The organism is Kineococcus gurbantunggutensis, from assembly GCF_050871925.1.
Lineage (GTDB): Bacteria > Actinomycetota > Actinomycetes > Actinomycetales > Kineococcaceae > Kineococcus.
Genome location: NZ_JBJLSG010000025.1, coordinates 1 through 48,830 on the forward strand (window position 1 = coordinate 1; position 48,830 = coordinate 48,830).

Here is a 48,830-nt window from a genome sequence, read left to right on the forward strand (position 1 = left end):
GGGTCTCCCCGGGCGCCCCCCCCCGCGGCCCCCCCCCCCCCCCCCCCCCCCCCCGGCCCCCCGCCCCCCCCCCCCCCCCCCCCCCCCCCCCCCCCCCCCCCCCGGGGCGAGGCTCGGCGGGCTCGGCGGGCTCGGCGGGCTCGGCGCGGGCGGGCACCGCCAGCCCCGCCGCGCCGCGGGGTGCGGGCCCGGCGGGCCCGGCGGGCCAGGTCCGCCAGGCCAGCGCGCCCAGGACGGCGGCCAGGAGCACCGCGGCGAGCAGGGCGCCGGCGGCGGCGCGCGGCCCGACCCGCCAGCGCACCGCCCGCACCGCCGGGGGCAGGCGGTCCTCGACGCGCTGCAGCACCTCGCGCACCCCGGGCGGCCGCGCGGGCGGGCGCAGCTGGCGCCGCGCGAGGTCGCGGGCGCGGGCGGCGGCGACGCGGTCGGACAGCGGGGGCACGGGCACGGCCGGGACGCTAGGCGCGGGCGGCGGCGACCCGGCCGGGTCAGGGGGCGGGCTGTGGACGGCCCGGTCCGGCGGCGGCCTGGGGAGCGCGCGCGAGCTCCAGGGCCAGGTGCTCCTCGGTCTCGGCGGCCATGTCGACGCCGGCGGGGTCCAGCAGCCACTGCACCTGCAGGCCGTCCACGAGCGCCACGAGGCGGCGCGCGGCGGCGCGCGGCGCGGGGTGGCCGTGCTCGGCGAACGCGGCGCCGAGCTGCTGCACCAGGCGCGCGGAGCGCTCGGCGAAGAAGGCGTGGGCGGGGTGGTCCGCGGCGGTGGCCTCGGCGGAGAGCACCGCGAACAGCTCCACGATGCCGCGCCGGGAGGCGTTGCGCCGCACCACCTCCACGAGGACGCGCAGGGGGTCCGCGCCGGCGTCGGGGGCGCTCTCGCGCACGTCCTGCTCGTCGCGGTGCTCCAGGACCGCCATCAGCAGCGCCTCCTTGCTGCCGACGTGGTGCAGCAGCCCGGCGTGCGAGAGGCCGCAGCGGGCGGCCAGCTCGCGCAGGGAGGCGCCGCGGTAGCCGGACTCGCCGAACAGGCGCACGGCCTCGTCGAGGATCAGCCGGCGCCGCTCGCGCCCCTTGGCGTAGCCGCCGGCGCGCGCGCCGCGCCCCCCGCCCTCCCGCGCCGTCGTGTGCACGGGGCGTGTCTACCACCCCGCCCCTCAACACCTACCAGTTGGTCGGTTTCGGGGTACGGTGCGCGGCATGACCGACAACGCCGTCACCACCCCGGCCACGGCCGGCGCGCGCGTCGAGGATCTCCTCGCGCGACTCACCCTCGAGGAGAAGGCCTCGCTGCTCGGCGGCAGCGACTTCTGGCACACCACGGCCGTCGAGCGCGTCGGCGTCCCGGCGGTGATGGTCACCGACGGCCCGCACGGCCTGCGCAAGCAGGCGGAGGGCGCCGACCACCTGGGCCTGAACGCCAGCGTCCCGGCGACCTGCTTCCCGCCCGCCGCCGGGCTGGCCTCCTCCTGGGACACCGCCCTGCTGCGCCGCGTGGGCGAGGCGCTGGGCCGCGAGACCCGCGCGGAGCGCGTCGCCGTCCTGCTCGGGCCCGGGGTGAACATGAAGCGGACCCCGCTGTGCGGGCGCAACTTCGAGTACTTCTCCGAGGACCCCGTCCTGGCCGGCGACCTGGCCGCGGCGCTGGTGCGGGGCGTGCAGAGCCAGGGCGTGGGCACCTCGCTGAAGCACTTCGCGGCCAACAACCAGGAGACGCAGCGGATGACGGTCTCCGCCGACGTCGACGAGCGCACCCTGCGCGAGGTGTACCTGACCGCGTTCGAGCGGGTGGTGCGCACCGCGCAGCCGTGGACCGTGATGTGCTCGTACAACCGGATCAACGGCGTGTACGCCTCCGAGGACCCCTGGCTGCTGACGCGGGTGCTGCGCGAGGAGTGGGGCTTCGAGGGCCTGGTCGTCTCCGACTGGGGCGCGGTGAACGTGCGCGAGGACGGCGTGCGCGCCGGGCTGGACCTGGAGATGCCCTCCTCCGGCGGCACCGGCACCCGCCGGGTCCTGGACGCGGTGGCCGCCGGGACGCTGTCCGAGGCGGAGGTGGACCGCTCCGCCCGCCGCGTGCTGGAGCTGCTGGCCAAGGCCGCCCCCGCGCTGGCCGAGCCGGGCACCGTGGACCACGAGGCCCACCACGCCCTGGCCCGCGAGGCCGCCACCGCCAGCGCGGTGCTGCTGAGGAACGAGCCCGTCGGCGAGGGCGCGCACGCCGCCCCCCTGCTGCCGCTTGCGCCCACCGGCGGCGCCGTCGCCGTGGTCGGCGAGTTCGCCCGCACCCCCCGCTACCAGGGCGCCGGCTCCTCGCAGGTGAACCCCACCCGCCTCGACGACGCGCTCAGCGCGCTGCGCGCGGCGTTCGGGGGCTCCCGGGAGGTCGTCTTCGCCGCCGGGTACGACCCCGACGCCGAGGACCTCGACGCCGCGCTGGCCCGGGAGGCCGTCGACGCCGCCGCGGGCGCTGAGGTCGTGGTGGTCTTCCTCGGCCTGCCCCCGCGCTACGAGTCCGAGGGCTACGACCGCGCGCACACGCACCTGCCCGCCGCGCAGGTGGAGCTGCTGGAGCGCGTCGCCGCCGCGAACGCCAGGGTCGTCGTGGTCCTCTCCAACGGCTCCGCGGTGACCGTGGAGCCGTGGCAGCAGCGGGTGCCCGCGCTGCTGGAGACCTGGCTGCTGGGCCAGGCCGGCGGCGGCGCGGTCGCCGACCTGCTCACCGGGGCGGCCAACCCCTCCGGCCGCCTGGCCGAGACGATCCCGGCGCGCCACGAGGACGACCCGACCGTGGGCAACTTCCCCGGCGAGAACGGCCACGTGCGCTACGGCGAGGGCCTGCTCATCGGCTACCGCTGGTACGACGCGCACGCCCTGCCGGTGGCGCACCCGTTCGGGCACGGGCTGTCGTACACGACGTTCGCGTACTCGGACCTGCGGGTGCGCCCCGCCGGCGACGGCGCGCAGGTCGAGGTGACCGTCACCAACACCGGCGCCGTCGCGGGCACCGAGACGGTGCAGGTGTACGTGCGCGACCCCGAGTGCAGCGCGTACCGCCCCGAGCAGGAGCTGAAGGGCTTCGCCCGCCTGACCCTCGCCCCCGGCGAGAGCGGCACCGCCACCGTCGCCCTGGACCGGCGCGCGTTCGCGTTCTGGCACACCGCGGTGCAGCGCTGGGTCGTCGAGGGCGGCGGGTTCGAGGTCCGCGTCGGCGCCTCCTCGCGCGACGTGCGCCTGACGGCGTCGATCGCCCTGGACGGCGACGACGTCGCGCTGCCGCTGACCGGGGAGTCCACGGTCGACGCCTGGCTGGAGCACCCGGTGACCGGCCCGCTGGTGCGCGAGGCGCTCGGCGAGGGGCGGTGGAGGGCGATGCTGGAGGACCCGCACAACGGGCAGATGATGCGCGCGATCCCGCTGGTGCGCCTGACCCGCTTCCCCGGGTTCCCGATCGGCGAGGACGAGCTGCCCGCCTGGGAGGCGAGGGCCGCGCGGGCCTGACCCCCGCGCTCGTGCGCACCGGGGCCCCGGTCCCCCTCGCGGGGGTGCCGGGGCCCCGGTGCGTGCGGGCCGTCAGGCCGGGACGATGTTGACCAGCTTCGGCGCGCGCACCACCACGGTGCGCAGCGCCGCCCCGCCGATCGCCGCCCGCACCTTCTCGCTGGCCAGGGCCAGCTCGCGCAGCGCGTCCTCGGCGATGTCGGGCGCCACCTCCAGGCGGTCGCGCACCTTGCCCTTGACCTGCACCACGCAGGTGACGGTCTCGCGCACCAGCAGCGACTCGTCGACGGCGGGCCAGCCGGCGCGCGCCACGCACGGGTCGTGGCCCAGCAGCGACCACATGTCCTCCGCCGCGTACGGCGCGAACAGGCTCAGCACCACCGCGACCGCCTCGGTCGCCTCGCGCACCGCGGGGTCGGCCGGGCCCACCGCGGGCGAGTCGACCGCCTTGCGGGTGGCGTTGACCAGCTCCATGAGGCGGGCCACGGCCACGTTGAACCGGTACGCCTCGACGTGCTGGCCGATCTCGTGGACGGTGCGGTGCGTCACCGCGCGCAGCGCCGCGTCCCCGCCGGCGGGGTCCACCCCGGACTCGGAGGTGACGTCGCGCGCCAGCCGCCACGCGCGGCCCAGGAACTTCGCCGACCCCGAGGGCGAGACGTCGGCCCAGTCGATGTCGTCCTCGGGCGGGCCGGCGAACGACATTGTCAGGCGCACCGCGTCCACGCCGTGCTCGTCGAGCTGCTCGGACAGCCGGACGATGTTGCCCTTGGACTTGCTCATCGCGGAGCCGTCCATCTGCACCATGCCCTGGTTCAGCAGCCGGGCGAACGGCTCGTCGAAAGGCAGGTACCCCATGTCGTGCAGCACCTTGGTGATGAACCGCGCGTACAGCAGGTGCAGGATCGCGTGCGTGACGCCGCCGACGTACTGGTCGACGGGGCCCCACTGCGCGATGAGCTCGGGGTCGAAGGCCCGGGTGTCGTCGTGCGGGGAGACGAAGCGCAGGAAGTACCAGGACGAGTCGACGAAGGTGTCCATCGTGTCCGGGTCGCGCCGGGCGGGGGTGCCGTCCACGGGGCTGGGCACGTTCACCCAGCCCTCCGCCGCGCCCAGCGGCGAGGTGCCCTTGGGGGTGAGGTTCAGCCCCTCGCTCGGCGGCAGCAGCACCGGCAGCTGGTCCTCGGGCACGGGGACCTCGCCGGTGGCGGTGTGCACCACCGGGATCGGGGTGCCCCAGTAGCGCTGGCGGGAGATCAGCCAGTCGCGCAGGCGGTAGTTCTTCGCCGCGCGGCCCCTGCCCGAGGCCTGCAGCAGCTCGATCGCCCTCGCGATGCCGGCGGCCTTGCCCAGCCCGTCCAGCTCGCCGGAGTTCACCAGCACCCCGTCGCCGGCGGTGGCCGTGCCGGACTCCGCGGGGTCGGGCAGCGGGTTCCCCTCGCCGTCGCGCACGTCGACGACCACGCGCACCGGCAGCCCGAAGGCGCGGGCGAAGTCCAGGTCGCGCTGGTCGTGCGCGGGCACCGCCATGATGGCGCCGGTGCCGTAGTCGGCCAGGACGTAGTCGGCCGCCCAGATCGGCAGCCGCTCGCCGTTGACGGGGTTGACCGCGAACCGCCCCAGCGGCACGCCGGTCTTCTCCCGCTCCGAGGACAGCCGGTCGATCTCGGAGGTCTCCTGCACCGCCGTGCGGTACTCCTCGAACGCCGCGCGCACCTCCGGCGCGGCATCGGCGGCCAGCTCCTGCGCCAGGTCGGAGTCGGCGGCGACCACCATGAACGTGGCGCCGTGCAGCGTGTCCGGGCGGGTCGTGTAGACCGTCACCGGCTGCTCGCGGCCCTCGATGGCGAACTCGACCTCGGCGCCGGTGGAGCGCCCGATCCAGTTGCGCTGCATGCTCAGGACCTTGGAGGGCCACGTGCCCTCCAAGGTGTCCAGGTCGTCCAGCAGCCGGTCCGCGTACTCGGTGATGCGGAAGTACCACTGGGTCAGCTTCTTCTTGACGACCTTGGCGCCGGAGCGCTCGGAGGTGCCGTCGGGCAGCACCTGCTCGTTGGCCAGCACCGTCTGGTCGACCGGGTCCCAGTTGACCAGCGAGTCCTTGCGGTACGCCAGACCCCGCTCGTACAGCTTGAGGAACAGCCACTGGTTCCACTTGTAGTACTCGGGGTCGGAGGTGTGCAGCACGCGGTCCCAGTCGAAGGAGCACGCGTAGCGGCGCATCGACGCGCGCTGCTGGGCGATGTTGTCGTACGTCCACGCCCGCGGGTCCAGCCCGCGCTTGATGGCGGCGTTCTCCGCCGGCAGGCCGAAGGCGTCCCAGCCGATGGGGTGCATGACGTCGTACCCGCGCTGCAGCCAGTACCGGGCGATGACGTCGCCCAGCGCGTACGCCTCGGCGTGGCCCATGTGCAGGTCGCCGGAGGGGTACGGGAACATGTCGAGGATGTACTTCTTCGGGCGGGTGTCGCCCGGCTCGCCGCTGCGGAAGGGCTTGAGCTCGTCCCAGACCGGCAGCCACTTGTCCTGCAGGGCGTGCGCGTTGTAGCGCTCGCCGTCCCGCTCACCGTCGTGGGCAGCGGGGACGCCGGTCCCCGCCTCGGTCTGCGTCATCTCGTCCTCCTGGGTGGGCCGCGTGCGCCCTCGTCCCCCGCCGTCCCCCCGACATGGGAAAACCCCTCGCACAGGAGGGGTCACCGCGCCGGGGGCCGCGTCAGCAGCCGCTCAGCGCGGTCCGGCGAGGAGTCGGCGGGTCCGCACGCCACCAGCCTAGCGCGTGGGCTCAGGCCCCCGGGCGCTCGGTACCGCCGCCCGCACCGCCGCCCGCACCGCCGCCCGCGCCGCCCTCGGCGCCGCCCCCCGCGCTGCCGGAGGAGCGCCGGTCGTTGCGCCGGCGGCCCCAGCCGTGCTGCGGCGCGCTGCGGCGCAGCGCCCGGCGCTGCGCCAGGGACTGCTCGGCCCGCACCAGCAGGTCGCCCACGCCGCCCTCGTCCCAGGGGGCCAGCACCGCGGCGCCGACCTCCACCGCGGTGCGCGGGGCGCTGGCGACGGCCTCGGGGGCGCCGGGGCGCTGCTGGGCCAGGCCCACGCGCACCCGGCGCTCCAGCTCCTGCGCGTGCAGGCCGGCGCCCGGGCCCAGGACGAGGAAGCGGCCCTCGTCCTCGCGGGCGACGACGTCGGAGGTGCGGGTGGCCGCGCGCAGGGCGGTGGCCACCGCGCGCCACTCCTGCTCGTGGTGCGCGCGCAGGTCGTCCGGGCGCGCGGCCAGGGCGCCGAGCACCACCCCGGGCGAGACGTCCACGACGCACGCGTGGACGGCGCCGCCGGAGCGGCGGGCGGACTCCAGGACCTGGTGGCCCAGCAGCAGCAGGCCGCGGCGGTTGAGCAGGTCGGTGACGGGGTCCTTCACGCTCTCGTCGCGGGCGGCGTCCAGCTCGGCGCGCAGGCGTGCCACGGAGTCCTCCGCGGCCCGCCAGGAGCGCACGGCCACGGTCAGCGCGGCCGCCAGGGCCCCCAGCGCCAGCGCGGCGACGAGCACGGCGGCCACCACCGCGGCGCCGTGCGGGGCGACCAGCCCCACCAGCCCCACGCCCAGCGCCCCGGCCGCGGGCACGCCGGCGGCGAGCGCCCACCAGCGCCGGTCGCGGCTGCCGGGCAGGGACGGGTGCTGGCTGGGGTGGGGGGCGAGGCTCACAGCAGGGGTCTCGGCCGCCGCGGCCGCCCGCTGGATGCGTCGTGCGGGTGACGCGCGCTCCCGCCCCGCACCCGCCGCGGCCGGGGCGCGCGGGGGCTCAGCCGGCCCGGGAGAACTCCCCCGCCCGGCGCACCTGCTCGTCGGTGGGGCGCACGCCGGTGTAGAGGGCGAACTGCTCGGCGGCCTGCACGGCGGCGATCTCGGTGCCGGTGACCACCACGGCGCCGCCCTCGCGGGCCAGGCGCACCAGCGGGGTCAGCTCGGGCACGGCGACGACCTCGACGACGGCCGCAGCCGCGGCCACGACGTCGCGCGGGGCGGGCAGGTCCTGCGCGCCGTCACCGCCGGCCATGCCGACGGGCGTGGCGTTGACGAGCAGGTCCGGGCGCAGGCTCTCGGCCCCGGGCACCCAGCGGGCCCCGTAGGCGCGGGCGAGCGCCGGGCCGGCCTCGCGGTTGCGGGCCACGACCGTGAGGTCCTCGTGCCCGCCGTCGCGCAGCGCGGCCACGCACGCCTTGGCCATGCCGCCGCTGCCGAGCACGACGGCGGGCCCGCCGGGGCGCACGCCGCGGGCGGCGAGCAGGTTCGCGACGGCGAGGTAGTCGGTGTTGTGCGCGACGAGGTGCCCGTCGGTGTTGACGATGGTGTTGACCGAGTCGATGGCGGCCGCGGAGGCGGTCAGCTCGTCCACGAGCGGGATGACGGCCTCCTTGAAGGGCATGGAGACCCCGCAGCCGCGGATGCCCAGGGCGCGGATGCCGGCGACGGCGGCGGCGACGTCGGTGGTGGTGCACGCCTTGTAGACGAAGTCCAGGCCGAGCTCGGCGTAGAGGTGGTTGTGGAAGCGGGTGCCCAGGTTGCTCGGCCGTCCCGACAGGGAGATGCACAGGCGGGTGTCCCTGGAGACGCGCTCGTGCAGCGCCAGGGGCAGCGCGGGGGTCGTCGCGGGGGTCGTCGCGGGGTCCGGTGCGGCGTCACGGGGCTCGGTCACCGGGCCATCCTGCCGGGCCCGCCGGGGAACACCCGCCGGAAGTTGCACGTTCAAGGAGGCGTGCAGCGCATCGGCTTCCTCTCCTTCGGGCACCACCAGGCCGTGGCCGGCTCACGGGTGCGCACCGCCCGCGACGCCCTGGTGCAGACGGTCGAGCTGGCCGTGGGCGCCGAGGAGCTCGGCGTGGACGGCGCCTTCGTGCGGGTGCACCACTTCGCCCGCCAGCAGGCCGCCCCCTACCCCGTGCTGGCGGCGGTGGCCGCGCGCACCTCGCGCATCGAGATCGGCACCGGCGTCATCGACATGCGCTACGAGAACCCGCTGTACGCCGCGGAGGAGGCCGCCCAGGTCGACCTGCTCTCCGGCGGCCGGCTGCAGCTGGGCATCAGCCGCGGCTCACCCGAGACCGCCCTCGACGGCCCCGCCGCCTTCGGGTACGCGCCCGCCGAGGGCGAGAGCGGCGCGGACCTGGCCCGCCGGCACGCCGAGCTCTTCCGCCGGGCGATCGGCGGCGCCGGCGTCGTGCTCTCCGACCCGCGCGTCACGGGCCGCTCCGTCCCGCTGCCGGTGCTGCCGCAGTCCCCGGGCCTGGCCGAGCGCGTCTGGTGGGGCTCGGGCACCCGGGCCACCGCCCGCTGGGCCGGCGAGCAGGGCATGAACCTGATGAGCTCCACGCTGCTCACCGAGGACACCGGCGTGCCGTTCGACGAGCTGCAGGCCGAGCAGATCGCCGTCTTCCGCGAGGCGTGGGCCGCGGCCGGGCACCCGCGCGCGCCGCGGGTCTCCGTCAGCCGCAGCGTGGTGCCGCTCGTCAGCGACGAGGACCGGCGCTGGTTCGGCGGCGAGGTCGGCGGCACCGACCAGGTCGGCTCGCTGGGCGAGCCGGGCCTGGCGCGCTTCGGCCGCAGCTACGTGGGCGAGCCGGACCGGGTGGCCGAGGACCTGGCGGAGGACGCCGCGGTGCGCGAGGCGGACACCCTGCTGATCACCGTCCCCAACGCCCTGGGCGTGGAGTACAACCTGCACCTGCTGGAGTCGATCACCCGGCACGTGGCCCCCGCGCTGGGCTGGTCCCCCGCCGCCCGCGGCTGAGGGGGCGCGCGCCCCGAGCACGACGAAGGCCCCGGACTCTCGTCCGGGGCCTTCGTGCGGGGTGGAGCTGAGGGGATTCGAACCCCTGACCCCCTCCATGCCATGGAGGTGCGCTACCAGCTGCGCCACAGCCCCTTGCTCGTTCCCCCGGGTTTCCCCCGCGGCAACGAGAAGAACTCTACCCCATCCCGCGGGGCGTCCGTGACCACCCCCCGGGCGGGCGGGGCCTCAGCCCTCCGCGCCCTCGCCGGCGCCGGGCGGACCGGCGTTGTACTCGCCGAGCACCCAGCCGCCGCGGCCGCGCTCCAGCACCGCCCAGTGCGCGTTGCGGAAGCCGGCGAAGGCGCCCCAGGCGGGCAGCCCCAGGCCCAGCAGCCGCAGCAGGGCCGCCTTCAGGGCCGCCCCGTGCGAGGCGACGACGAGGGTGCCGCCGTCGGGCACCCGCGCGGCGTGCCGCTCCACGGCGTCCGCGGCGCGCACCGCCACCTCGCTGCGGCGCTCGCCGCCGCCCAGGCGCACGTCTTCGCCGGCGCGCCAGGCCGCGTGCTCCTGCGGCCAGGAGGCGGTGATCTCGGGGTGCAGCAGGCCCTGCCAGCGCCCGGCGTGCACCTCGCGCAGAGCGGGGTCCAGCTGCGGCTGCAGGCCCGTCAGGGCGGTCAGGGCGCGGGCGGTGTCCGCGGCGCGCGCGAGGTCGGAGGCGACCAGCGCGCCGGTGCCCGGCTCCACCAGACGGGCCAGGTGCACCGCCGAGGCGGCCGCCTGCGCCCGCCCGACCTCGTCCAGGGGGACGTCGAGCTGCCCCTGGAAGCGGTTCTCGGCGTTGAAGGGGGTGCGGCCGTGCCGCCACAGGACGACGGTGCGGGCGCTCACGCCCGGGCGTCGCCGGAGGACGTGGCGGCGGCGGCCGGCAGCTCGATGGGCGGGCAGTCCTTCCACAGCCGCTCCAGCGCGTAGTACTCGCGCTCCTCGGCGTGCTGCACGTGCACCACGAGGTCGATGAAGTCGAGGAGCACCCAGCGCCCCTCGCGCTCGCCCTCGCGGCGCACCGGCTTGGCGCCCATGGGGAGCAGCTTCTCCTCCACCGCCTCGGCGATGGCCCTCACCTGCCGCTCGTTGGGGGCCGAGGCCAGCAGGAAGGCGTCGGTGATGAACAGCTGGTCGGAGACGTCGAGGGCGACGACGTCGGTGGCGAGCTTGTCGACGGCCGCCTCGGCGGCGGCTGTCACGAGCTCGAGAGCTCGCTCGGTTGCGGGCACGGGGCTCCTCGGGTGGTCCGGGCCGCAGGCCCGGGGACGATCAGTTCTCCAGCACCGATTGTCCCACGGTCCCGGCCACGCCCCCCGCGCCGTCGCGGTACAGGCCGTGCTTGCTGATGTGCTGCACCACGCCGTCGGGCACCAGGTACCAGACCGGCAGGCCCTCGGCCACGCGCCGGCGGCAGTCCGTGGAGGAGATCGACAGCGCCGGGACCTCCATCAGGCTCACCCCGTCCAGCGGCAGGCCGTCGTCGCTGAGGACGTGCCCGGGCCGGCTGACGCCCACGAAGTGGGCCAGCGACCACAGCTCCGCGACGTCCTTCCACTGCAGGATCTGCGCCAGGGCGTCGGCACCGGTGATGAAGAACAGGTCCGCCTCGGGGCGCAGCGCGGCCAGCTCGCGCAGCGTGTCGATCGTGTAGGTGAAGCCCTCGCGCTCGACGTCGATGCGCGAGACGGTGAAGCGCGGGTTCGAGGCGGTGGCGATCACCGTCATGAGGTAGCGGTGCTCGGCCGGGGCGATGTCCACGCGCGACTTCTGCCACGGCTTGCCCGTGGGCACGAAGACGACCTCGTCGAGCTCGAAGCGGGCCGCCACCTCGCTGGCGGCGACCAGGTGGCCGTGGTGGATCGGGTCGAAGGTGCCGCCCATCACGCCCAGGCGCGGACGGCGACCCCCCTGGGTGCTCAGTGGCGGTTGCCCACGCTGCGGAAGCCCCACGTGACCAGGAGCATGCCCAGCAGGATGCACATCGCGACGATCCCGAAGGCGATCGGGGCCATCGGCAGGTGGCCCTCCCAGCCGTGGGACTCCTCGGCGGTCTCGGCGGCGGCGGTGACCAGGGCGTTGAGCATGGGGCGTTCCTCCGGTGCGGTCCGTGCGGTGCTGCGGACAGTCTGGCACGCCCCGCCAGGCCGGGCCCGGGCGAGGGTGCGGCAGGATCTCGGCGTGCCCGAGCCCTGCGCGCTGACCGTCGTCGTCCCGGCGCGCGACGAGGCCGAGGTGCTGCCCGCCCTGGCGGCGCGGCTGCGGCCGGTGCTCGACGGGCTCGTCGCCGAAGGACTGGGCGGCTACGAGGTCCTCGTCGTCGACGACGGCAGCACCGACGCCACCCCGGTGGTGCTGACCGGGCTGCGCCGCGGCTGGCCGCAGCTGCGGGTGGTGCGGCTGCGCACCGGCTCCGGGCACCAGGCGGCGCTGTCCGCGGGGCTGGCCCGCGCGCGCGGGGCGCTCGGGGTGGTGACCATGGACGCGGACCTGCAGGACCCCCCGGAGCTGCTGCCGCGGCTGCTCGCCGCGGCCGGCGCGGGCCCGGGGGGTCCGGACGACCCGGAGGGCGTGGACGTCGTGTACGCCGTGCGCAGCGACCGCTCCGTCGACGGCTGGCTCAAGCGCGGCACGGCCGCGGCGTTCTACCGGCTGGTGCGGGCGCTGGGCGGCACCGCCCCGGCGCAGGCGGGCGACTTCCGCTACACCAGCCGCGCCGTGGTGGACGTGCTGCTGGGCTTGCCCGAGCAGCACCGGGTGCTGCGCCTGGTGGTGCCCGAGCTGGGCTTCCGCTCGGCGAGCGTGCCGTACGCGCGCGCCGCCCGCGGCGCCGGGCGCACCAAGTACCCGGTCAGCCGCATGGTGCGCCTGTCGCTGGACGCCATCACCGGCTCCTCCACCGCCCCGCTGCGCCTGGCCACGCTCTTCGGCCTGGGCGGTGCGGCGCTGACGTCCCTGCTGCTGCTGTACGCGCTGGCCTCCTTCGCCCTGGGCGCGACCGTGCCCGGGTGGACCTCCACCCTGGCGGTGGTCGCCGGCGCCGGCACCCTGCAGCTGCTGTGCCTGGGCGTGCTGGGCGAGTACGTCGGCCGGCTGTACGTGCAGCTGCAGGGCCGGCCCGCCTACCTCGTGGCCTCCGACTCGCTGGAGGAGCCGGCGGGCGGGACCGGCGCGCGCTGAGGCTCAGGCGCGCACGTGCCCGTCGCCGAGCACCTGCCACGTCGTGGTCGTCAGCTCCGACAGGCCCATCGGCCCGCGCGCGTGCAGCTTCTGGGTGGAGATGCCGACCTCGGCGCCCAGGCCGAACTCCCCGCCGTCGGTGAAGCGGGTGGAGGCGTTGACGGCCACGACCGCGGAGTCCACCGCGGCGCAGAAGTAGTCGGTCACCCGCACGTCGGTGGCCAGCACCGCCTCGGTGTGCGCCGAGGACCAGCGCCCGATGTGGTCCACCGCCTGCTCGACGGAGTCCACCACGCCCACCGCGACCTCCAGGCCGTGGAACTCCGCGGCCCAGTCCGCGTCGGTGACCGGCTCGGCGTCCACCCCGGCGGCCGCCGCGGTGGCCAGCGCCCGCTCGTCGGCGTGCAGGCGCACCCCCGCGCCCGAGAGCGCGCCCAGCAGCGAGGGCAGGAAGTCCGCGGCCAGCGCGGAGTGCACCAGCACCGTCTCCGCGGCGTTGCACACGCTGGGGCGGGAGGTCTTGGAGTTCAGGACGACCTGCACGGCCTGCGCGAGGTCGGCCGAGGCGTCCACGTACACGTGGCAGTTGCCCACGCCGGTCTCGATGACGGGCACGGTCGCCTCGCGCACCACGCGCTGGATCAGCTCCGCGCCGCCGCGCGGCACCAGCAGGTCCACCAGGCCGCGCGCGGTCAGCAGCACGCCCACGCCCGCGCGGCCGTGCTCGTCGATGCCCTGCACCGCGTCGGCCGGCAGGCCCGCGCCCTCCAGCGCGGCGCGCACCACGTCCACCAGGACGGTGTTGGTGCTGATCGCGGCGGAGCCGCCGCGCAGCACGACCGCGTTGCCGCTCTTCAGGGCCAGCACCGCCACGTCCACCGTGACGTTCGGGCGGGCCTCGTACACCACGCCCAGCACGCCCATCGGCACCCGCAGCTGGCGCAGCCGCAGCCCGTTGGGCAGCGTCGAGCCGCGCACCACCTCCCCCACCGGGTCCGGCAGCGCCGCCACCTCGCGCACCGCGGCGGCCAGCGCGGCCACGCGCCCGGCGTCCAGGGCCAGGCGGTCCAGCAGGTGCTCGGAGGTGCCGGCGGCGCGGCCGCGCTCGAGGTCCTCGGCGTTGGCGGCCACGACCCGCTCGGTGGCGGCCTCCAGCGCGTCGGCCACGGCCAGCAGCGCGGCGTCCTTGGCGGCGCGGGTGGCCAGGCGCAGCGGGCGGGAGGCGGCCTTCGCGCGGCGGCAGGTCGCCAGGACCGCCTCGGTGACGTCGGTTCCGGCGGTGCTCTCGGCCAGGGCGGTCATGGGTCCCAGGGTACGGCGAGCGCCGCCGCCGGGGCCCGCGAGTTCCCGCGGGCGCCCCCTCACCAGGGGGCGACGTCGCCCAGCAGGTCCAGGCCGGCGCGCGCGGCGCGGGCGCGGCGCGGCGGGCGCAGCACCCCGCGCTGGCGCTGGGCGGCGCGGTGCTCGACGGTGGCGCGGTCGACGACCTCGACCCCCACGACGTCCCAGGCGGGCAGCCCGGTGCTGGCGCGGTGCTCGGGCCACAGGCGCACCGCCATCGCCGCGGCGTCGTCGACGTCGCGGGCCTCGTCCCAGTAGCGCACCTCGACGCGGGTGTCGCTGTAGCGGATGCTCGAGAGGAAGGGCCGTTCGCCCACGAGGCGGTCCAGCGCGGTGCGCAGCTCGGTGACGTCCACCGCCGGCCCCGCCACCGTCAGGGTCACCGACCACAGGGCCAGGGGCGGTTCAGCCACCTGCGCCTCCTCGCTGCGCGCACCTCACGGACGTCCCAGGAGCACCAGGTGGTCGCGGTGGACGACTTCCCGCTCGTACGCCGGGCCCCAGCGCCGGGCGAGCTCGCGCGTCGACCGGCCGAGCATGTCCGGCAGCTCCTCCGAGGAGTAGTTCACCAGCCCGCGCGCCAGCGCGCGGCCGTTTCCGTCGACCAGGTCCACCGGGTCGCCGGCGCGGAAGCGGCCGCTGAGGCCCAGCACGCCCGCGGGCAGCAGGGAGGAGCGCCGCTCGCGCACCGCGCGCACCGCGCCCTCGTCCAGGACGAGGCGGCCGGCGGGGCTGGCGGCGTGGGCCAGCCACAGCTGGCGGGTGCCGCGGCGCGCGCGCCGGGCCGGCGGCACGGCGAACCACGTGCCCACGTCCTCGCCGGCCAGCGCCTGCTCCGCCAGGGCCGCGGAGGTCACCAGGGCCGGCACCCCGGCGGTCGCGGCGATGCTCGCCGCCTCCACCTTCGTGGCCATGCCGCCGGTGCCCACGCCCGCCGCGCCGGCGGAGCCCACGCTCACCCCGGCGAGGTCCTCGGGCCCGCGCACCAGCCGCAGGCGCTGCGCGCCCGGGCGCGAGGGCGGGGCGTCGTAGAGGGCGTCGACGTCGCTGAGCAGCACCAGGGCGTCGGCGCGCACCAGGTGCGCCACGAGGGCGGCGAGGCGGTCGTTGTCGCCGAAGCGGATCTCGTGGGTGGCCACGGTGTCGTTCTCGTTGACCACCGGCACCACGCCCAGCGCCAGCAGCCGCTCCAGGGTGCGCTGGGCGTTGCCGTAGTGCGTGCGCCGGGCCACGTCCTCGGCGGTCAGCAGCACCTGGCCCACCGTCAGCCCCGCCCGGGCGAAGGCGCGGGCGTACTGGGCCAGCAGCAGACCCTGCCCGACGCTGGCCGCGGCCTGCTGGCTGGCCAGGTCCTTGGGGCGGCGGGGCATCCCCAGCGGGGCCAGGGCCGCCGCGATGGCGCCGGAGGAGACCAGCACGACCTCGCCGCCGGCGGTGCGGCGCCGCGCCAGCACCTCCACCAGCGCCTCCAGGCGCGCGGCGTCCAGGCCGCCGGCGGCGCTGGTCAGCGAGGAGGAGCCGACCTTGACGACGACGCGCCGGGCGCGCCGCAGCTCCTCGCGCCCGCCGGCGGCCTGCGCGCTCACCGGCCGGCTGCCCCGCCGAGGTCGTCACCGGGGGTGGGCTGCAGGGCCCGGCCCGCGCCGTCACCGGCGTCGGGGGCGTCGACGGTGTCGGCGGCGTCGACGTCGTCACCGGCGCCGGGGTCACCGGAGTCGCCGGAGTCGTCGGCGCTGGTCCAGCGCCCGGCGCGGCGCTCGGCCTCCAGCTCGCCGCGGGCGGCGGCCTTGGCGGCGCGGCGCTCGCGCTCCTGCTCGCGCTTGGTGGCGCGGGTGGGGCGGTCGTGGTCCTGCAGGCGCAGGTCGGTGCCGCGCTGGCCGAGGACCTCGGCGCCGGAGACCATGGTCGGCTCCCAGTCGAAGACGACGGCGTCGTCCTCGGCGCCGATGACGACCTCGGCGCCCGGGGTGGCGCCGGCCTTGAACAGCTCGTCCTCCACGCCCAGGCGGGCCAGGCGGTCGGCGAGGTAGCCCACGGCCTCGTCGTTGGTGAAGTCGGTCTGGCGCACCCAGCGGCGCGGCTTCTCCCCGCGCACCCGGAAGCGCACCCCGCCGGTGGCCTCGTCGCCGTACACCTCGCGGGTGACGGTGAAGCCGCTGTCGTCCACCGCGGGCGGGCTGATGACCACCCGCGTGGGCACGGCCTCGGGGGCCGCGGCGCGCGAGGCGGCGACCAGCTCGGCCATGGCGAACTTCAGCTCGCGCAGGCCCGCGTGCGTGGCCGCGGAGACGACGAGCACCGGCGCGCCGCGCGACTCCAGGTCCGCGCGCACGATCTCGGCCATCTCCCGCGCGTCGGGCAGGTCGGCCTTGTTGATCACGATGATCCGCGGCCGGTCCTGCAGCGGCACGGTGCCGTCGTCGACGCGGTAGGCGGCCAGCTCCTTCTCGATGGCCTCCAGGTCGCCGACGGGGTCGCGGTCGCTCTCCAGGTTCGCCCCGTCCAGGACGTGCACCAGCGCCACGCAGCGCTCCACGTGGCGCAGGAAGTCCAGGCCGAGGCCGCGGCCCTCGCTGGCGCCGGGGATGAGCCCGGGCACGTCGGCGACGGTGAAGCGCAGGTCGCCGGCCTCGACCACGCCCAGGTTGGGCACCAGGGTCGTGAACGGGTAGTCGGCGATCTTGGGGCGGGCCGCGGAGAGCGCGGCGACCAGGCTGGACTTGCCGGCGCTGGGGAAGCCGACGAGGGCGACGTCGGCGAGCGTCTTCAGCTCCAGCACGACGTCGCCGGACTCGCCGGGCTCGCCGAGCAGCGCGAAGCCGGGCGCCTTGCGGCGCGGGGACGCCAGGGCGGCGTTGCCCAGGCCGCCGCGGCCGCCGGCGGCCACGGTGAAGCGGGTGCCGGGGCCGACCATGTCGGCCAGCAGCTCGCCCTTCGCGCTGCGCACGATGGTGCCGTCGGGCACGCCGATGACGAGGTCCTCGCCCTCGGCGCCGCTGCGGTGCGAGCCCATGCCGAAGCCGCCGGAGGTGGCGTGCCGGTGCGGGCGGCGGTGGTGCTCCAGCAGGGTCGTCACCTGCGGGTCGACCTCGAGCACGACGTCGCCGCCGCGCCCGCCGTTGCCCCCGTCGGGGCCGCCGAGGGGCTTGAACTTCTCGCGGTGCACGGAGGCGCAACCGTTGCCGCCGTCACCGCCCGCGACGTGCAGGACGACGCGGTCGACGAACGACGCGGCCATGGGTACCTCCGGGAGGGTGGTGCGGGAGTGGTGCCGGTGGGCGGTGCCCGCGGTGGTGACCCGCGGGCGGGGAAGCACGGAGGGGCGGGCCGGTGGTCCGGCCCGCCCCTCCGCTACTCGTGCTGCTGCGTCGTCACTCGCTCGCGGTGACGACGTTGACGACCTTGCGGCCGCGGCGGGTGCCGAACTCGACGGCGCCGGGGACCAGGGCGAACAGGGTGTCGTCGCCACCGCGGCCCACGCCCGCACCGGGGTGGAAGTGGGTGCCGCGCTGGCGGACGAGGATCTCGCCCGCGCTGACGACCTGGCCGCCGAAGCGCTTCACGCCGAGGCGCTGCGCGGCGGAGTCACGACCGTTGCGCGAGGAGCTCGCGCCCTTCTTGTGTGCCATGAGCTGACGTCACTCCCCGATGCTGGTGATCTTGACGCGGGTGTACTTGGCGCGGTGACCCTGACGCTTGCGGTACCCGGTCTTGTTCTTGTACTTCAGGATGGTGATCTTGGGACCCTTGGTCTCCTCGACCACCTCGGCGGTGACCCTGACACCCGACAGCTTCGACGCGTCGGAGGTGACATCGGCACCGTCGACGAGGAGCAGCGGCTGCAGCTGCAGGGTCTCCCCGCTGGCCACGGCGACGCGGTCGATGGTCAGCACGTCGCCGACCGAGACCTTCTCCTGCCGGCCGCCGGCGCGGACGATGGCGTAGACCACAACGAACCCGTTTCTCTCGTCACGAACTGGACGCCACCGGCCCGCCTGACGGCGGTCCGGGGCTCGCGCACGGTGGCGCACCAAGGGTCAAGCGTACGGAACGCCGCCCTCGGGGGTCAAAACGGCTCCCCTACCCCTCCGCGGGGACCGGTTCGCCGGACGTGCCGGCACCGCCGGCCGGGGCGGTCGCGGGCTCGCCCGCGGCCCCCTCGGCACCGGCCTCCCGGCGCCCGGCCGCCGCCGCGACCGCGGCGATGGCCGCGAGCACGGCCGGATCCTTGGCCGGCTCCTTGGCGGGCTCCTCGGCCCGGGCCGCGGGCAGGTCCGCCTCGGGGCGGGCCTCCTTCGCGGCCCGGCCGCGGCGGCCGCGGGACTTGCCCGAGCCGTTCGCGCCGTTCGCGCCGCCGGACCCGCCGGCGCCGTTCGCGCCGGAGCCGCCCGGGGCGCCGCCGGCGGCGCCGGGGCCGTTCTGGGCGGCGCCCTCGGCGGGGGCCGACTCCAGCTCCTCCAGCACGGCCGCCAGGCCCTGCCCGGTGCGCTTGCGGGTCATCTGCACCAGGCCCAGGGAGGTGACCTCCGCGACCTGGTGCTTGGTGCGGTCCCGGCCCAGGCACTCCACCAGGCGGCGCAGGACGAGGTCGCGGTTGGACTCCAGGACCATGTCGATGAAGTCGATCACGATGATCCCGCCGATGTCGCGCAGCCGGAGCTGGCGGACGATCTCCTCGGCGGCCTCGAGGTTGTTGCGGGTGACCGTCTCCTCCAGCGTGCCGCCGGAGCCGGTGAACTTGCCCGTGTTGACGTCGATGACGTGCATCGCCTCGGTGGGGTCGATCACCAGCGAGCCGCCCGAGGGCAGCCACACCTTGCGGCCCAGGGCCTTCTGGAGCTGCTCGTCGACGCGGTGGGCGGTGAGGACGTCCTCCTCCGAGCCCCACCTCTCGGCCCGCGCCAGCAGGTCGGGTGCGACGTCGCCGAGGTAGTCGCTGACCGTCTCCCACGCCTCGTCGCCGGAGACGACCAGGCGGGAGAAGTCCTCGTTGAAGACGTCGCGCACCACGCGCACGGTCAGGTCCGGCTCGCCGTGCAGCAGCACGGGGGCGTTCCTGGCCGACGCCTTGGCCTGGATGGCCTCCCAGGTGGCCTGCAGGCGCTGCACGTCCGCGGCCAGCTCCTCCTCGGACACGCCCTCGGCGGCGGTGCGCACGATCACGCCGGCGCCCTCGGGCACGACCTTCTTGAGGACCTTCTTCAGCCGCGAGCGCTCGGTGTCGGGCAGCTTGCGGGAGATGCCCGTCATCGACCCGCGGGGCACGTAGACGAGGAACCGGCCGGGCAGCGAGACCTGGCTGGTCAGGCGGGCGCCCTTGTGGCCCACCGGGTCCTTGGTGACCTGCACCAGGACCGGGTCGCCGGACTTCAGGGCCGCCTCGATGCGGCGCGGCTGGCCCTCCAGGCCGGCCGCGTCCCAGTTGACCTCGCCGGCGTACAGGACCGCGTTGCGGCCCTTGCCGACGTCGACGAAGGCGGCCTCCATGCTCGGCAGCACGTTCTGCACGCGGCCGAGGTACACGTTGCCGACCATCGTGGTCTGCGCCTTCCGGGCGCCGTAGTGCTCGACGAGGATGCCGTCCTCGAGCACGCCGATCTGGGTGACGCCGTCCTTCTCGCGCACCACCATGACGCGCTCGACGCTCTCGCGGCGCGCGAGGAACTCCGCCTCGGTGAGGATCGCGCGGCGGCGGCCCTGCTCCCGGCCCTCGCGGCGGCGCTGCTTCTTGGCCTCCAGGCGGGTGGAGCCCTTCAGCGCGGTGATCTCGTCCTCACCGGTGCCGGCGCCCGTGCTGCGCGCGCGGCGCGGCTCGCGCACCCGCACGACGGTGTTCGGCGGGTCGTCGGGCGACGGCTCGTCGCCCTCGCCGGCCCCGCCGCGGCGGCGGCGGCGACGGCGGCGGCGCGAAGACCCGGAGGCCTCCTCGGCCTCCTCGGCCTCGTCACCCTCCTCGCCCTCGTCGACGGCGCCGGGCTCGGCGTCGTCCGCGCGGTCGTCGGCGCGGTCGTCGCCGTCCTCGTCGGGGGCCTCCTCGGCGGGCTCGTCCTCGCCCTCGGCGCGCTCGGCGTCCTCGCGGGAGCGCCCGCGGCGGCCGCGGCCACCGCGGCGGCGACGGCGGCGGGGCGCACCCTCCTCGTCGCCCTCCTCGTCCTCGTCCTCGACGTCCTCGACCTCGACGTCCTCGCGGACGACGGTCAGGGCCTGCAGCAGCTCCTCGACCCCGTCCGCGGCGCGCTCCTCGGCGCCCCCGTCCGCGACCTCGTGCTCGATGGCCTCGCGCCCGGCGGCGTCCTGCCCGTCGGTGCGCTCGCCCGCGGGGCGCGGCGGGCCGGCGGGCGCGGAGGCGCGGCGGCTGCGCCGGGGCGCCTCCTCCACGGCCGGGGCCTGGAAGAAGACGGCGGTGGCGCGCGCCGCGGCGTCGGCGGCGCGGTCGGCGTCGGTGCGCTCGCGGCGCGCGAGGTCCGCGGCGCGCAGCAGCACCGGGTCGTCCATGAGGTCCTGCAGGGCGGCGGGGGCGGCCGGCGCCTCCCGCGGCTCCCGCACGGTCTCGGCGGCGGCGGGCTCGACGACGGGCTCGGCGACGGGCTCGGCGGCCGGCTCGACGGCGGCGGGCTCGGCGGCGGCCGGCGGCTGGACCGGGTCCTGCTCGACCGGGGCGTCCTGGGCGGCGGCGACCGCGGCCGGCTGCTCGGCGGGGGCGGCGGTGCGGCGGGTGGCGCGGCGCGCGCGGCGCCGCGGGGCCGGAGCGGCCTCCTCGGCGACGGGCTCGGCGGGCTCAGCCACGGGCTCGGCGGTCTCGGCCACGGCGGGCGCCGCGGGGACGGTCTGCTCGACGGTGGCGCCGGCGACCTCGCCGACGGGCTCCGCGGGGGCCTGCACCTCCGGGGACTGCTCGACGGCGGGCGTGCCGCTGCGGCGGGTGGCGCGGCGGGCGCGGCGCCGCGGGGCCGGAGCGGCCTCCTCGGCGACGGGCTCGGCGGGCTCAGCCACGGGCTCGGCGGTCTCGGCCACGGCGGGCGCCGCGGGCGCCTCCGCCACGGGCACCTCGGCCAGGGGCTCCTCGACGGTCGCCCCGGCCGCGGGCTCCCCGGCGGGCGCCTCGGGCGTCTCGAGGGCATCGGGGGCCGTGGGGACGGTCTGCTCGACGGTGCCGCCGGCGACCTCGCCCACGGGCTGCTCGGGCACCGCGTCCGCGGGCGCCCCGGCCGCGGGGGCCTCGACCGCGGGCTCCTCGGCCACGGGCGCCTCGACGCGCACGGGCGGTCCGGCGGGGCGGCTGGCCGCCCGGCGCCGCCGGGGGCGGGTCGTGCTCGCCGGCTGCTCCGCCGCTGCCGGGCCGTTCTCTTCAGGTGTGGTCGTCACGGGCTCTCCCGTCGCCCCGTCCGGCCACTCACCGGTGAACCCGTGGCCGCCCGGGGCGTCACTCGTAGGGATCGCCGGGTGGGGTGACCCGCACCCGACGGAAGTCCTCGGTGCACGCGCGGGGTTCGCTCGCTCCAGGCGGCGCTCCGCTCGTGCCGCCGCCGGTCCCGCGACCGGAACGGGGCCCGGGGCGCCTGCGAGGTCCTTCCACTGGACCGCGGCGCTGCCCGGACGCCACGCTCAGGGCGGCGGTCTCGTCGGCGGGTCGGTCGCCCGGTGTGGGGAACGCCCGACCGTCCGCAGTGTCTCACAGGAGCGCCGAGCGGCCCCGGGCGAGCGCGCCGCCGCGGGGCGGAGGGCCGCGGGGCGCCCCGGCGCGGGCGATATGGTGGCGGCACGCCGTCCGGCGCGGCTGCGACAGCCCGGCCCGCCGACGCCGCAGCGAGCCCCGCCCCGCGGTGCCGCTCGCACGAGGGGCGAGGGAGGAACCGCAGTGAGCAGCCCGGCCCCGCTGACCCGGCGCTACCACGTCGACCTCGCGCGCTGCGGCTCGTCCCTGTGTCGCCCGGTGCGCCGGGGGACGCCGGCCGCGCGCGCCTGAGCGCCGGTCCCCGCCCCCCGCCTCCCCGCCCCCCGGCGACGGTCGCACCGCTCCGGTGCACCGCGCGCGGGCGCGGCCCCTCCCGCGCTCCCGCCCCGCTCCTGACCGACAGGTGACGCGTGTCCTCCTCCCCCGCTGCGGCGAGCCCCCGGTCCACTGCGACCGCCACCTCGCTGGGCGCAGCCCTCGTGCGCACCGTGCGCACCGACCGCGCGGCGGCCGCCGGCGCGGTCGTCGTCGCGCTGCTGGTGCTGCTGGCCCTGCTGGCTCCGGTGATCACCTCGATCACGGGCCAGGACCCCTACCGCTACGACCGCTCCGCCCTGGACCCCGCCTCGGGGCTGCCCGCCGGGCCGCTGGGCGGGGTGAGCGCCACCCACTGGTTCGGGGTGGAGCCGCTGACGGGCCGGGACCTGTTCGCGATCGTCGCGCACGGCGCGCGCACCTCGTTCCTCATCGGGGTGCTCGCCACGGCCGTCTCGGTGGTGGTCGGCGTCGTGCTCGGCGCGAGCGCCGGCTACCTGGGCGGCTGGTGGGACCGCGTCGTGGGCTGGACGGGGGACGTGGTCTTCGGCTTCCCGTACCTGGTGTTCATGGTCGCCCTGGGCGCGGTGCTGCCGCCGGACGTGCCGCGCACCCTGCTGCTGGTCGTCGTCATCGGCTTCTTCGGCTGGCCGCGGGTGGCGCGCGTGGTGCGCTCGGCGACGCTGTCGCTGACCCGGCGCGGGTTCGTGCGCGCCGCGCAGGCGATGGGCTCGCCGCCGTGGCGGACGATCACCCGCCGGGTGCTGCCGAACCTGTGGGGCCCGGTGGTGGTCGTGGCGACGCTGTCGATCCCGGAGCGCATCGGCCTGGAGGCGGCGCTGTCGTTCCTGGGCGTGGGGGTGCGCCCGCCGACGCCGAGCTGGGGCCGCTCGATCTCCGACGCGATCGGGTGGGTGCAGACCGACCCGATGTTCCTGGTCTTCCCGGGCCTGGCGCTGTTCGCGGCGACGCTGGCGTTCAACCTGCTCGGCGACGGCCTGCGCGACGCGCTGGACCCGCGCACGGCCCGGCAGGGGGCGCGCTGATGGCCGGGGTGCGCTACGCGCTCAGCCGCGTCGGCAGCGGCCTGCTGGTCCTGGTCGCCGTCGCCTTCGTCACCTACGCGGTGTTCTACCTGCTGCCCTCGGACCCCGCGCAGCTGTCCTGCGGGCGCCCGTGCACTCCGGAGAACCTGGCGCTGGCGCGCGGGTTCATGGGCTTCGACGAGCCGTGGTGGCAGCAGTTCCTGCACTTCCTGAGCGGCATCGCCACCGGCCGCACCTTCGGCTCGGGCGCCACCGCCGTGCGGTGCGCGGCGCCGTGCTTCGGCTACTCCTTCCAGGAGAGCGCCCCGGTGGCCTCCCTGATCGTGGACCGGCTGCCGGTGACGCTGTCGCTGGCGCTGGGCGCGGCCGTGCTGTGGGCCGTGGCCGGGGTGGCGCTGGGCGTGCTGGCGGCGCTGAAGCGCGGCACCGCCTGGGACCACCTGACCTCGGCGGTGTCCGTGGTGGGCGTCTCGGCGCCGGTGTACCTGCTGGGGCTGCTGGGCATCCTGCTGCTGGGCTTCACCCTGGACGTGGTGCCGGTCAGCGGGTACGTGCCGCTGAGCGAGTCGCCGGTGGACTGGGCCTGGCACCTGGTGCTGCCGTGGGTGGTGCTGGCGTTCATCAACGGCGCCGTGTACGTGCGCCTGACGCGCGGGCAGATGCTGGAGGTCCTCGGCGAGGACTACGTGCGCACCGCCCGCGCCAAGGGCCTGCCCGAGCGCACCGTCGTCGGCAAGCACGCGCTGCGCAACGTCACGCTGCCGCTGGTGACGCTGTTCGGGCTGGACCTGGGCGGCCTGCTCGGCGGCGCCGTCATCACCGAGCGGGTCTTCGGCATGCCCGGCGTCGGCTCGTTGTTGCTGGACGCGGTGGGCAACCTCGACCTGCCGCTGCTGCTGGGCACGACCCTGTTCGCGGCGTTCGCGGTCGTCGCCGCCAACGTCGTCGTGGACCTCGTCTACGGCGTCCTCGACCCCCGGGCGCGCCTCACCTGAGGCGCCGCCCCTCCCCCTCCCGGCCCCCGCGCCCCGCGGGACCCGCACGCACCAGGAAGGCCCCTGACATGACGCTCGACCGCCGCAAGCTCCTGCTCGGCTCCCTCGTCGCCGGCATCGGCGGCACCGCGTTCCTCAGCGCCTGCGGCGCCAACGACCCCGAGCGCTCCGGGCAGGGCGCGACCGGCGGCGCCGCCGAGCGCGGCGGCACCCTGACGGTCCTCGTGGAGTCCACGAGCACGAACTTCGACCCGGCCAAGAGCCAGAGCCTGGCGATCACCTCCCTGGGCCTGGTGCACCGCCGCCTGACCGCCTGGCGGGTCACCTCCGGGCAGCCCGCGGAGCTGGTGCCGGACCTGGCCACCGACACCGGCACCGCCGGCGAGGACGGGCGCACCTGGACGTTCACCCTCAAGGAGGGGCTGCTCTTCTCCGACGGCACCCCGATCCGCGCGCAGGACGTCAAGTGGGGCCTGGAGCGCTCCTTCGCCCCCGCCTTCAGCGGCGGGCTGACCTACCACAAGGACCTGCTGGCCGGCGCCGGCGGCTACGGCGGCCCGTTCGAGGGGGCGCGCCTGGACTCCATCGCCACCCCTGACGAGCGGACGATCGTCTTCACGCTGGAGCGGCCCTACGGCGACTGGGGCTGGATCGCCAGCACCCCGGCGTTCGCGCCGGTGCCGGAGGGGCAGGGCGCCGAGGCCGACTACGGCCTGCGCCCGATCGCCTCGGGCCCGTACGCGGTGACGACGAACCAGCAGGGCGTGCGCATCGAGCTGACCCGCAACGAGCACTGGTCGGCGGACACCGACGACGTGCGCCCGGCGCTGCCCGACACGGTGGTCTTCTCGCTGGGGCAGTCCGCGGACGTCGTCTCCCAGCGCCTGGCCGCGGACTCCGGCGAGGACCAGAGCGCCTTCGGCGCCTCCTTCGTCTCCCCCGCGCAGCTGGCCCAGGTGGCCGCGAACCCGTCGGCGAAGGAGCGCCTGGTCACCTCCGAGTCCGGCGCCCTGGCGTTCCTGGCGCTGAACACCACGCGCGGTCCGCTGCGCGACGTGAACGTGCGCAAGGCGTTCCAGCACGCCGTGGACAAGGCCGGTTTCCAGGTCGCCTCGGCCGGCACCGCCGCGCTGGCCGGCGAGGTCGCCACCACGCTGATCACCGACGGCATCGCCGGGCGGGAGGAGTTCGACCTGTACGGCGCGCCCGCCGAGGGCGACCCCGCCAGGGCCAGGCAACTGCTGGCCGACGCCGGCTTCCCGCAGGGCCTGAGCGGCCTGCGGCTGCTGGTCAGCCAGGACAACAACGGCGCCGCCAAGGGGCAGGCGGTCCAGGCCTCGCTGGCGCAGGCCGGCATCCAGGTGGTGCTGGACGTGCGCGACAGCGACGCGTACTACGCGGCGGTCAACAACGTGAACCCCGACGAGTACGACCTGGCGCTGGGGTCCTGGCAGCCGGACTTCCCCAGCGCCAACGCCAACATCCAGCCGCTGTTCGCCAGCAACCAGATCGGCGGCGGCGGGTACAACTCCGCGCGGTACTCCAACCCGGCGGTGGACGCGGCCATCGAGCAGGCGCAGGCCACCGTGGACCCCGACGCGGCCGCGGCGGCGTGGGTGGCGATCGACAAGCAGATCATGGCGGACTCCCCCGTGGTGCCGCTGATCTACACGCGCAACTCGTTCCTGCGCGGCTCGAAGGTGACGGACTTCTTCATCGGCGCCTTCCCCGCGTACCCGAACTACCTCGCCGTCGGGGTCTCGCGGTGACGTCCTCCCCGGCGCCCGCCGCCCCCCTGCTGGAGGTGCGCGGGGCCGACGTGGTGTTCGGCGCCGGCGCCGTGCACGCGGTGCGCGGGGTGAGCTTCTCGGTGGGCGCCGGGGAGGTGCTGGCCGTGGTCGGCGAGTCCGGCTCCGGCAAGACTGTCACGGCGATGTCCCTGCTGGGGCTGCTGCCGGCGTCGGCGCGGGTGGGCGGGCGCGCGCTGCTGCGCGGGCGGGACCTGTACGCGCTGCGGGGCGAGGACCTGCGGGCGGTGCGCGGCGCGCAGGTGGCGATGGTGTTCCAGGAGCCGATGAGCGCGCTGAACCCGGTGCTGACGATCGGCGACCAGCTCGCCGAGGCCGTGCGCGCGCACGAGCGCGTCCCCCGCGCCACGGCGCGCGCGCGGGCGCTGCAGCTGCTGGGCGAGGTCCGCCTGCCGGACCCGGCGGCCAAGCTGCGCGCGCACCCGCACGAGCTGTCCGGCGGGCAGCTGCAGCGCGTGGTGATCGCGATGGCGCTGGCCGGCGGCCCGGCGCTGCTGGTGGCCGACGAGCCCACGACCGCGCTGGACGTCACGGTGCAGGCCGAGGTGCTGGCGCTGCTGCGCGACCTGGTGGACCGCACCGGCGCCTCGGTGCTGCTCATCACCCACGACATGGGCGTGGTCGCCGACCTCGCCGACCGCGTCGTGGTGATGCGCGAGGGCGCGGTGGTGGAGACCGGCGCGGTGCGCGAGGTGCTGCGCGCCCCGCGCGAGGAGTACACCCGGCAGCTGCTGGCGGCGGTGCCGGCGCTGCCGGTGCCGGTGGCGGGCGCGGTGCCCGCCGGCGGCGAGGGCCCGGTGCGCCGCGGCGCGCAGGTCGCCGCGCGCAGCGACCCCGCGCGCGCCTCGGTGCCCGACGAGGTCCCGGCGGGCGCGGACGCGGCGCTGGTGGTGCGCGACCTGCACGTGCGCTTCGGCGGCCGGCTGGGCACCCGCGCGGTGCACGCGGTGGCCGGGGTGGACCTGCACGTGGCGCGCGGGGAGGTCCTGGGCCTGGTCGGCGAGTCCGGCTCGGGCAAGAGCACCCTGGCCGGGTGCGTCAGCGGCCTGGTGCGCCGCACCTCCGGGACGGTGCGGGTCTCCGGCCGCGACCCCGAGCACCTGCGCGGGGCGCGGCTGCGGGCGCTGCGCGGGCGGGTCGGGGTGGTCTTCCAGGACCCCGCCTCCACGCTGGACCCGCGCGCGCCGGTGGCCGACTCCGTGGCCGAGCCGCTGCTGCTGCACTCGCGGCTGCGCGGGCGCGAGCTGCGCGCGGAGGTCGAGCGGCTGCTGGAGGCGGTGGCGCTGCCCGCCGGGTACGGCGATCGGTTCCCGCACGAGCTGTCCGGGGGTCAGCGCCAGCGCGTGGCGATCGCGCGGGCGGTGGCGCTGGGCCCGGACCTGCTGGTGGCCGACGAGCCGACCAGCGCGCTGGACGTGTCGGTGCAGGCGCGGGTGCTGCAGCTGCTGGCCGAGCTGCGCGAGCGGTTCGGCTTCGCGTGCCTGTTCATCACCCACGACCTGGCGGTGGTCAGCCGGGTCGCGGACCGGGTCGCGGTGATGCACCGCGGCCGCGTGGTGGAGCAGGGACCGGCCGGGGACGTGCTGGCGCGCCCGCTGCACCCCTACACGCAGCGGCTGGTGGCCGCCGCCCCGGTCGCCGACCCCGACGCGCAGCGCGAGCGCCGCGCGGCGTGGCGGGCGCTGGCGTCCTGAGCGGGCCGGGCGGGGTGGAGCGACCCCGCCCGGCCGCGCGCCGAGGGCCCCGGGGCGCGGTCAGGGTCGCAGCGCCGCGGGCAGCAGGTCGGCGTGCGCGGCGAGCAGCTCGTCGGTCATCGCGCGCACCTGCTCCAGGGTGCACTGGGCCGCGGTGAGCGGGTCGAGGGCGACGGCGTGGAAGACGTGCTCGCGGTCCCCGGTCAGCGCCGCCTCGACGGCGAGGGTCTGCACGTTGACGTTGGTCCGGTTCAGCGCGGCCAGCTGCGGCGGCAGGGCCCCGACGGCGGTGGGCTGCACCCCGTTGCGGTCGACCAGGCAGGGCACCTCCACGCACGCCTCCGCCGGCAGGTTGGCGATGAGGCCCGTGGCGTTGGGGACGTTGCCGTACACGACGCAGGGCACGCCGGTGACGACGGAGTTCACGATGCTGGCGCCGTACTCGACGCTGGGCGCCAGCTCCGCCTTGAGCCTGGCGAGCTGGTCCTCGACGTCGCCGCGGTCGTCGTGCGCGGCGCAGATCTCGTAGTAGTCCCAGCGCTGCGGGACGTAGCGCTGGACCGTCTCGGGGTCCTTGCGGAAGTACGGCAGGTACTCCGAGGCGTGGTGGCTGGACTCGGTCTCGAAGTAGCCGAAGGCGTTCATGAGGGTGGTGCGGACCTGCTCGTTGCCGCCCTCGTAGGTGCTGGCGGCCAGGGCCGCCCCGCTGTGGTCGCCGTCGTCGCCGGCGAGGTCAGCCGCGGGGCGCCCGACGACGTGCCGCTCGCCCATGACCTCGCGCAGGCGCGGGTACAGGTCCTCCCCGCCGCGGCGGAAGCGCAGGACCCACGCCTGGTGGTTGATGCCGGCGCAGAGGTAGTCGACCTCCTCGTAGGGCACGTCCAGGGTGCGCGCGAGCATCCGCGTGGTGCCCTGCACGCTGTGGCACAGCCCGACCGTGCGCAGGCCCCTGGCGTTGAGGTAGGCCGTGGCCATCGCCATGGGGTTGGCGTAGTTGATGAACACCGCCTGCGGGCACACCTCCAGGGCGTCGGCGACGATGGCGTCGTAGGCGGGCACCGAGCGCAGGAAGCGGAACACCCCGCCGGGGCCGACGGTGTCGCCGACGGTCTGGTCCACGCCGTAGCGGCGCGGGACCTCCACGTCGTGGCGGTAGGAGGCCACCCCGCCGACCTGGAAGGTGATGACGACGAAGTCCGCGCCGTCCAGGGCCTCGCGGCGGTCGGTGGTCTCCACGACCTCGGCGTCGAAGCCGTGGTGGGCGACGAGCTTGCGGGCGGCGTCGGCGACGGGCGCGAGCTTGCCGGGGTCGACGTCCATGAGGCACAGCTGCGCCGAGCGCAGGGCGGGGAAGCTGAGGACGTCGCCGATGAGGCGGAACGGGAAGACGTACCCCCCGGCGCCGATGAGGGTGATCTTCGGGGTGCGCGTCGGGCTCATGCCCCGACGCTAGGTGCGCGCACGGCGCCGGGGCCTCCGCGCAGCCACCCGGGGCTTCCAGGATCCTCAGCCGCACGCGTAGGCTCCCGCCGTGGCGGCGCCGGCGACGCGGGTGGAGCGGGCGGGGTTGTGGGTGCACCGCGGACCCGCCCCGCCGATGGCCGGTTTCCACCGGCACGACGACCTGGAGGTCAACGTCGTGCTCGAGGGGCGCCTGGAGTACCTGTTCGGCGGCCGGCGCGTGGTCGTCGAGGCCGGCAGCACCGCGCTGTTCTGGGCGGCGGCGCCGCACCGCCTGCTGGAGCGCACGAACGAGCGGCGCACGGACGTGGCGTGGGTGCACGTGCCGCTGGCGGTGGCGCTGGGCTGGTCGCTGCCGGAGGCGTTCGGCGCGCGGGTCCTCTCGCACCGCACCGTCGTGGCGCCGACGGCGGCGGTGGGCGACCACGTGCCGGGGCTGGTCGCCGCCTGGCAGCGCGACCTGGCCGCCGCGCACGGCGCACCGCCGGACGCGCTGCTGCTGGAGGTGAACGCCCTGGTGCTGAGGATCCTGGCAGCGGGGCAGGCCGGCGCGGCGGCACCGGCCGGCGGCCCGCGGCCCGACCTGCGGCCGGTGGCCCGGATGGCGAGCTGGACCGCCGAGCACTTCCGCGAACCCGTCAGCACCGCCGACATCGCCCGCGCGGCGAACCTGAACCCGAACTACGCCACGACGCTGTTCCGGCGCGCGGTGGGCGTCTCGCTGGGCGAGCAGCTGGTGCGCCACCGGGTGGCCGAGGCGCAGCGCCTGCTGGTGACCACCGCGATGACCACCGCGGCCGTCGCGCACGCGGCCGGGTTCGGCTCGCAGAGCAGCCTGTACGCGCACTTCACGCGGGCCTGCGGCTGCTCCCCGGGCGCCTACCGCGCCGCCCGCGCGGGGGCGGGCGGCGCGGGGCCGTTCAGCGGAACAGCGCGTTGAGCTGCTCGTTCATCGGGGTCAGGGCGTCGACGTCGGCGTTGAAGGCCATGACGCCCTCCATCGTCGAGGCCGTGATGCTCTGGACCTCCGCGGCCTGCAGGATCGAGGGGTAGGGGAAGGTCGTCCCGGCGTCGATCTGGTCGGTGAAGGCGCTGACGTCGAAGCCCCGGCGGCCCAGCGCCTCCTTGGCGGTCTCGACCGTGCTGGCCACGGCCGGCATGACGACCCCGGCCTGCGCGACCTTCGACTGGCAGGCCTCCGAGGCCAGGTGCGCGGCCCACTCCCACGCCGCGCCCTTGACCTGCGAGGAGGTGGAGATCGAGTCGGCGAGGGAGTTCTGCATGGCCGCCCGCCGGCCGCTGGGCCCGACGGGCGTGGGCGCCAGGGCCAGGTCCACGCCCTCCAGGGCGCCGTAGTTGGCCGTCTGCCAGGACCCCTCGCTGACGATGGCGTACCGGCCGGCCTGCACCTGCTGGTCGGGCGAGCCGCCCTCGGTGAACGCCAGCGGCGGCATGTAGCCCTTGTCGATGAGCCCGCGCCACCAGGCGTAGGTCTGCTGGAAGCGCGGGTCGTCGTAGTTGAACTCGGTGCCCCAGGCCTCCCGGTCCATGTACCACCAGCCGGTGGTCATCGCCAGGTAGGACCACTCCACCTGCCCGAAGGGGGCGCCGGCGCTGCCCAGGCCGAGGCCGTAGGTCCTGACCCTGCTCCTGTCGAAACCGGGCTCGTCGCCGCGCACCCCGTTCTCGTCGACGGTGAGGCGGGCGATGACGTCCTCGTAGGTCCCCCCGTCCTGGGGGTTCCACGTGAGGTTCGCCATCTGCTCGGCGGTGATGCCGGCCTCCTCGGCCATGCCGGCGTTGTAGAACAGCCCGACGGTGTCGAAGTCCTTCGGCAGCCCGTAGCGCTTGCCGTCCGGGCCGATCCACAGCTCGGTGGTCCCGGGGACGTACTGCTGCAGGTCGATGCCGGAGGCGGCGACCTGCTCGTCGATGGGCACGATGAGCCCGCGCTCGGCGAACTCGCCGTAGCGGGAGGTGTGGTTGGCGAAGACGTCGGGAGCGGAGCTGGCGACGAACCCGGTGAACAGCTTGTTCCAGTAGTCGTCCCACCCGAACTGCTCGATCCTGATGTCGATGTCGGGGTTCTGCGCCTCGAAGTCGGTCGCGCACTCCTGGTACGCGGGCAGCTGCGCGGACTCCCACAGCCAGTAGGTCACCGTCCCGGTGTCGGCGTCGGCGCCGGGGTCGACGCCGTAGGAGCCGCAGGCGGTCAGCAGGACGGCGGCGCCGGCGGCGGCCACCGCGGCGCGGGCGCGGGTGCGCAGGCGGGTGCTCTTCACGGGGGTCCTCACTTGATGCCGGAGAAGCCGATGGAGTTGACGACCTTCCGGCTGAAGATCGCGAACAGGACGACGATCGGCAGCGCCGCGAGCAGGGTGGCGGCCATGAGGCCGGCCCAGTCCGGCGAGCCCTGCGGGGTCTGGGCGCGGAAGATGCCCAGGCCGACGGTGAGCACCCGGACCTCCGCGTCGCTGGCCACCAGCAGCGGCCAGAAGTACTCGCCCCACGCCTGGATGTACTGCAGGATCGCCAGCGTCACGATCGGGCCGGAGGCCATGGGCAGGATGACGCCGAAGAAGCGGCGCACCGCGCCGGCGCCGTCCAGGCGGGCGGCCTCCTCCACCTCGCGGGGGATGCCGAGGAAGAACTGCCGCAGGAAGAAGATCGCGAACGGCGTCATGAAGAAGAACGGCAGGACGATGGCGGCGTAGGTGTTGAGGATGCCCAGGTCCCGCATGAGCAGGAAGTTCGGCAGCTGCGTGAAGATCGGCGGGACCATCAGAGCGGTGAGGAAGACGAAGAACACCGCGTCGCGCCCGGGCCAGCGCAGCCGCGAGAAGGCGTAGGCGGCCAGCGCGCCGAAGAACACCTGCCCGGCCGTGATGAGGCTGGCGACCACCACGGAGTTGAGCAGGTAGCGGCCGAGGTCGACCGAGGCGCCGGAGCCCGCCTGGGCCTGCGCCTCGGCCGCGCTGGCCAGGCCGAGGACCCGCTCGAAGGCGCCGAGGGTCGGTTCCACCGGCAGCAGGCTGGAGGGCTGCGTGGCGAGGTGGGCGCCGTTGGAGAACGCCGTGCGCAGCATCCAGTAGAAGGGGAACAGCGTCACGAGCAGGATGAGGACCAGCGCCGTCCAGGCCAGGACGCGCCCGACCCCCGGTCGTCCCCTGCCGCTCCTGACGGGTGTCGACGCTGCGAGCGCCTCGTCGAACGTCGTCGTCGTGGTGGCCACGTCGCCTCCTGGTCGTCGATCGAGGGGGTCGCGCTCAGGCGACGTCGGACTCGCCGGCCCGCATCAGCCGGAGCTGGACGAGGGCGACGATCGCGAGGATGAGGAAGAGGACGACCGAGACCGCCGAGGCGTACCCGAACTGGTAGCGCTGGAAGGCCAGGTCGAAGATGTAGTACTGGATGACCTTGGTGGCGTCGGCCGGGCCGCCGGCGGTCGTGACGGCGACGGTGTCGAACGCCTGGAACGAGCCGATGACGGTGATGACGAGCACCAGGGCGAGGATCGGGCGCAGCAGCGGCAGCGTGATGCGCCAGAACATCTTCCACTCCGAGGCGCCGTCGACCCGGCCGGCCTCGTAGACGTCGTTGGGGATCATCAGCATGCCGGCGAAGAGCAGCAGCGCCGTGTACCCCAGGTGCCGCCAGGTGTTGACCAGGGCGATCGTGGGGATGGCCCAGGCCTGGTCGCCGAAGAAGGGGATCGCGTCGACGCCGAGCCACCCGAGGAACTGGTTGGTGATGCCGATCTGGGCGTCGAGCATCCAGTAGAAGACCAGCGCGACGACGACGTTGGAGATGAGGTACGGCAGCACGATGATGCTGCGCACCAGGATCGAGCGCGTCAGCCGGTGCAGCAGGACCGCCAGCAGCAGCGCCAGCACGGTCTGAGTGCCGATGTTGATGACGACGTACTGGACGGTCACCTTCATGGCGTTCCAGAACGTCGGGTCGTCCAGGATCGCGGCGTAGTTGTCCAGCCCGACCCAGGTGGGCCGGTTGAAGACGTCGAAGTCGGTGAAGCTGAAGTACAGGCCCCGCAGCGTCGGCCAGAAGTAGAAGACGGTGAAACCCAGCAGGGCGGGGGCGATGAAGGCCAGCGCGGTCAGCCGCTCGCGGCGGCTGCCGCCGGAGTCGGGGCGGTAGCCGGGGACGTGGACGGCGAGGTCGGCGGTGCTGCGGGCACGAGCGGCTCTGCTCGTGAGGGCCATGGCGTCACACCTTCCGGGTGCGCAGGAGGAGGAGCTGCTGCGGTTGCAGCGCGGGTGCCGCCAGGCCCGCGACGGCCAGGGCGCGGCCGGTCAGCCGCACCCCCCGCGCGGTCCACGGCAGGTCGCCGCCGCGCAGCGCCGGGGTGTCCCCCGGCGGCTGCGGGGCGACGTGGTAGGTCGCCTCGGGGTCCAGGCCGGGGATGCGCACCCGGCCGGGCACGGAGGTGTCGGGGGTGGCCAGCTGCACGAGGGCGAACAGGGCGTCGGAGCCGTCGGCTGCCACCACGCCGTGCAGCGCGAAGGAGGGGTCGTGCTGATCGGCGCGCACCACCGTGCCGGTGTGCAGCACCGGGCGCAGCTCCTTGTAGAGCGCGACCCAGCGGGCCAGCTCGGCGCGCTCGTCGGCGCTCATGCGGGTGACGTCGGTCTCGATGCCGAAGGAGGCGAACAGCGCCGTGCCGGCGCGGAAGGACAGGTCGCTGTGCCGGTGGGTGGTGTGCGAGGGCGAGGCGCCCACGTGCGAGCCGATGAGCTCCGGCGCCAGCAGCTGGGCGGTCCAGCGCTGGATCTGCTGGCGCTCCAGCGGGTCGATGCAGTCGCTGCCCCACACGCGGTCGGTGTGCTCCAGGACCTCCAGGTCCACCCGCAGCCCGCCGGAGGAGCAGGCCTCGATCTCCACCCCGGGGTGGCGCTCGCGCAGCTCGTCGAGCAGGCGGTACACCGCCAGGGTCTGCACGTGCACGCCCGGGCGGCGGCCGGGGCCGGAACCGGCCTCCAGCAGGTCGCGGTTGTGGTCCCACTTCAGGTAGCCGATGTCGTTCTCGGTGAGCAGCGCGTCCAGCCGCTCCAGCAGGTGCGCGTAGGCGTCGGGGTTGCCCAGGTCGAGCACCTGCTGCCGGCGCGAGGGCAGCGGCAGGCGCTGCTCGTCCGGGCGCAGCAGCCAGTCCGGGTGGGCGCGCGCCAGGTCGGAGTCGGGGTTGACCATCTCCGGCTCGACCCACAGGCCGAACTCCATGCCCAGGCCGGTGACCACGTCGATGAGCGGGGTGAGCCCGTCCGGCCAGACGTCCTCGTCGACGTACCAGTCGCCCAGGCCGGCGCCGTCGTCGCGGCGGTGGCGGAACCAGCCGTCGTCCAGCACGTAGCGCTCGGCGCCGACCTCCGCGGCCGCGCGCGCCAGCTCGGTCAGCCGGCCCAGGTCGTGGTCGAAGTAGACCGCCTCCCAGGTGTTGGCGATGACCGGGCGCGGGGAGGAGGGGTGGTGCGGGCGCGAGCGCAGGTGGGTGTGGAAGCGCGCGGCGATCCCGTCCAGGCCGTGCTCGGAGTGCGCGGCGTACACCCACGGGGTGCGGTAGGACTCCCCCGCGCCCAGGCGCACCTCGCCGGGCAGCAGCAGCTCGCCGCCGGACAGGACGGCCGCGCCGGTGTGCTGCCGCTCGGCCAGGGCGCGGTGGTTGCCGCTGAAGGCCACGTGCTGGGCCCAGACCTCGCCGGTGCGGAAGCCGAAGCCGGCGGTGCCCGCCGCCAGGACCAGGGGGGCGTCCGGTCCGGTGCGCCCGCGCCGGTTCTCCCGCGCGTGGGCGCCGACGACGAAGGGCAGGCGCTGCGGGACGCGCTCCTTGGCCCAGCGCCCGGTGAGGTCGAGCAGCTCGGTGGCCACCGGCGGCACGGGCAGGGCGAGCGCGAGCAGGCCGACCTCGTAGGCGGGGCCGGCGGCGCTGGTCACCGCGGCGCGGTGGCGCAGCAGCCCGGAGGGCAGCAGCTCCAGCTCCAGGTGCAGCTCCAGCGCGGTGCCGGCGTCGGCGGCGCGCACCTCGACGCGCCCGCCCAGCGGGCCGGCGTCGGCGACCCGCACGGAGGTGGGCGTGAAGCGGGTGGTCCAGGCGGTGCCGCCGCGGTGCCCGGCCAGGCCCGGCGTGCCGCTCCAGCCCTGGGCCTGCTCGGGCAGCAGCGACAGCGGCCGCGGCTCGTCGACGTCGTTGTTGGCGCGGGCGGTGCCGCCGGCGGTGACGAGGTCGGCCAGGGCGCCGGCGTCGAGCTCGCCGAGGTCGGCGCCCCAGTGCACCACCGAGGGCACCTGCTGCTCGTGGGTGCGCAGGACGAGGCTCACGCCGGCCGCCCGCAGGTGCACCACCTCCTGCGGCCCGAGGGGCCGGACGGGCGCGGGGGTCGGGCTCTGCAGAACGGTCACGGAGTCTCCGGATCACGTCGTCGTGGTCGTGGGGTGTTCGTGCGTGCTGAGAGTTCTACGGCAGAACCCCGATCGGCGTCAACGACGCTCCGGTCACGACGCGGGGTGGACTTCGGCGACCGCAGCGCACCCCGGGCTTCCGCGACGGAAGTCGGTTAGCGTTCCACCAGCGCACCCGCACCGCGCCGCGCACGACCCGCCGAGGAGACCCGTGAGCCTCACCAGCACCGCCAGGCCGGGCACCGCCTGGACGCCCCTGACCGGCCCGGCGCACAGCATCGCCCTGGAGGTGCTGCTCGACGGGCCGCTGCCGCGCAGCGAGCTGGCCCGCCGCCTGGACCTGTCCGCCGGCAGCCTGACCCGGCTGTCCAGGCCCCTGCTGGACTCCGGCCTGCTCGTGGAGACCACCGGCGCCTACGACGCGGCCTCGGGCCGGCCCACCCGGCCGCTGGACGTGAACGAGCTCTCCCACGGCTTCGTCGGCGTCAAGCTCACCGCCGACACCGCCTACGCGGTGCTGACGACCCTGCGCGCCAACGTCGTCACCGAGGTGCGCGCGCCGCTGGCGGACCGCTCCCCGGCCACCTGCACGGCCACCGTCGGGGACCTGGTGCGCACCCTCACCGCCCGCACCGGCGCCCCGGCCCGGGACGTGCGGGCCGTGGGCGTCAGCCTGGGCGGGCGCGTCTCCCCCGACGGGGAGGTCCTCTCCGCGCGCTACCTCGGCTGGGAGTCGGTGCCGTTCGGCCGGGCCCTGGAGGCCGAGCTGGGCCTGCCGGTCGTCGTCGACAACGACGTGCTCTCCCTCACCCGCGCCGAGCAGTGGTTCGGCACCGCGCGGCGCTGCGAGCACTTCGCGCTGATCGTGGTGGGCACCGGCGTCGGCTACGGCCTCGTCGTGCACGACCGGGTCCTGGACCGCCCCGACGCCGGCGTGGGCCTGCTCGGGCACTTCCCGCTGGACCCCGCCGGGCCGCTGTGCCCGGAGGGGCACACCGGCTGCGCGGAGGCCATGCTCACCCGCGGCGCGGTGGAGGCGCGCGCCGGCGCCGCGCTGCGCCGCCTCGTGGGCTTCGAGGAGGTGCTCGACCTGGCCGTGGCCGGCGAGCCGCTGGCCCGGCGCGTCGTGGACGACTCCGCCCGCGCGCTGGGCGTCCTGGTGGCCGCCGTGGGCAACCTGACGATGCCGCAGAAGGTCCTGGTCTCCGGGGAGAACGCCCGGCTGGCCGAGGTGGGCGCCGCGGCGCTGCGGGCGGGCGTCGCCGCGCACCGCAGCCCGCACGCCTCCTCCCTCGACGTGCACGTGCAGCACACCGGCTTCGCCGAGTGGGCGCGCGGGGCGGCGGTCACGGCGATCCGCACGTTCGTGCTCGGGGACCGCCGCTGACGCCCCGCGCGGCGCGCCGTCCGCCCGTACCCTGGTGCGGTGAGGACGCGCGGGGCGACGAACGGGCTGCTGGTGCGGCGCCGCCACGTCGACCTGTGCCGCACGCACGCCGCCACCTGTCCCGCCTGACGCCGCCCCGCCCCCGCCGCCGGGGGCCCGCAGCCGTCAGGGAAGGACCCCGCCGTGTCCCGCACGTCCCCCGCCCCCCTCGTCCCCTCCGCCCGCGCACCGCTGCCCGGCTCCCCCGCGGACCCCGCCGGTCCCGCGGACCCCGCCGACGCGGTGGTGCTGTGCCTGGTCGGCGCCGGCCCGCGCGCCCTGGGGGTGCTCGACCGCCTCGGCGCGCACGCGGCCGGGTCGGGCCGGCCCCTCGTCGTGCACGTGGTGGACCCGCACCCGCCGGGCTCGGGGCGGGTGTGGCGCCCGGGCCAGCACCACCTGCTGTGGGCGAACTCGCGCGCCGCGGACGTCACCGTGCTGCCCGACGGCACCTCGACGGTCGCCGCCCCCGTGCGCACCGGGCCCTCGCTGCACGCCTGGGTCGAGGCGCACCGCGCGGAGCTGGTGGCGCAGCTGCGCGCGGCCGGCGAGCACGGCCTGGCCGCGGAGGCCGGCGCGCTCGCGGCGGGCAGCTTCCCCTCGCGGGCGCTGACCGGGCGCTACCTCGTGGCCGCCTGGCGGCACGTGCTGGCCGGCCTGCCCGCGGGCGTGCGGGTGCGGGTGCACGCCGACCGGGTCGTGGACCTGGCCGACGACGGGGGCGCCGGGGAGGCCGGCCCGGGGCGCCAGCGGGTGCGGCTGGCCGGGGGCGCGGCGCTGGAGGTGGACGCGGTGCTGCTGGCGCAGGGGCACCCCGACGTGCTGCCCGGCCCGCGCGAGCGGGAGCTGGCCGCGTTCGCCGACCGGCACGGGCTGGGCTACGTCGCCCCCGCCTACACCGGCGACCTCGGCCTGGAGGACGACCTCGTGGCGGTGCGCCCCGGCGAGGACGTCGTGGTGGCCGGGATGGGCCTGGCGTTCGTGGACCTGGTGGTGCTGCTCACCGAGGGCCGCGGCGGCCGGTACGAGCAGGGCCCCGGCGGGGAGCTGGTCTACCGGCCCAGCGGGGCCGAGCCCGTCCTGCACGTCGGCTCCCGGCGCGGGGTGCCCTACCGCTCGAAGATCACCTACGAGCTCGCCCGGCGCCCGGCGCTGCCGCGGTTCTGCACCGTCGCCGCGGCCGAGGAGCTGGCCGCGCGCCGCGGCGGCCCGCTGCGGCTGCGGCGGGACGTGTGGCCGCTGATCGCCAAGGAGCTCGCCGGCGCGCACTACGGGGAGCTGTTCGCCGGGCACCCGCAGCGCACCCGGGTGCCCGCGCGGGAGTTCGACGCCCGGTTCGCGGCCGCGCCGTGGGGTTCGGCGGAGCTGGACGCGCTCGTGGAGGAGGCGGTGCCCGACCCCGCCGACCGCCTGGACCTGGCGCGCCTGGACCGGCCGCTGGCCGGGTGGTCCTCGCCCACCGCGCGGGGCGTGCACGAGCGGGTGCGCGCCCACGTCGCCGCCGACGTCGCCCGCCGCGGCGACCCCGCGCACAGCGCCGACGCGGCGGTGTTCAGCGCGCTGCTGTCCTGCTACGGCGTCGTCGCGGCGCTGGCCGCGCGCGGCCTGCTCGACGCGCGCTCCACCGCGTTGGAGGTGGACGGCTGGTGGCACGGGTTCTTCAGCTGCGTGGCCTCCGGCCCGCCGCCGCAGCGGCTGCGCCAGCTGCTCGCGCTGGCCGACGCCGGGGTGGTGCGCTTCCTCGGCGGGGACCTGCGCGTGCAGCCCGACGAGGCGGCGCAGGCGTGGACGGCGGTGGGCGGCAACGGGCCGGTGCACCTCGCCGCGCGCGTGCTGATCGACGCCCGGCTGCCCTCCCCCAGCGTTCGGGACGCCGCGGACCCGTTGCTGCGCAACCTGTCCGCGCGCGGCGAGGCGGTGGAGCGGGAGTTCCGCGACGAGGGCGGGGAGGTGTTCACCGGCGGGCGCCTGGCGGTGGACGAGGACGGGCGGGTGCAGCGCGCCGACGGCACCGCGCACCCGCGCCGGTTCGCGGCGGGGCCGTGGGTGGCCGGCGGCGGGTGGGCGCCGGCGTTCCCGCGCCCGGGCCTGGACGCGGGGTTCTTCCGGCTCAACGACGCGCTGGCCGCCTCGCTGCTGGCGGCGGTCAGCGCCGGCGCGCCAGCAGGTGCCAGTAGCGCGCCGTCCGGCGGAACCCGTCGCGCCGGCTGAGCTCGACCTCCAGCTCCTCCAGGTCGGCCACGGAGCGCTCGTCGGCCCGGCCGGCGTCCTCCAGCAGCGCGGTGACGGTCAGCACCCCGTGGCGCGCGACGACCTCGCCGCCGGCCGCGGCGACGGCCCGCTCGACCGCGTCCGGCTCCAGGCGCAGCACCGAGCTGCCGGTGCCCGGGTCCGCGCCGCGCTCGGCGTCGAGCAGGACCCACGCCTGCGCCGGGCCCTCGCGCAGCGCGGCGGTCAGCACGTCCGCGGCCGGGTTGGGCGCCAGCAGCGACAGCAGCCCGCCCGGGCGCAGGGAGGAGGTCAGCGTGGCCACGTCCGCGGCGACCTGGGCGGTGCTGCCGCGGTGCTGGAGCACGTCGTGGCACAGCACCACGTCGAAGGAGCCCGAGCCGCCGGCGCGGTGCCGGGTCAGCGCGGCCAGCGCGCTGAGGTCCTCCAGGCCGGCGGCGACGGTGTGCAGGCGCTCGGCGACCCCGGCGGCGGTGGCGGCGGCGCGGGCCGCGCCCAGCACGTCCGCGGAGGTGTCCAGGACGGTGACCGCGTGCCCGGCCAGCGCGAGCTGCAGCGCGTCGCGGCCGTCACCGCCGCCGGCGTCGAGCACGCGCAGCGGCGCGGGCCCCAGCTCCTCCAGCGCCCCGCGCAGCAGGGCCGCCACGACGCGGTAGCGCAGGCGGCCCCACGGGGACTGCTGCCAGGTGGACCAGGCGGCGGCCTCGCGGCGCTCGGCCTCGGTCGGTCCGCCCCCGGCGGGCGCGGTGGTGCTCACGGTGGTGCCTCCCCATCGGTCCTGGCGTGAGCACCCTCCACGAGGGGGTTGCTGCGACGTCCTCGAGCCAGGTCTCTCGGTCGCTCTGGATGGTCCGGGCAGCCTACGCCAGGCGCGGCGGGGGCGGGGCGCCCCGCGGGCCGGGCCTCAGGGGGCGCGGTCGGCCTCAGGGGCGGGGTCGGGAGCGGGGTCGGCGTCGGGGCCGGGCGCGCGCAGCAGCGCGTCGGCCAGCGCCGACCAGGCCAGCAGCGCGCACTTCACGCGCGCCGGGTAGCGCGCGGCGCCGGCCAGCGCCACGCCGTCGCCGATCACGTCCTCGTCGCCGGGGTCCTCCCCGCGGCTGGTGAGCATCCGGTGCACCGCCCGCCGCGCGTCCTCCACCTGCGCGACGGGCCGGCCCACGACCAGGTCGTGCAGCACGGAGGCGGAGGCGCGGCTGATCGAGCAGCCCTCCGCCTCGTAGGAGACGTCGCGCACCACGGCGCCACCGGGGTCGCCCCCCGGACCGGGCGCGAGGTCGACGCGCAGGGTCACCTCGTCCCCGCACACGGGGTTCACGTGGTGCACCTGCACGGCGAAGGGCGTGCGCAGGCCCGCCCCGTGCGGGGACCCGGCGTGCTCCAGGAGGAGCTGCCGGTGCAGGTCCACCGGTGCCCCCCTCAGGCCCGCGGGGCGCGCTCGCCGGCCTCGACGGCGACCTCGAGCCGGTTGCCGGCCGGGGGCAGCGGGCAGGTGGCGTGCTCGGTGAACGCGCACGGCAGGTTCTGCGCGCGGTTCAGGTCCAGCACCAGGGCGCCGTCGGGCCCGGGGGCGGCCACCGTCAGCGAGCGGGCCGTGGCGGAGGTGCTCACGCCGCTGGTGAGGTCGGTGAACAGCAGCTGCAGGCCCTCGCCCGAGCGCAGCGCCAGCAGGGAGCGCTCCACGCCGTCGGGCGTGGTGAAGGTCACCCGCCCGGCCGCGGTGCGCGCCTGGCTCAGCCCGGCCACGACCGACCCGACGACCACCTCGTCCTCGTCCGCCTCCAGGCGCGCGGGCAGCACCCAGCGCTCGTCGAAGCCGAACACCGGCACCCCGGAGAACCCCGCCAGCACCGGCGAGCGCGGGTCGCGCACCCGCAGCCCGGCGTTCCCGCTGCGGCGCAGCACCTCCACGTGCCGCTCCCCCGTCACCACGGTCACGCCGGCGCCGTCGTCGACCGGGTGCAGGACGTGCTCGCCGGTCAGCGGCGCGCCGTCCAGCAGCAGGCCGTCGACCTCCTGCGCGCGCACGTGCACGCCGTCCGCGGCGCTCCACCACCGCCCCGGCAGGTCGCCGGCGCGGGCGGGGGCGCCGCCCAGCCAGTGCAGCGCGGTCAGGCTCAGCCAGCCGTGCGGGTCGGAGAGCACCTCGGTGCGCCGGGCGCGCCAGGCGTCCCAGCCGCGGCGGGCGGCGGTGTCGCCGGTGCCGGCGGTGCCGGCGGTGCCGGCGGTGTCGGCGGGGGTGGTCGTGGTGCTCACGCGGTCTCCTCGGTGGCGGTGCTGCTGCGGTGCGGGTGGCGCAGGCCCAGGTGGTCGCGCAGGGTCTCACCGGTGTACCCGGTGCGGTAGGTGCCGCGCTCCTGCAGCAGCGGCACGACCCGGTCGACGAACTCGTCCAGGCCGGTGGGGGTCAGGGTGGGGATGAGGATGAAGCCGTCGCAGGCGTCGGCCTGCACGAACAGGTCGACCTCCTCGGCGACCTGCTGCGGGGTGCCGACGAACTGCGGGCGCGCGGAGACCTCCACGACGAGCTCGCGCACGCCCCAGCCGTTGGCGCGCGCCAGCTCCCGCCAGCGCCGGGCGGTGCCCACGCGGTCCTTGGCGTGCTGCACCCGCCCGCGGGTGGCGACCGCCTCGGGGTCGGGGTCCTGCGCCGGCAGCGGGCCGTCGGGGTCCAGGCCGGGCAGCTCCCGGCCCCACAGCTGCTCCACGAACGCCACCGCCTGCTCGGGGCCGACCTGCTGGAAGCGCACCTCGCGGGCCCGCTCGGCCGCCTCGGCCGGGGTGTCGCCGAGCACGAACGTGGCGCCGGGCAGCACCTTGACGTCCCCCGGCGCGCGCCCGTGCGCGGCCATCCGGCGCTGGACGTCGGCGCGGAACTCCCGCCCGGCCTCCAGGGTGCCGTGCAGGGTGAAGATGGCGTCGGCGGTGGCCGCGCCGAACTCGCGCCCCTCGGGCGAGTCGCCGGCCTGGAGGAGCACCGGGTGGCCCTGCGGGCTGCGCGGCAGCTGGGCGCCGTCGGCGCGCACGTCGAACTGCCGGCCGCGGAAGCGCACCGGGGCGACGGCCGCCGAGCGCGCGAACACCCCGCTGCCCGGGTCGGCGACCAGGGCGTCCTCGGCCCAGGAGTCCCAGGAGCGCCGCGCCACCTCCACGAACTCCGCGGCGCGCACGTAGCGGTCCTCGCGGGCCAGGAAACCCCCGCGGCGGAAGTTCTCGCCGGTGAACGCGTCCGAGGAGGTGACGACGTTCCACGCCGCGCGCCCGCCGGACAGGTGGTCCAGGGTGGCGAGCTGGCGGGCCAGCTCCACCGGCTCGTTGAACGTGGCGTTCAGCGTGCCGGCCAGGCCGATCCGCTCGGTGACCGCGGCCAGGGCGTCGAGCACCGGCAGGGTGTCCGGGCGGCCCACCACGTCCAGGTCGAAGATCCGCCCGAGGTGCTCGCGCAGCCGCAGGCCCTCGGCGAGGAAGAAGAAGTCCATCAGGCCGCGCTCGGCGGTGCGGGCCAGGTGCACGAAGGAGGAGAAGTCGGTCTGGCTGCCCGCGCGCGGGTCGCGCCACACGGTGGTGGAGTTCACGCCCGGGAAGTGGGCGCCGAAGTGGATCTGCTTGCGCTGCGCGCCGGTGCGGCGCGGGACGTCGGGCCGGGGACCGGCGGGGGTGGTGCTCACGTCGGTCCTCCTCAGGCGCCGGTCGCGGCGGTGGTGGGTGTGGCGGGTGCGGTGGCGGCGGTGGGTGCGGTGGCGGCGGTGGGTGCGGTGGTGCCGCCGGCGGCGTACCGGCTGGCGGGGCGGGGCAGCCCGAAGCGGGCGCGCAGGCTCGGCGGGGCCTCGCCGGGCGCGGGGGCGGGCGGGCGCAGGCCCTCGGCGCGCAGCGCGGGCACCACCTGCGCGGTGAGCGCGTCCAGCGAGGCGGGCAGGTCCAGCGGCACGGCGACGACGCCGTCGAGGCCGTCGGCGGCCGCGACCTGGCGCAGCAGCCCCAGCAGGGTGCCGGGGGTGCCGACGTGCCGCAGCGCGCGCGGCGGGGTGGGCGCCGCCGCGTCCAGGCGGCGCAGCACCTCGCGGGCCTCGGCGCCGGTGGGGCGCAGCAGCACCTCCACGTCCAGCAGCACCCGCAGCGCCCGCCCGCCCGCCGCGGCGCGCAGCTCGGCGGCGCGGTGCACGGCGACGGCCAGGTCCGGGGTGGTCAGGCGCACCACGTCGGCGCCGGCGGCGGCCGCGTCGCGGGCGGCGCCGTCCTCGCCGGGCACCACGACGAGCGGCTGGCCCTGCGGCGAGCGCGGGGTGATCGAGGGCCCGCGCACCGACAGGTGCCGGCCGGCGTGGTCGACGTGGTGCAGCCGGGCGCGGTCCACGTAGCGGCCGGTGGCCGCGTCGCGCACGACCGCGTCGTCCTCCCAGCTGTCCCACAGCGCGCGGACCACCTCGACGGTCTCGGCGGCCTCCTCCCACAGCTGCGCCGGCAGGGCCGCCGGGCGGCGCCCGAAGGCGGCGGCCTCCTGCTCGGTGGCCGAGACCCCGACCTGCCAGCCGGCGCGGCCGGTGGAGACCAGGTCCAGGGTGGCGATCGCCTTGCTCGTGTGGAACGCCTCGGTGTGGGTGGTGGTGACCACCGGCACCAGGCCGGTGCGCCGGGTCAGCGGCGCCAGGTGGGCGGCCAGGCCCGCGGCCTCCAGCCGGCCGCGCTGCTCGCCCTCGCGCCCGCTGAGCAGGCGGAACTCGTCGGGCAGCACCACCAGGTCCAGGTCGGCCGCGTCGGCCGGGGCCACCGCGCGCCGCCAGTGCGCGGAGGTGAACAGCCCCGCCGGGTCGGCGCCCCGCTCGCGCCAGGCGGCCGGGTGGCGCCCGGCGCCGTCCAGCTCGACGGCCAGGTGCAGGCCGGGGTGCGGGCGCGGGGCGTGGTCCGCGGCGGGCGCGGGCGGGGCTGTCGTCTCGGCGGGCACGTCCAGCGCAGCACCGCGGGCGCCCCCCGTTGTTCCCGCGCCGGCGGGCCCCGTCGCCGCGCCGGGGGGCCCGCGCCCGGTGGGTACCCTGACCGCCGGACCCACGACCCCGGGAGGACCCGCGCGCATGAGCACCGCCCCCGCCGAGAACGACCTCGTGTTCCCCCCGCCGCCGGGGTTCGCCGCCCGGGCCAACGTGGGGGCGGGCGAGTACGCGCGCGCCGAGGCCGACCCGGAGGCGTTCTGGGCCGAGCAGGCCGAGCGGCTGCAGTGGGACGAGCCCTGGCACACCGTCTTCGACGGCTCCACCCTGCCGACGGCGCAGTGGTTCGTCGGCGGCAGGCTCAACGTCGCGGTGAACTGCGTGGACCGGCACGTGGCCGCCGGCCGCGGGGACAAGGTGGCCCTGCACTGGGAGGGCGAGCCCGGCGACAGCCGCACGATCACCTACGCCCAGCTGCAGGACGAGGTGTGCCGCACGGCCAACGCCCTGGAGGAGCTCGGCGTCGGGCACGGCGACCGGGTCGTGCTGTACCTGCCGGTGCTGCCCGAGACGATCGTGACGACGATGGCGTGCGCGCGCATCGGCGCGGTGGTCTCCCTGGTGTTCGGCGGCTTCTCCGCCGAGGCGCTGCGCTTCCGGGTGGAGGACACCGGCGCGAAGCTGCTGGTGTGCACCGACGGGCAGTTCCGCCGGGGGAAGGCCGTGGCCGTCAAGGGCGCCGCCGACGCCGCGGTGGAGGGCCTGGAGCACGTCGAGCACGTGCTCGTGCTGCGCCGCACCGGCGAGCTGACGCCGGACGTGCCGTGGACGCCGGGGCGCGACGTGTGGTGGCACGAGCTGGTGGACCGGCAGAGCACCGAGCACGCCGCGCCCGGCTTCGACGCCGAGAACCCGCTGTTCATCATCTACACCTCCGGCACCACCGGGCGCCCCAAGGGCCTGGTGCACACCAGCGGCGGGTACCTCACCCACACGTCCTGGTCGCACTGGGCGGTCTTCGACGTCAAGGACGACGACGTCTACTGGTGCCAGGCGGACCTGGCGTGGGTGACCGCGCACAGCTACGAGATGTACGGCCCGCTGTCCAACGGCGTCACCCAGGTGATCTACGAGGGCTCCCCGCTGACCCCACACCCGGGCCGGCACTTCGAGGTCATCGAGAAGTACGGGGTGACGACCTACTACACCGCCCCCACGCTGGTGCGGACCTTCATGAAGCACGGCCCGGAGCTGCCGGCGCGCTTCGACCTGTCCTCGCTGCGGCTGCTGGGCTCGGTGGGCGAGGCGATCAACCCCGAGGCGTGGCTGTGGCTGCACCGCGAGGTCGGCGGCGGGCGCTGCCCGATCGTGGACACCTGGTGGCAGTCCGAGACCGGCGCGGCGGTGGTGGCCCCGCTGCCGGGGGTGACGCCGCTCAAGCCCGGCTCGGGCACGGTGCCGCTGCCGGGGCTGGCGGCCACCGTCGTGGACGAGCAGGGCCGCGAGACCGCCCCGGGCGAGACCGGGGTGCTGGTGATCACCCGTCCCTGGCCGGGCATGGCCCGCACGGTGTGGCGCGACCACGCGCGGTTCGTGAAGTCCTACTGGGAGCCGTACGCCGAGCGGGGCTGGTACCTGGCCGGCGACGCGGCGAGCCGGGACGCCGACGGGTACGTGTGGATCGGCGGTCGCATCGACGACGTCCTCAACGTCTCCGGGCACCGGCTCTCCAGCATCGAGCTGGAGTCGGCGCTCGTGGCGCACCCGCGGGTGGCGGAGGCCGCCGTGGTCGGCGCGCCCGACGCCACGACCGGGCAGCGCATCGTCGCCTTCGTCATCCTGCGCGGCGGCGCGCCGGAGCAGGGCCCGGGCGGGGCGGCGCCGGCGCAGGACGCGCTGGCCGAGGAGCTGCGCGCGCACGTGGCGCGGGCCATCGGGCCGGTCGCCAAGCCCCGCGACGTCGTGGTGGTGCCGGACCTGCCCAAGACCCGCTCGGGCAAGATCATGCGGCGGCTCATGGCGGACATGACCGCCGGGCGCGGCGGCGGGGACGTCACCTCGCTGCAGGACGAGAGCGCGCTGGCCGCCGTGGAGGCCGCCTGGGCGCGCTACGCGGCCTCCCGCCCGGGCGCCTGAGCCGGGGCGCGCCGGGGGCCACCGCTCAGGCGGTCCCCGGCGGCCCCGGCCGGGCGCTCAGGCGGCGGGGCCGCCGGCCCGGGCGGCGGCCTCGACGTCCATCCAGCTCAGCTCCCACACGTGCCCGTCGGGGTCGCGGAAGCTGACGCCGTACATCCAGCCGAAGTCCACCGCCGGGGCGTACTCCGCCCCGCCGGCGGCCAGCGCCCGCTCGCGCAGGTCGTCGCACTCCTCGCGGCTGGAGGCCGACAGCGCCAGCACCACCTCGGTGGTGCCCGGCGCGGCCGGCTCGGAGCGCAGGAAGCCCTTCCACTTCTCCGGGGAGTGCAGCAGGACGACCACGTTCTCCTCGACGACGACGCAGGTGGTGCCGTCGTCGCTGAAGGCGGGGTTCTTCACGAAGCCCAGCGAGGTGAAGAACCCCTCGGAGGCCTGCAGGTCGGCCACCGGGAGGTTGACGAAGATCATGCGCACGGCCGGCTCCTTCGCGGGTCGAGGGCCCGGGGTGGGCCCTCCCGCCCGTGGGGACCGCGCCCGGGCGCGGGACTCACCGGTGCGTCAGAGGTTGGGGAACCACAGGCCGATCTCGCGGGCCGCGGACTCCTCCGAGTCCGAGCCGTGCACGAGGTTCTGCTGCACCTTCAGGCCCCAGTCGCGGCCCAGGTCGCCGCGGATCGTGCCGGGCGCGGCGGTGGTGGGGTCGGTGGTGCCGGCCAGGGAGCGGAAGCCCTCGATGGCGCGGTGGCCCTCGACGACCGCGGCCACGACCGGGCCGGAGGACATGAACTCCACCAGCGGCTCGTAGAACGGCTTGCCCTCGTGCTCGGCGTAGTGCCCGGCGAGCAGCTCGCGGTCGGCCGTGCGCAGCTGCAGCGCCACGAGCGAGTAGCCCTTGGCCTCGATCCGCCGCAGCACCTCCCCGGTCAGGTTGCGCCGGACGCCGTCCGGCTTGACGAGGACGAGGGTGCGCTGGACGTCGGTCTGCGTGGCCACGGCCCGCACCCTAGCGGAGCCCGGCCCGCCGGCCGGCGGCTGGCAGGATGGCCGCCCCACCCGGGGGACGAGAGCACGAGGAGGACCGCCGTGGGCCTGCGCAGCGACCGCGAGGACACCCGGGCGCAGCAGGAGGCCCTGCGCGCCGCGCGCGAGGAGGCCGCCGAGGTGCTGGCCGACCTGGCCGCCGAGGCCAGGGCGCTGTCCAGGGCGTACGCCTCCCGCTCCGCGCGCGTGCCCGACGGCTCCGCGCTCGCCGGCCTCGTCGACGCCGCCCGCCGCGCGGAGGAGGCCGTCGACCTGGCCGCGCACGACCTGGCCACCGCGCGCGGCGAGGACGCCTGAGACCCCGCCCGGAGCGCCGCGGGCACCCCCCGGCGTGCACGGGCGCAGGGGCAGGCGGACCATCGGGCACGGGCTCCGGACCCGGAGCCCTCCGCTGCGACCCGCACGAAGCGCACCACGAGCACGAGGAGCCCGGCATGTCAGACGCCCCAGCCAGCCACGACCCCGAACAGCAGAAGGCGACCACCACGGTGGTGCTCATCTCGATCGTGGCGGCCATCGGCGGCTTCCTCTTCGGGTTCGACACCTCGGTGATCAACGGCGCCGTGGGCGCCGTCACCGACCAGTTCCAGCTCTCCGACGCCCTGTCCGGCTTCGCGGTCTCCTGCGCGCTGCTCGGCGCGGCCGTCGGCGCCTGGTTCGCCGGCCGCATCGCCGACCGCTTCGGCCGCAAGGCCGTCATGGTCATCGGCGGCGTCCTCTTCGCCGTCGGCGCCGTCGGCTCCGCCTTCGCCTTCGCCGTGTGGGACCTGATCCTGTGGCGCGTCGTCGGCGGCCTGGGCGTCGGCGTGGCCTCCGTCATCGCCCCGACCTACATCGCCGAGGTCGCCCCCGCGTACATCCGCGGCCGCCTCGGCTCCCTGCAGCAGCTCGCCATCACCGTGGGCATCTTCGCCGCGCTGCTGTCCGACGCGTTCATCGCCAACACCGCCGGCGGCGCCGCCGAGAGCACCTGGCTGGGCTGGGAGGCCTGGCGCTGGATGTTCCTCGTCGGCGTGATCCCCTCGCTGATCTGGGCGTTCCTGGCCCTGCAGGTGCCCGAGTCCCCGCGCTACCTCATCGCCCGCGGCGAGACGCAGAAGGCGACCGACGTGCTGCGCCGGGTGCTCGGCGCCCTGAGCATCGAGGCGCTGCAGCGCAAGGTGGCCGACATCCGCACCAGCGTGCACCGCGAGGACGAGCCGAGCCTGCGCGACCTGCGCGGCCCGCGCTTCGGCCTGCAGCCGATCGTCTGGGTCGGCATCCTGCTCTCCGTCTTCCAGCAGGCCGTCGGCATCAACGTGATCTTCTACTACTCCACCACGCTGTGGCAGGCCGTCGGCTTCGACGAGTCCGACGCGCTGACCACGTCCGTGATCACCTCGGTCACCAACGTCGTCGTCACCTTCATCGCCATCGCGACCGTGGACAGGATCGGCCGCAAGCCCCTGCTGCTGGCCGGCTCGATCGGCATGGTCGCCTCCCTGGCCGTCATGGCCCTGTCCTTCGCCCAGGCCACCGGCGGCGCCGAGAACCCCTCCCTGCCGCAGCCCTGGGGCACCGTGGCGGTCATCGCCGCCAACGTGTACGTCATCTCCTTCGGCGCCACCTGGGGCCCGGTGGTGTGGGTGCTGCTGGGCGAGATGTTCCCCAACCGCATCCGCGCCGCCGCCCTGGCCGTGGCCGCGGCCGCGCAGTGGCTGGCGAACTTCGCGATCTCCACCACCTTCCCGGGGGGGGGGGGGGGGGGGGGGGGGGGGGGGGGCGGGGGGGGGGGGGGCGGGGGCGGGGGGGGGGGGGGGGGGGGGGGGGGGGGGCGGGGCGGCGGGGGGGGGCGGGGGGGGGGGGGGGGGGGGG

40 protein-coding genes, 1 tRNA gene, 1 pseudogene and 1 riboswitch are annotated in these 48,830 nt (G+C 76.7%); of the genes and pseudogenes, 13 read left to right on the forward strand and 29 right to left on the reverse strand.

Annotated elements, in window-relative coordinates; all coding sequences use genetic code 11:
- Window positions 1-448, reverse strand: a pseudogene (locus tag ACRYR7_RS06915) (hypothetical protein); the annotation flags it as partial.
- Between the two features lie 40 nt (window positions 449-488).
- Window positions 489-1,127 carry a TetR/AcrR family transcriptional regulator gene (locus ACRYR7_RS06920; protein ID WP_432571342.1) on the reverse strand — a complete coding sequence of 213 codons (639 nt, stop codon included), beginning with the start codon at window positions 1,125-1,127 and terminating at the stop codon, window positions 489-491.
- Window positions 1,128-1,194: 67 nt separating this feature from the next.
- Between ACRYR7_RS06920 and ACRYR7_RS06925 the strand changes: the two genes are divergently transcribed.
- Complete coding sequence (locus ACRYR7_RS06925) at window positions 1,195-3,495, forward strand: glycoside hydrolase family 3 C-terminal domain-containing protein (RefSeq protein ID WP_432571343.1); 2,301 nt, start codon at window positions 1,195-1,197, stop codon at window positions 3,493-3,495.
- 72 nt (window positions 3,496-3,567) lie between these two features.
- Here ACRYR7_RS06925 and leuS read toward each other — a convergent pair whose 3' ends face one another.
- From leuS to ACRYR7_RS06940, 3 genes are all read right to left on the reverse strand, one after another.
- Window positions 3,568-6,108 carry a leucine--tRNA ligase gene (leuS, locus tag ACRYR7_RS06930; protein WP_432571344.1) on the reverse strand — a complete coding sequence of 847 codons (2,541 nt, stop codon included), beginning with the start codon at window positions 6,106-6,108 and terminating at the stop codon, window positions 3,568-3,570.
- A gap of 169 nt (window positions 6,109-6,277) precedes the next feature.
- Entirely contained in the window at window positions 6,278-7,189 is a 912-nt protein-coding gene (locus tag ACRYR7_RS06935) for a diguanylate cyclase domain-containing protein (protein WP_432571345.1), read from the reverse strand.
- A gap of 97 nt (window positions 7,190-7,286) precedes the next feature.
- Entirely contained in the window at window positions 7,287-8,108 is an 822-nt protein-coding gene (locus ACRYR7_RS06940; RefSeq protein ID WP_432571379.1) for a shikimate 5-dehydrogenase, read from the reverse strand.
- A gap of 132 nt (window positions 8,109-8,240) precedes the next feature.
- Between ACRYR7_RS06940 and ACRYR7_RS06945 the strand changes: the two genes are divergently transcribed.
- A complete protein-coding gene (locus tag ACRYR7_RS06945) occupies window positions 8,241-9,272 on the forward strand; it encodes an LLM class flavin-dependent oxidoreductase (RefSeq protein WP_432571346.1) in 1,032 nt (343 codons plus the stop codon).
- Between the two features lie 62 nt (window positions 9,273-9,334).
- On the opposite strand, the gene ACRYR7_RS06950 is transcribed toward ACRYR7_RS06945, so the two are convergent.
- From ACRYR7_RS06950 to ACRYR7_RS06970, 5 genes are all read right to left on the reverse strand, one after another.
- Window positions 9,335-9,407: transfer RNA gene (locus tag ACRYR7_RS06950), tRNA-Ala, on the reverse strand.
- Window positions 9,408-9,500: 93 nt separating this feature from the next.
- Window positions 9,501-10,142 carry a histidine phosphatase family protein gene (locus ACRYR7_RS06955; RefSeq protein WP_432571347.1) on the reverse strand — a complete coding sequence of 214 codons (642 nt, stop codon included), beginning with the start codon at window positions 10,140-10,142 and terminating at the stop codon, window positions 9,501-9,503.
- Entirely contained in the window at window positions 10,139-10,528 is a 390-nt protein-coding gene (rsfS, locus tag ACRYR7_RS06960; protein WP_432571348.1) for a ribosome silencing factor, read from the reverse strand. The genes ACRYR7_RS06955 and rsfS overlap by 4 nt, the downstream gene beginning before the upstream one ends.
- Window positions 10,529-10,568: 40 nt before the next feature.
- Window positions 10,569-11,219 (reverse strand): nicotinate-nucleotide adenylyltransferase, encoded by a 651-nt coding sequence (nadD, locus tag ACRYR7_RS06965; RefSeq protein ID WP_432571380.1) that lies wholly within the window; start codon window positions 11,217-11,219, stop codon window positions 10,569-10,571.
- Window positions 11,216-11,383: a hypothetical protein gene (locus tag ACRYR7_RS06970; RefSeq protein WP_432571349.1), complete on the reverse strand. Its 168-nt coding sequence runs from the start codon at window positions 11,381-11,383 to the stop codon at window positions 11,216-11,218. The genes nadD and ACRYR7_RS06970 overlap by 4 nt, the downstream gene beginning before the upstream one ends.
- 94 nt (window positions 11,384-11,477) lie before the next feature.
- Here ACRYR7_RS06970 and ACRYR7_RS06975 point away from each other — a divergent pair, with 94 nt between their 5' ends.
- Window positions 11,478-12,476, forward strand: a complete 999-nt coding sequence (locus ACRYR7_RS06975) for a glycosyltransferase family 2 protein (protein WP_432571350.1) — start codon at window positions 11,478-11,480, stop codon at window positions 12,474-12,476.
- 3 nt (window positions 12,477-12,479) lie between these two features.
- Here the strand turns inward: ACRYR7_RS06975 and ACRYR7_RS06980 are convergent, their stop codons facing one another.
- From ACRYR7_RS06980 to ACRYR7_RS07010, 7 genes are all read right to left on the reverse strand, one after another.
- Window positions 12,480-13,778, reverse strand: a complete 1,299-nt coding sequence (locus ACRYR7_RS06980; protein WP_432571351.1) for a glutamate-5-semialdehyde dehydrogenase — start codon at window positions 13,776-13,778, stop codon at window positions 12,480-12,482.
- Window positions 13,779-13,837: 59 nt separating this feature from the next.
- Window positions 13,838-14,230, reverse strand: a complete 393-nt coding sequence (locus tag ACRYR7_RS06985) for a hypothetical protein (protein WP_432571352.1) — start codon at window positions 14,228-14,230, stop codon at window positions 13,838-13,840.
- Between the two features lie 24 nt (window positions 14,231-14,254).
- Window positions 14,255-15,403 carry a glutamate 5-kinase gene (gene proB / locus ACRYR7_RS06990; protein WP_432571353.1) on the reverse strand — a complete coding sequence of 383 codons (1,149 nt, stop codon included), beginning with the start codon at window positions 15,401-15,403 and terminating at the stop codon, window positions 14,255-14,257.
- Window positions 15,400-17,055: a GTPase ObgE gene (obgE, locus tag ACRYR7_RS06995; RefSeq protein ID WP_432571354.1), complete on the reverse strand. Its 1,656-nt coding sequence runs from the start codon at window positions 17,053-17,055 to the stop codon at window positions 15,400-15,402. The genes proB and obgE overlap by 4 nt, the downstream gene beginning before the upstream one ends.
- Window positions 17,056-17,188: 133 nt before the next feature.
- Window positions 17,189-17,446, reverse strand: coding sequence for a 50S ribosomal protein L27 (gene rpmA, locus ACRYR7_RS07000; RefSeq protein ID WP_432571355.1), 258 nt, complete (start codon window positions 17,444-17,446; stop codon window positions 17,189-17,191).
- A gap of 9 nt (window positions 17,447-17,455) precedes the next feature.
- Window positions 17,456-17,767 (reverse strand): 50S ribosomal protein L21, encoded by a 312-nt coding sequence (gene rplU / locus ACRYR7_RS07005; protein WP_166612505.1) that lies wholly within the window; start codon window positions 17,765-17,767, stop codon window positions 17,456-17,458.
- 130 nt (window positions 17,768-17,897) lie between these two features.
- Window positions 17,898-21,182 carry an Rne/Rng family ribonuclease gene (locus tag ACRYR7_RS07010; protein ID WP_432571356.1) on the reverse strand — a complete coding sequence of 1,095 codons (3,285 nt, stop codon included), beginning with the start codon at window positions 21,180-21,182 and terminating at the stop codon, window positions 17,898-17,900.
- Window positions 21,183-21,971: 789 nt separating this feature from the next.
- On the opposite strand from ACRYR7_RS07010, the gene ACRYR7_RS07015 reads away from it, so the two are divergent.
- The 4 genes from ACRYR7_RS07015 to ACRYR7_RS07030 all read left to right on the forward strand — a co-directional run bounded on the left by ACRYR7_RS07015 (window position 21,972) and on the right by ACRYR7_RS07030 (window position 27,350).
- Window positions 21,972-22,853: an ABC transporter permease gene (locus ACRYR7_RS07015; RefSeq protein WP_432571357.1), complete on the forward strand. Its 882-nt coding sequence runs from the start codon at window positions 21,972-21,974 to the stop codon at window positions 22,851-22,853.
- Window positions 22,853-23,848 carry an ABC transporter permease gene (locus ACRYR7_RS07020; RefSeq protein ID WP_432571358.1) on the forward strand — a complete coding sequence of 332 codons (996 nt, stop codon included), beginning with the start codon at window positions 22,853-22,855 and terminating at the stop codon, window positions 23,846-23,848. The genes ACRYR7_RS07015 and ACRYR7_RS07020 overlap by 1 nt, the downstream gene beginning before the upstream one ends.
- A gap of 68 nt (window positions 23,849-23,916) precedes the next feature.
- On the forward strand, window positions 23,917-25,617 hold the full coding sequence (locus tag ACRYR7_RS07025) for an ABC transporter substrate-binding protein (RefSeq protein WP_432571359.1): 1,701 nt from the start codon (window positions 23,917-23,919) through the stop codon (window positions 25,615-25,617).
- Window positions 25,614-27,350, forward strand: coding sequence for a dipeptide ABC transporter ATP-binding protein (locus tag ACRYR7_RS07030; RefSeq protein WP_432571360.1), 1,737 nt, complete (start codon window positions 25,614-25,616; stop codon window positions 27,348-27,350). Before ACRYR7_RS07025 ends, ACRYR7_RS07030 begins: the two co-directional genes overlap by 4 nt.
- Window positions 27,351-27,410: 60 nt before the next feature.
- Here ACRYR7_RS07030 and melA read toward each other — a convergent pair whose 3' ends face one another.
- Entirely contained in the window at window positions 27,411-28,790 is a 1,380-nt protein-coding gene (gene melA / locus ACRYR7_RS07035) for an alpha-glucosidase/alpha-galactosidase (RefSeq protein WP_432571361.1), read from the reverse strand.
- Between the two features lie 91 nt (window positions 28,791-28,881).
- Here melA and ACRYR7_RS07040 point away from each other — a divergent pair, with 91 nt between their 5' ends.
- Window positions 28,882-29,751 (forward strand): helix-turn-helix domain-containing protein, encoded by an 870-nt coding sequence (locus tag ACRYR7_RS07040; protein WP_432571362.1) that lies wholly within the window; start codon window positions 28,882-28,884, stop codon window positions 29,749-29,751.
- Here ACRYR7_RS07040 and ACRYR7_RS07045 read toward each other — a convergent pair.
- From ACRYR7_RS07045 to ACRYR7_RS07060, 4 genes are read right to left on the reverse strand one after another with little or no spacing between them, the layout of a single operon-like run.
- Window positions 29,732-31,093, reverse strand: a complete 1,362-nt coding sequence (locus ACRYR7_RS07045; RefSeq protein WP_432571363.1) for an ABC transporter substrate-binding protein — start codon at window positions 31,091-31,093, stop codon at window positions 29,732-29,734. The genes ACRYR7_RS07040 and ACRYR7_RS07045 overlap by 20 nt on opposite strands.
- Before the next feature lie 8 nt (window positions 31,094-31,101).
- Entirely contained in the window at window positions 31,102-32,043 is a 942-nt protein-coding gene (locus tag ACRYR7_RS07050; RefSeq protein ID WP_432571364.1) for a carbohydrate ABC transporter permease, read from the reverse strand.
- Window positions 32,044-32,077: 34 nt separating this feature from the next.
- Complete coding sequence (locus ACRYR7_RS07055) at window positions 32,078-33,031, reverse strand: carbohydrate ABC transporter permease (protein ID WP_432571365.1); 954 nt, start codon at window positions 33,029-33,031, stop codon at window positions 32,078-32,080.
- Between the two features lie 4 nt (window positions 33,032-33,035).
- The gene (locus tag ACRYR7_RS07060) at window positions 33,036-35,222 is read right to left on the reverse strand and encodes an alpha-galactosidase (RefSeq protein ID WP_432571366.1); all 2,187 of its coding nucleotides are present in this window, start codon (window positions 35,220-35,222) and stop codon (window positions 33,036-33,038) included.
- Window positions 35,223-35,433: 211 nt separating this feature from the next.
- Between ACRYR7_RS07060 and ACRYR7_RS07065 the strand changes: the two genes are divergently transcribed.
- Both ACRYR7_RS07065 and ACRYR7_RS07070 read left to right on the forward strand, forming a co-directional pair.
- Window positions 35,434-36,609 (forward strand): ROK family protein, encoded by a 1,176-nt coding sequence (locus ACRYR7_RS07065; RefSeq protein ID WP_432571367.1) that lies wholly within the window; start codon window positions 35,434-35,436, stop codon window positions 36,607-36,609.
- Between the two features lie 183 nt (window positions 36,610-36,792).
- On the forward strand, window positions 36,793-38,859 hold the full coding sequence (locus tag ACRYR7_RS07070) for an FAD/NAD(P)-binding protein (RefSeq protein WP_432571368.1): 2,067 nt from the start codon (window positions 36,793-36,795) through the stop codon (window positions 38,857-38,859).
- Here ACRYR7_RS07070 and ACRYR7_RS07075 read toward each other — a convergent pair.
- The 5 genes from ACRYR7_RS07075 to ACRYR7_RS07095 all read right to left on the reverse strand — a co-directional run bounded on the left by ACRYR7_RS07075 (window position 38,795) and on the right by ACRYR7_RS07095 (window position 43,816).
- Window positions 38,795-39,634: a class I SAM-dependent methyltransferase gene (locus ACRYR7_RS07075; protein WP_432571369.1), complete on the reverse strand. Its 840-nt coding sequence runs from the start codon at window positions 39,632-39,634 to the stop codon at window positions 38,795-38,797. The genes ACRYR7_RS07070 and ACRYR7_RS07075 overlap by 65 nt on opposite strands.
- Window positions 39,635-39,643: 9 nt before the next feature.
- Window positions 39,644-39,730, reverse strand: a riboswitch (SAM riboswitch).
- A gap of 51 nt (window positions 39,731-39,781) precedes the next feature.
- Complete coding sequence (sufU, locus tag ACRYR7_RS07080; RefSeq protein ID WP_432571370.1) at window positions 39,782-40,282, reverse strand: Fe-S cluster assembly sulfur transfer protein SufU; 501 nt, start codon at window positions 40,280-40,282, stop codon at window positions 39,782-39,784.
- Between the two features lie 11 nt (window positions 40,283-40,293).
- The gene (locus ACRYR7_RS07085; protein WP_432571371.1) at window positions 40,294-41,130 is read right to left on the reverse strand and encodes a DUF1684 domain-containing protein; all 837 of its coding nucleotides are present in this window, start codon (window positions 41,128-41,130) and stop codon (window positions 40,294-40,296) included.
- Window positions 41,127-42,542 (reverse strand): NtaA/DmoA family FMN-dependent monooxygenase, encoded by a 1,416-nt coding sequence (locus tag ACRYR7_RS07090; RefSeq protein WP_432571372.1) that lies wholly within the window; start codon window positions 42,540-42,542, stop codon window positions 41,127-41,129. The genes ACRYR7_RS07085 and ACRYR7_RS07090 overlap by 4 nt, the downstream gene beginning before the upstream one ends.
- 11 nt (window positions 42,543-42,553) lie before the next feature.
- Window positions 42,554-43,816: an LLM class flavin-dependent oxidoreductase gene (locus ACRYR7_RS07095; protein ID WP_432571373.1), complete on the reverse strand. Its 1,263-nt coding sequence runs from the start codon at window positions 43,814-43,816 to the stop codon at window positions 42,554-42,556.
- 127 nt (window positions 43,817-43,943) lie between these two features.
- On the opposite strand from ACRYR7_RS07095, the gene acs reads away from it, so the two are divergent.
- Complete coding sequence (gene acs, locus ACRYR7_RS07100; protein WP_432571374.1) at window positions 43,944-45,935, forward strand: acetate--CoA ligase; 1,992 nt, start codon at window positions 43,944-43,946, stop codon at window positions 45,933-45,935.
- A 57-nt stretch (window positions 45,936-45,992) separates the two neighbouring features.
- Here acs and ACRYR7_RS07105 read toward each other — a convergent pair whose 3' ends face one another.
- Both ACRYR7_RS07105 and ndk read right to left on the reverse strand, forming a co-directional pair.
- Window positions 45,993-46,409, reverse strand: coding sequence for a VOC family protein (locus tag ACRYR7_RS07105; protein ID WP_432571375.1), 417 nt, complete (start codon window positions 46,407-46,409; stop codon window positions 45,993-45,995).
- A gap of 84 nt (window positions 46,410-46,493) precedes the next feature.
- Entirely contained in the window at window positions 46,494-46,928 is a 435-nt protein-coding gene (gene ndk / locus ACRYR7_RS07110; RefSeq protein WP_432571376.1) for a nucleoside-diphosphate kinase, read from the reverse strand.
- A gap of 90 nt (window positions 46,929-47,018) precedes the next feature.
- Here ndk and ACRYR7_RS07115 point away from each other — a divergent pair, with 90 nt between their 5' ends.
- The gene (locus ACRYR7_RS07115; RefSeq protein WP_432571377.1) at window positions 47,019-47,273 is read left to right on the forward strand and encodes a hypothetical protein; all 255 of its coding nucleotides are present in this window, start codon (window positions 47,019-47,021) and stop codon (window positions 47,271-47,273) included.
- 137 nt (window positions 47,274-47,410) lie between these two features.
- Window positions 47,411-48,830, forward strand: a 1,420-nt coding sequence (locus ACRYR7_RS07120; RefSeq protein ID WP_432571378.1) for a sugar porter family MFS transporter, incomplete at its 3' end; no start/stop codon positions are given.

What these genes read in the sequence shown, in the direction of transcription:
- melA (WP_432571361.1), bottom strand. Translation starts at nt 28,790, where the DNA reads ATGAGCCCGACGCGCACCCCGAAGATCACCCTCATCGGCGCCGGGGGG.
- ACRYR7_RS07025 (WP_432571359.1), top strand. Translation starts at nt 23,917, where the DNA reads ATGACGCTCGACCGCCGCAAGCTCCTGCTCGGCTCCCTCGTCGCCGGC.
- ACRYR7_RS07020 (WP_432571358.1), top strand. Translation starts at nt 22,853, where the DNA reads ATGGCCGGGGTGCGCTACGCGCTCAGCCGCGTCGGCAGCGGCCTGCTG.
- acs (WP_432571374.1), top strand. Translation starts at nt 43,944, where the DNA reads ATGAGCACCGCCCCCGCCGAGAACGACCTCGTGTTCCCCCCGCCGCCG.
- ACRYR7_RS06980 (WP_432571351.1), bottom strand. Translation starts at nt 13,778, where the DNA reads ATGACCGCCCTGGCCGAGAGCACCGCCGGAACCGACGTCACCGAGGCG.
- obgE (WP_432571354.1), bottom strand. Translation starts at nt 17,055, where the DNA reads ATGGCCGCGTCGTTCGTCGACCGCGTCGTCCTGCACGTCGCGGGCGGT.
- leuS (WP_432571344.1), bottom strand. Translation starts at nt 6,108, where the DNA reads ATGACGCAGACCGAGGCGGGGACCGGCGTCCCCGCTGCCCACGACGGT.
- rpmA (WP_432571355.1), bottom strand. Translation starts at nt 17,446, where the DNA reads ATGGCACACAAGAAGGGCGCGAGCTCCTCGCGCAACGGTCGTGACTCC.
- ACRYR7_RS06925 (WP_432571343.1), top strand. Translation starts at nt 1,195, where the DNA reads ATGACCGACAACGCCGTCACCACCCCGGCCACGGCCGGCGCGCGCGTC.
- ACRYR7_RS07055 (WP_432571365.1), bottom strand. Translation starts at nt 33,031, where the DNA reads ATGGCCCTCACGAGCAGAGCCGCTCGTGCCCGCAGCACCGCCGACCTC.
- ACRYR7_RS06970 (WP_432571349.1), bottom strand. Translation starts at nt 11,383, where the DNA reads ATGCTCAACGCCCTGGTCACCGCCGCCGCCGAGACCGCCGAGGAGTCC.